This window comes from Streptomyces sp. NPDC054047, from assembly GCF_055585065.1.
In genome coordinates this window covers 135,475-190,219 of sequence record NZ_JBVJKV010000010.1, presented here as the reverse complement: position 1 = coordinate 190,219, position 54,745 = coordinate 135,475, and the positions used below count along the sequence as shown (strand labels likewise).

The following is a 54,745-nucleotide window of genomic DNA, read 5'->3' as shown; positions in this document are numbered from 1 at the left end:
GATGAACAGCTCCGGCCACCGGGCCAACATCCTCAACTGCGACTACAAGACCCTGGGCGTCGGCGCGCACTTCGCGCCGGGCGGCCCGTGGTGGACGCAGGACTTCGGCTTCTAGGAAGTTCTAAGAACTTCCAGGAAGCCCGCGGGTCCTCAGGCCGCGACAGCCGAGCGGCCGGTCACGAACACCCGGGCGGTCTCCGTGATGCGGCGGCCCAGGTGCTCGGCCGTGGCGATGTCCGCCTTGTGCACGCCTTCGGGACCCTCGTCGGCGTTGGTCTGCGCGGCGGCTCCCGAGAAGAAGCCGAGGCGGTTGAGGTCGTGCTCGGAACCCTGCGTGGAGTTCCAGCCCGGGGTCAGGCCGAGGTTGACCCAGTGCATCGCGTGCTGTGCCGCGAGCGTCTGGAAGTACTGCAGGGTGTGCAGCTTGTCGCCGCTCTTGGAGCCGGAATTGGTGAATCCAGCGGCCAGCTTGTCGTGCCACGTCTTGGCGAACCAGCGCTTGGACGAAGCCTCCGCGAAGACGTGGAAGGCGCCGGACGCGGTGCCCATGTAGGTGGGCGAACCGAAGACGATCGCGTCGGCGGCGTCGAGCAGCTCCCACTCCGCTTCGGTGATCTCGTCGACCTTGATCAGGTGTGCGGTGGCGCCCGCTTCGACGGCACCGGCACGGACCGCCTCGGCGACGACGGCGGTGTGGCCGAAGCCCGAGTGGTAGGCGATCGCGACAACAGGGCTGGTCATGGTGGTGCTCCTCATGCGGCAGGACGGCAGCGGGACAGGCCGGACGGACTCCGGGCGATGACTGCCCGAGCAGTGACTGAAGGAAAGCACTAACTTCTAGTTAGTGCAACCCAGCAGTTAGCGCTGTCCAGGAGTATGCTGTCCGCATGGATTCCACCGCTCAGGCCGAGGACACCCCTGACGTGGCGTGTCCCGAAGGCGCCCAGGATTTGGCGTACGACGTGTTCTCCAAGCAGTGCCCCTCGCGCGGCACCCTGGAGCACGTCACCGGACGCTGGGGCGCGCTCACCCTGGGCGCGCTGCACGACGGCACGTTCCGTTTCAACGAACTGCGCCGCCGGGTCGACGGCGTGAGCGAGAAGATGCTGTCCCAGACCCTGCACGCCCTTGAGCGCGACGGCCTGGTCCACCGCGAGGCGCAGCCCACCAACCCGCCGCGCGTGGAGTATCGGCTCACCCCGCTGGGGCGGGAGGTCTCCGACCGCCTGATGAACCTCATCCACTTCGTGGAGGGCAGGATGGACGGCGTGCTCGAAGCACGCGAACGCTACGACAGCGTGGCGGCCGGCGGTCGCTGACAGCGCGGGCAGAAGTAGCTGGAGCGGTTCATCCAGGGGCGCCGGCGCATCGGCGTACCGCAGCGGCGGCACGGCTCGTCCTCACGTCCATAGGCGTCGAGCGAGCGCTCGAAGTACCCGGACTCGCCGTTCACGTTCACGTACAGACTGTCGAAGCTGGTGCCGCCGACGGCGAGGGCCGCGTTCATCACGTCCCGTACGTGGCCCAGGAGTTGGGCCGTGCGCGGGCGCGTGAACGTGGCGGTGGGCCGTTCGTAGTGCAGCTTCGCCCGCCAAAGGGCCTCGTCCGCGTAGATGTTGCCGACCCCGCTGATCAACGACTGGTCGAGCAGGGCGCGTTTGATCGTCGTACGGCGTCGGCGCAGCGCGGCGTGGAAGGCCGCGTCGTCGAACTCCTCGTCCAGCGGGTCGCGCGCGATGTGCGCGATGACGTCCGGCAGCCCGTCCGGGGTGTTCGCGTGCAGCGAGAGTCCGCCGAAGGTGCGCTGGTCGACGAAGCGCAGCTCGGTGCCGAGGGCGTCGGCGAAGCGGACCCGGACCCGCAGGTGCTTCTCGTCGGGTGACTCCTGGGGCTGGACGAGCAGCTGCCCGCTCATGCCGAGGTGGGCGAGGATCGAGGTGCCGCTGTCCTCGACGGGCAGCCAGAGATATTTCCCGCGCCGCATCGCCGTACCGACGCGGTGGCCCTTGAGGCGGAGCCCGAAGTCGTCACCGCCCGCGATGTGCCGCCGCACGGCGCGCGGATGCAGCACCTCGACATCGGCGACGGTGCGATGGGCCACCCACCGCTCGAGCCCACGCCGGACGACTTCAACTTCGGGCAGCTCGGGCATGGGGATTCACTCCGGGGCAAACGGGTGGGTGGGCGGGAAAAAACGCCGCGAAGCGGCAAAAAAGCTGGTGCCGGCCACCCAAAGGGCGACCGGCACCAACAGTAAAGCGCTGTCAGGCAGACGGAGCCTCGGAGACTCCGTCAACCCCCGCGGCAGCGGGAGCCGCGGCGGCGACTTCCGCCGCCTTGATCCGCTCGTCCGCGGCAGCGCGAATCTCGCGCCACGCGGACTCAGCGGCCTGCTGCTCCGCTTCCTTCTTGCTGCGGCCGGTGCCGGTGCCGTACGAGACGCCTCCGACGCGGGCGGCAGCAGTAAAGGTCTTCTCGTGGTCCGGGCCGCTCTCCGTGACGAGATACTCGGGAACGCCGAGGCTCTCGGTGGCGGTGAGCTCCTGGAGGCTGGTTTTCCAGTCCAGGCCCGCGCCCAGGTTCGAGGACTTTTCGATCAACGGGTCGAAGAGCCGGTGCACCAGCTCGCCCGCCGCGTCCAGACCCTGGTCCAGATAGACCGCACCGATCACCGCTTCAAGGGTGTCGGCGAGGATGGATGCCTTGTCCCGGCCACCCGTACCCTCTTCGCCCCGGCCGAGCCGGATGAAGGAGCCGAGTTCGAGGCCTCGACTGACCTCCGCCAGCGCACGCGAATTGACCACCGCGGCCCGCAATTTGGCCAGCTGGCCTTCGGGCAGGTCGGGGTGGGTGCGATAGAGCGTGTCCGTGACGACGAGTCCCAGCACCGAGTCCCCGAGGAACTCGAGCCGTTCATTCGTCGGCAGACCGCCGTTCTCGTACGCGTACGAACGGTGGGTCAGCGCACGCACCAGAAGGGCGGACTCGAGTTTGTACCCGAGCCGCCCTTCCAAAAGCGTGTGGGACGAGGCCGTGTTTTCCGCCTGCTTCTTGGCGTTTTCCGCCTTGGCGTCATCCGCCATTTTGTGGCTAGACACGGTGCCTCTCACCAGCCGCTCAGACCTCGAGGACCTGGCGCTTGTTGTACGTGCCGCAGCTCGGGCACGCGATGTGCTGCAGCTTCGGCTCCTGGCAACGCTCACACGAAACCAGAGTGGGGACCGCAGCCTTCCACTGCGACCGGCGGTGGCGCGTGTTGCTGCGCGACATCTTCCGCTTCGGAACAGCCACGGCTACTTCTCCTGCTTCTCGTCGACGCCGGCTTCGGCGCCGCTCACGTCGTCCTTCTCGCCGTCCTGGATGGTCCCGGCGAGTCCCTGCAGTGCCGCCCAACGGATGTCGGCGACGTCGTGGTGATGCTCCGGGTCGTCCGCGAGCCGTGCTCCGCACTGGGAACACAGGCCCGGACAGTCGTCCCGGCACACCGGCTGCATCGGCAGTGCGAGCACTACCGCGTCACGCAGCACAGGCTCGAGGTCGAACAAGCCGTCCTCGAGATAGAGCCTGTCCTCATCCTCTGCGGATTCCTCGGCGCCGCCGGCCGGTTCCGCGGTGCGGCCCCGGTCGTCGGCGTCAGGGTACGAGAACATCTCCTGGAAGTCCGCTTCCACCTCAAGCTTCAGCGGCTCCAGACACCTTACGCACTCCCCCTCGGCCGACGCACGGGCGGTGCCTGTGACAAGCACCCCTTCCATGACCGACTCAAGACGGATCTCCAGCTCGACCGGCGCGCCTTCCGGCACTCCGATAACCCCTTCGATGCCGAGGACACCCGGAGAACCGGGGGCCTCGACGGAACGGGTCAGCCGCTGCAGCGCACCGGGACGCCGACCCAGCTCATGCGTGTCGAACACGAGAGGGTTTCGGTGGTCAAGGCGAGCACTCAGGGCTTTTCCTGCTTTCGAATCCTGGAAGTTCAAGGAGGGCCGCCCCCGTCGTGAGCTTGGCTCACTAGCCGGGCAGCCTGGATCGCGGACGTACGCGCGACCGAAGAGCCAGGATACTGGACCATTCGCTCTCGGCCCAATCCGGTCCCTGACCGCCCCGGGAGCAGGGGTCAGCGGCCCTGTTCGTACTGGCGCAGCTGCTCCGCGGTGATCATGCCGGTGTCGAAGAGACTGGTCTCGTCGAGCACCCCGGGGGCGGGCTGTTGCTGCTGCTGCGGATCCCCGTACCCCTGCTGTTGCTGGGTCTGGTCGTACCCCTGCTGCGGGTAGCCGTAGGGATCCTGCTGCTGATAGCCGTACGGGTCCTGCTGGGCGTACTGCTGCTGGTAGGCGTACTGGTCCTGCTGCTGGTACGCGTACGGATCCGGCTCCTGCTGGGGCGGAGCGTAGGGCTGCTGCACGGGGATCTGCGGGGGCGCCTGGGGCGGCTGCGGGGCCGCCGGCGCGGGGACTGCGGGTGCCGCGGGTGCCGTGGAAGCCGTCGGGTCGGTGAGGCCCGCGAGGTACTCGGCGTCCGTGGTGTGCGCCTGGGATCCGAGGCCCTCGGCGAGGCCCGCGAGGTCGTCGGCGGGCGCGCGGCCGTGCAGGGTCTGGCGGCCGCGGCCGACCGCCTCCAGGGTCTTGGCCAGGACCGCCTCGAAGGCGCCGAGCTTGGCGTCGACGTATGCGTCCGCGTCCCGGCGCAGCGTCTCGGGGTCCAGGCTGCGCTGCGGGGCGTCCTCGTCCTCGTAACCCTGCTCGTCGAGACCGGGGCCGGTGCCGAGGAGCTTCTCGCGGCCGCGGCCGACCGAGCCGAGGGTCTTGGTGAGGACGACCTCGAAGTTGGCGAGCTTGCTGTCCACGTAGTCGTCGGCCTCGACACGGACCTCGTCTGCGGCCTGCCGGGCCTCGGCGAGGATGCGTGCGGCCTCGCCCTGGGAGTTGCGGGCGACCTCCGTGTCGGAGATCAGCGAACCGCGCTCGGCGTGTGCGCTCTCGATGATCCGGTCCGCCTCCTGGCGGGCCTGCTCGACCAGCTGCTCTCGGCCGCCGATGAGCTCCTGCGCCTGGGCGAGGGAACCGGGCAGCGCCTGGCGCACCTCTTCGAGCATCGACAGCAGATCGGCGCGGTTGACCACGCACGAGGCCGACATGGGCATGGACCGGGCGCTGCCGACCGCCTCGACGATCTCGTCGATCTTCTTCTGCACGTCCACCGTGTGCTCGCCACTCTCTACAGCTGATTGGAGACGGACGGCACGACTGTAAGGCCAGTCGGCTTCCGTCCGACACCGGGTGACGGGCTGTCAGGCCGTCACTTCTTGCCGATGCGCTCCACCAACGCCTCGTGGACCACCGGCGGCAGCAGGTGGGCGACGTCACCGCCCCAGGCGGCGACCTCCTTGACCAGCGATGAGGAGAGGAAGCTGTAGGTGGGGTTGGTCGGCACGAACAGGGTCTCGACGCCCGAGAGGCCGTTGTTCATCTGGGCCATCTGCAGTTCGTAGTCGAAATCGCTGACCGCGCGCAGACCCTTGACGATGGCCGGGATGTCGCGCTGCTTGCAGAAGTCGACGAGAAGGCCGTGGAAGGACTCGACCTCGACGTTCCCGAAGTCGGCCGTCACCTCGCGGATCAGCTCGATCCGCTCGTCGACGGTGAACAGGCCCTTCTTCGACTGGTTGATCATCACCGCGACGTGCACCACGTCGTACAGCCTGGAGGCGCGGGCGATGATGTCGAGGTGTCCATTGGTGATGGGGTCGAATGACCCCGGACAGACGGCGCGGCGCAACTGAAGTCCCTCGCTCTCCGGTCCGGTCATGGCGCGATCACTGAGTCGTCGCACGTAGAGGCGGCGCGACCGTACCAAAACGTGCCTTCGCCGTAGCGACGGGACCTCAGTGCTTCGAAGCCGTCGGGCCAGCTGAATTCTCCGCCTCTGGTACTGCGTTCAACGGTGACGAGCGCATCGTCGGTGAGCCAGCCCCCCGCACGGAGTGTGAGCAGAATCTCGCGAAGATCGTCATCGGTGACGACGTACGGAGGGTCGAGGAAGACCAGGTCGTACGGGTCCGTGGGGGCGCCGCCCTGGACGATCTGGGCCGCTTTGCCCGCCCTGACCTCGGCGCCGGGCAGGCCGATGGACTTCACGTTCTCCCTGACGGTGCGCACCGCGCGGGCGTCGGCCTCGACGAGCAGGGCGTGGCCCGCGCCGCGCGAGAGCGCTTCGAGGCCGATGGCTCCGGACCCGGCGTACAGGTCCAGGACGCGCGCGCCGTCCAGCGTTCCCTGGAGGGCCTGCCAGGTGGAGAACAGGCCCTCGCGTGCGCGGTCGGTCGTGGGCCGGGTGCCGGTCCCGGGCGGGACGGCGAGGCGACGTCCGCCGGCCACACCGGCGATCACGCGGGTCATCTGAGTCCTTGTCGGTGAACGATCGTGCGGGAAGATCCGCCCTCAGTCTCTCAGCCCCGGCGCCGCTCCTGCCTGTCAGCCCTTGTCGAGGTACTGCTCGCGCTCGTCGTCCAGGAGGGCGTCCAGGGCCGTGCGCAGCTCGGGCAGGCGCTCCAGGTCCGGGTCGGCGGAGACCACCGCGACGGCCTCCTCGCGGGCCTCGGCGATGATCTCCTCGTCCTCGATGACCGCGAGCATGCGCAGGCTGGAGCGGACACCGGACTGCGCCTGGCCGAGGACGTCGCCCTCGCGGCGCTGCTCCAGGTCGATCCGGGAGAGCTCGAAGCCGTCGAGCGTGGCGGCCACGGCTCCGAGGCGGGCGCGGGCGGGGCTCGCCTCGGGCATGTCGGTGACCAGGAGGCAGAGGCCCGGGGCCGAGCCACGGCCGACGCGTCCGCGCAGCTGGTGCAGCTGCGATACGCCGAAGCGGTCCGCGTCCATGATCACCATGGCGGTGGCGTTCGGGACGTTCACGCCGACCTCGATGACCGTCGTCGCGACCAGGACCTGGGTCTCGCCCGCGGCGAAGCGGCGCATCACCGCGTCCTTGTCGTCGGGCTGCATGCGGCCGTGCAGGATCTCGACCTTGAGGCCGCTCAGCGGGCCGCGGGCGAGCTGCTCGGCGACCTCGACGACGGCGAGCGGGGGCCGCTTCTCGGCGGTGGCCTCCTCCTCGGCCTTCTTCTTGGCCTTCTTCGGATCGGCGGCCTCGTCGATGTCGTCGCCGATCCGGGGGCACACCACGTACGCCTGATGGCCGTTCTCGACCTCCTCGCGCACGCGCTCCCACGCGCGCGCCAGGAAGTGGGGCTTGTCCTCGGCCGGCACGACATGGGTGGCGATCGGCGAACGGCCCGCGGGGAGCTGGTCCAGGACCGAGGTCTCCAGGTCGCCGAAGACCGTCATCGCGACCGTGCGCGGAATGGGCGTGGCCGTCATGACGAGGAGGTGCGGGGGCTGCTTGCCCTTGCCGCGCAGGGCGTCGCGCTGCTCGACCCCGAAGCGGTGCTGTTCGTCGACGACGACCAGGCCCAGGTCGTGGAACTGGACCTTGTCCTCGATCAGCGCGTGCGTGCCGATGACGATCCCGGCCTCGCCGGTGACCAGGTCGAGCAGCGCCTGCCGCCGTCCCGCCACCCCCATGGAGCCGGTCAGCAGCGTGACCTTGGTGCCCTGGTCCGAGCCGCCGAGCATGCCGCCCTCGGCGAGCTCGCCCATCATCTCGGTGATCGAGCGGTGATGCTGCTGGGCGAGGACTTCGGTCGGCGCGAGCATGGCGGCCTGCCCGCCCGCGTCCACGACGGCGAGCATGGCGCGCAGGGCCACCATCGTCTTCCCACTGCCCACCTCCCCCTGGAGGAGCCGGTGCATCGGGTGTTCGGTCGCCAGGTCGTCGAAGATCTCCTTGGAGACCTTTTCCTGGCCCTCGGTGAGGGTGAAGGGCAGTTTGGCGTCGAAGGCGTCGAGCAGGCCGCCGTCGCGGGGGCGGCGGGCGATCGCGGGCAGTTGCGCGTCCGCGTACCTCCGGCGGGCCAGGGCCACCTGGAGGACGAAGGCCTCGTCCCACTTCAGGCGGTCGCGGGCGGATGCGATGTCCGCCTTGGTGTGCGGGCGGTGGATCTTCAGGAGCGCCTCGGGGAGCGGGATCAGCCCCCGGCCGTCGCGCAGGCTCGGCGGCAGCGGGTCGACGGCCTCCTGGGCGCTGGGCAGGACCGCGTCCACGGACTTGGCGATCTTCCAGGACTCCAGCTTGGCGGTGGCCGGATAGATCGGGATGAGGGCGCCGGCCCAGGAGTCGACCGCTTCGTCGGCCTCGCCCTTCAGGAGTTCGTACGCGGGGTGGGCGAGCTGCATCTTGCGGTTGAAGACGGACGCCTTGCCCGCGAACATCGCGCGCGTGCCGGGCAGCAGGTCCTTGTGCGGCTTGTGGATGCCGCGGCCGAAGAAGACCAGCTGGAGCTGGCCGCTGCCGTCGGTGATCGTCACTTCGAGGCGCTGGCCCCTGCCGCCGTTGAACGTCAGGATGCGCGCCGTCGCGACCTGGGCGACCACCGTGACGTGCTCGTCGAGGGGCAGGTCGGCGAGGCGGGTGAGCTCGCCACGCTCCGCGTACCTGCGCGGATAGTGGTGCAGCAGGTCACCGACGGTGTGCAGGTCCAGGTGCTCGGCCATCACCTTCGCGGTGGCGGGACCGACCACTTTCTTCAGGGGTTCTTCGAGCGCGGGCACGAGATCCATTGCACACCACGCCACTGACAATTCGGCGTACGTCCGTGAAATCCGCTGGTCAGGATGGTCGCGAGCGTCGGCTACTCCACGCCGATCAGCAGCAGGGCCGACTGGCGGCCGCCTCGGTAGACCACGGTGTCGACCGCCAGATGCATCTCGCGCACGTGCTTCTCCAGCTCCTCGCCGAGGCTGTCCGGCACGTCGTCGCCGAGCACCAGCGTGACCATCTCGCCGCCCGCGGCCAGCATCCGGTCGAGGACGGACCGTGCGGTGCGCGTGGTGTCGTCGCCGATCACCGCCACGTCGCCGTCGATCAGGCCGAGGACGTCACCGGCCTGGCAGATGCCCGCCATGGTCCACGACTGCCGCTCGGCGACGGCCAGTTCGGCGTACCGGGTCGCGCCGGCCGCCGAGGTCATCGCGACGACGTCCTCGTCGAAGCGGCGGTCCGGCTCGTGCACGGCGAGCGCCGCGATGCCCTGGACCGCGGACCGGGTGGGGATCAGCGCGACCCGCACGCCTTCGGTGCGGGCCTGCTCCGCCGCCGCGGCAGCGGTGTGACGCAGTTCGGCGTCGTTCGGCAGGAGCACCACCTCGCGCGCGTGGGCCCGCCGGATCGCCTCGACGAGCTCCCCGCTGGCGGGCGGCTCCCCGGGGCGCGTGGGCACGGTCGTCGCCCCGGCCTCGGTGTAGAGACCGGCGAGGCCCTCCCCCGGTACGACGGCGACGATCGCGCGCTGCGCCCGTTCCCGGGGCGGCGGCGTGACGCCCGCGGTGTGCGCGTCCCCCACCCCGAAGTGGGTGATGCGGATGCGGTGCGGCCGTCCGGCCTCGACGCCCGCCTCGACGGCGGCACCGGCGTCGTCCACATGGACGTGGACGTTCCACAGGCCGTCGCCGCCGACGACGACGAGCGAGTCACCGAGTCCGTCGAGCCGTGTCCGCAGCCGCGCGACGGCCGTGTCGTCGGCCTCCAGGAGGTAGATGACCTCGAAGGCGGGGGCCGTGGCGTTTGTGGGGTCGGCCGGGGGCTCCTGGCACTCGGTGGGCTCCACGCGCGCGTGGCCGCCCGAAGCGGTCGTCCTCAGGTGCGGGGAGGCCGTCTTCGGGAGCACCGTCCCGCCCGAAAGGGCTCCCACCAGCGCGCCGAGCACCGCCACGAGCCCACGTCCGCCGGCGTCCACCACTCCCGCGCGCCCGAGCACCGCGAGCTGCTCCGGCGTCGCGTCCAGCGCCCGGCACGCACCGTCGTACGCGGCCCGCGCCACCGCCCCGCAGTCGCCGTCGGCACCGGAGGCGGCGTCGGCCGCGGCGGCGGCCACCGTCAGGACCGTGCCCTCGACGGGATGCGCGACCGCTTGGTAGGCGGACTCCGCGGCCTGCCGCAGTGCGAGCGCGAGCTCCCGGCCGTCGGCGTGATCCGAGTCACGGTCGGCGCCGAGCACCTGCGCCATCCCCCGCAGCAGCTGCGAGAGGATCGTGCCCGAGTTGCCGCGGGCCCCGATCAGCGCGCCGTGCGCCATCGCCCGCACGGCCTCGGCCAGGGCGGGCCGGGTCGGCTCGAGTCCGGTGAAGACCGCGTCGACCGCCTGGGCCGCCGATTCCACGGTCAGATAAAGGTTGGTTCCGGTATCCCCGTCCGCGACCGGATAGACGTTGATCGCGTCGATCTCCTCGCGGGCCCTTCCCAGGGCGTCCAGGGCGAGGCCGCACCAGGCGCGCACCGCGACGGCGTCGAGGTTCTGCGGCACCTGCTCGCCTCCTAAAGGCATCCGGACTGGACGCAGCGTAGACCGGGACGGGCGAAGGGCCCGGGGCGGGGCCGGGGCGAGACATGGTAGTTTCGTTCTATCGAAGCAGTCGTTGTATGCTGCTCCGGTTGCCCGATACCCATCGGGACATTCCTCCTGGCAACGCCACCCACGATCATTGCACTGATCCCGGCATGCCGGGATTAACCGTAAGTGCATCTGAAGTCTTGGAGTGACCCGTGGCTGCCAACTGCGACGTCTGCGGCAAGGGGCCGAGCTTCGGCAACAACATCTCGCACTCTCACCGCCGTACGTCCCGTCGCTGGAACCCGAACATCCAGCGCGTTCGTGCCGTGGTCAGCGGGACGCCGAAGCGGCTCAACGCCTGCACCTCGTGCATCAAGGCCGGCAAGGTCTCGCGCTGACGCAATTCCCCAAGCTCTTAATGAGCAGGGGATGCCCCACTGCGCGGCCACCTAGCTGGTTGCTAAAAGAGACGGTCCCCCTCGGGGGACCGTCTCTTTTGTATGCCCTGCCTATGGGGACTGTCCGTGCCCGCGATCAACTCGGCGATCGTCTCGACCAGTTCGGCCGACGCCTGCATGCCGGCCGTGACGACGCAGTTGCCGTGCGTGCCGAGCGCGAGCATCGTCTTCACGTCGGCCCGGAGGCCCGCGCCACCGCCGGAGTCGGAGCCGGCGACGGCGACGGCGGCGGCGGCGGCGGCGACGGCGACGGCGACGGTCAGGACGCGGGCGCCGGTGTCATCCGTCGAGCTCTCCGTTGTCGCCGAAGTGGTCCCAGCCCTTGCTGGTCCAGGGCGCCCCGTCGACCGTCACCTGCGGCAGGGCCGAGGGGTTGAGGACCTCGCCGATGACCTTCCAGCGGGCGGGCAGCTTCACGTCCGCGGGGAACGTCGCGACGATCGCGTGGTCCTCGCCGCCGTTGAGCACCCACTGGAGCGGGTCGACGCCGACGGCCTGGCCGATGTCGTTCATCTGGGAGGGCACGTCGACGTCTCCGGAGCGGATGTCGATGCGCACCTTGCTCGACTCGGCGATGTGGCCGAGGTCGGCGATGAGCCCGTCGCTCACGTCCGTCATCGAGGTCGCGCCGAGGCCGGCGGCCGCGGGGCCCGCGTGGTACGGCGGTTCGGGCCTGCGGTGGGCCTCCACGAAGGCGCGGGGCGAGCGGAAGCCGCGCGAGAGCACCGCGTGCCCGGCTGCGGACCAGCCCAACCAGCCCGTGACGGCGACGACATCGCCGGTCTGGGCGCCCGCGCGGGTGACCGGTTCGTGGTTGCGCAGATCGCCGAGCGCGGTGATCGCGACGGTGATCGTGTCGCCGCGTACGACATCGCCGCCCACGACGGCCGCTCCCGCGACCTGGCATTCGTCCCGCAGGCCGTCCATGAGCTCGGTGGGCCAGCTGGCGGGGAGTTCGGCGGGCACGACCAGGCCGAGGAGCAGAGCGGTCGGTACGGCGCCCATGGCGGCGATGTCCGCGAGGTTCTGCGCAGCGGCCTTGCGGCCCACGTCGTACGCGGTGGACCAGTCGCGGCGGAAGTGCCGCCCCTCCAGAAGGATGTCGGTGCTGGCCACGACCCTGCGGTCGGGGGCCGACACGACGGCGGCGTCATCGCCGGGGCCGAGCCGGACGGCCGGGGTGGTGGTGAGCCGAGAGGTGAGTTCCCTGATGAGCCCGAACTCCCCCAACTCGCCGACGGTTCCCTTCACCGGGACTCACCATGCCCTTTCACGCTGCTCGGCTTGCGGTCGCGAGCCTTCACTGTCATAGGTACGGTCGGTATGACCGTCAACTTCTGTTGCCCGTCCACCGCGATGTGCGCGCCACAGCTCCCCCGGGTCTCCCCGCTGGAAGCGGCGACGCGGTACCGTGGCGTCCCTTCTCCCCACATGATCCTCGTGGCCGCCCTGGAGGTTCCGTGGTACAGGCGTACATCCTGATCCAGACCGAGGTCGGCAAAGCGTCGACCGTCGCCGAGCTGATCGCCAAGATCCCGGGAGTGATCCAGGCCGAGGACGTGACCGGTCCCTACGATGTCATCGTGCGCGCGCAGGCGGACACGGTGGACGAACTCGGCCGCATGGTGGTCGCCAAGGTCCAGCAAGTGGACGGCATCACCCGGACCCTGACCTGCCCCGTCGTGCACCTCTAGCCCCCGTCTACCCTTGGCCGGTGAAGATTTCCCGTCGCCGGCGTCGCTGCCTCGTCTCGGCCCCCGCATTCGCACTCCTGATCGCGTCAGCGGGCTGCTCCTCAGCAGACGAAGCGGCCGAGGCTGCGGTTCCCACCCCGGACAGCAAGGTCACCGAACTGTGCCGGAACCTGGACAAGCAGCTGCCGAAGAAGGTGGACGGTCTGGGGCGCGCTGATCCCGAGCCGAAGTCCGAGCTGACCGCCGGGTGGGGAGACCCGGCGATCATACTGCGCTGCGGTGTCGCGAGACCGACCGAGATGAACAACCCCGAGGCGGACGGCGTGACCGCGGACGGCGTCAACTGGCTGCTCGATGAGCAGGACGACGGCTCGTTCCGCTTCACCTCCACGCTGCGCAAGGCGTACGTGGAGGTCACGCTGCCCAAGGAGCGCGCGGGGAGCGGCGTGAGCCCGCTGACGGACTTCGCCGCCCCCGTCAAGAAGGCCATCCCGAAGGGGATCGCATAGCGCCTGTACGGGGTGCTCCCTGTGTACGGGTGCTCCGGTTACAGGGTGCTAGCGCAGCCCCGTCGACCGGTTGAGGGCCGCCTGGACGAGGCGGTCCACCAGCTCGGGGTAGCTGACGCCGCTCGCCTCCCACATCTTCGGGTACATCGAGATGGGCGTGAAGCCGGGCATCGTGTTGATCTCGTTGATGACGAACTGCCCGTCCTCGGTGAGGAAGAAGTCCGCGCGCACCAGGCCCTCGCAGGACGTGGCCTCGAATGCGTCGACGGCCAGCCGCTGGATCTCGGCGGTCTGCTCGGGCGTCAGCGGGGCGGGCACGATCCCGGGCGTCGAGTCGATGTACTTCGCCTCGAAGTCGTAGTAGTCGTGCGACTGCACCGGCGGGATCTCGGCGGGCAGGCTCGCGCGCGGCCCGTCCTCGAACTCCAGGACCCCGCACTCGATCTCGCGGCCGCGCAGGAGCGACTCGACCAGGATCTTGGGGTCGTGGCGGCGGGCCTCCTCGATCGCCTCGTCGAGGCCTTCGAAGGAGTCGACCTTCGTGATGCCCATCGAGGAGCCACCACGCGCGGGCTTGATGAACAGCGGCCAGCCGTGCTCGCCGGCGAACCCCGCGATCTTCTTGCGGGCGGCCTGCTGGTCGCGGTCCCACTCGCGCGGGCGGATCACCAGGTACGGGCCGACGGGCAGCCCGAAGGAGGTGAACACCCGCTTCATGTACTCCTTGTCCTGGCCGACGGCCGACGCGAGCACTCCTGCGCCCACATAGGGCACTCCGGAGAGCTCGAGGAGTCCCTGGAGCGTGCCGTCCTCGCCGTACGGACCGTGCAGCACCGGGAAGACGACGTCGACCTCGCCGAGCGCCTTGGGCACGGCGCCGGGCTCGCTGTAGACGACCTCGCGGTTGCCCGGGTCCAGGGGCATCACGACGCCGCCGTCGGTCGACTCGGCGAGCGCGTCGACGTTGGGCACCTGGCGGTCGGTGATGGACATGCGCTCGGGATCGTCGGCGGTCAGGGCCCAGCGGCCCTCCGTCGTGATGCCGATGGGCAGGACGTCGTACTTGGTGCGGTCGATGGCACGCAGTACGGCGCCCGCCGTGACGACCGAGATGCCGTGCTCCGAGCTGCGGCCGCCGAACACGACGGCCACACGCGGCTTGCGGAGCGGCAGCTCAGAGCTCTGCTCGGGGTGCGCCTTGGGGCTCTGGGGGAGGTTCTCGCTGCTCATATCGGCTTGAGAGTACCCGCTGAGGAAAAAACAGTCAGCGGCGCTCGGGCTTGGCGCTGCGCGACATCAGTTCCTTGAGGGCGACCACCGGGGGCGTGCCCTCGTGCACGATGCCCACGACCGTCTCGGTGATGGGCATGTCGACGCCGTGCCTGCGGGCCAGATCGAGCACCGACTCGCAGGACTTGACGCCCTCGGCGGTCTGCTTGGTGACCGCGATGGTCTCCTTCAGCGTCATGCCCTTGCCGAGGTTGGTGCCGAAGGTGTGGTTGCGCGACAGCGGCGACGAGCAGGTGGCCACCAGGTCGCCCAGGCCCGCGAGGCCGGAGAAGGTCAGCGGGTCCGCGCCCATCGCCAGGCCCAGGCGGGTGGTCTCGGCGAGGCCGCGCGTGATGAGCGAGCCCTTGGCGTTGTCGCCCAGGCCCATGCCGTCCGCGATGCCGACGGCGAGGCCGATGACGTTCTTGACGGCGCCGCCGAGTTCGCAGCCGACGACGTCCGTGTTCGTGTACGGGCGGAAGTACGGCGTGTGGCAGGCGGTCTGGAGGCGCTGCGCGATCGATTCGTCGCGGCAGGCGACCACGGCGGCCGCGGGCTGCCTGGCGGCGATCTCGCGGGCGAGGTTGGGCCCGGTGACGACGGCGATGCGGTCGGCGGCGACCTTCGTGACGTCTTCGATGACCTCGCTCATCCGCATCGCGGAGCCGAGCTCGACGCCCTTCATGAGGGAGACGAGGACGGTGTCGGGAGCGAGCAGCGGCGCCCACTCGGCGAGGTTGCCGCGCAGGGTCTGCGAGGGCACGGCGAGCACGGTGAAGTCGGCGCCGGCTGCGGCCTGGGCCGGGTCGGTGGTCGCCCTGAGGTTCTCCGGGAGTTCGACACCGGGGAGGTAGTCGGGGTTCCTGCGCGAGGAGTTGACCGCGTCGGCGAGTTCGGTGCGCCGGCCCCACAGGGTGACGTCGCACCCCGCGTCGGCGAGCACCATGCCGAAGGCAGTACCCCAGGAGCCCGTTCCGAAGACGGCGGCCTTCACCGGGTTCGTCACTTGCTGTCCTCCGTGGTGTTCTTGGGGGTGTTCTGCGTGACGCTGCGAGCGGTGCGGTTCTCCGCCGCCCTGCGTCGCTGGGCGGCGCGCGCCCTGCGCGGGTCGTACGGGATCTCGGGGGCCTGCTCCCCCCGGATCTCCTCCAGGAGTTCGGTGACCGCGGCCATGATGGTCTCGGTCACCTCCCGCAGGACCTCGGGGCTCGGTTCCTTGTCGTAGAAGCGCGAGAGGTCGACCGGACTGCCCGCGAGCACCTGGAGCTTCTTGCGCGGAAAGAGGCTGAGCTTCTTGCTGTACGGGGGAAGTGCGAGGTTGGCGCCCCACTGGGCGACGGGGATCACCGGGCACTTGGTCCGCAGGGCGACCCGCGCGGCACCGGACTTGGCCGTCATCGGCCACATCTCGGGGTCCCTGGTGAGGGTGCCCTCGGGGTAGAACGCCACGCACTCGCCGCGCTCGATCGCGTCGACCGCGGCACGGAAGGCGTCGAGCGCGTTCGTGGTCTCGCGGTAGACCGGGATCTGGCCCGTGCCCTTCATGACCTTGCCGACGAACCCGTCCTTGAAAAGGCCGTCCTTTGCCAGGAAACGGGGCACTCGTCCGGTGTTGTACTGAAAATGCGCGTACGACAGTGGGTCGATATACGAGTTGTGATTCACCGCGGTGATGAATCCACCGTCGGCCGGAATGTGTTCCATTCCACGCCAGTCCCGCTTGAACAGAACCACCAGCGGCGGTTTTGCGATGACCGCCGCCAGGCGGTACCAGAAGCCGATTCTGCGGCGGGACACTCGGACACCTTCCTCCATGAACCTGGTCGGCCGCACAAGTGTCGCCCCAGGCTGCCTGTCTGTCGAGAACACCGTACGCCCACCCGTCTCCCGCCACCGCCCTGGCAAAGAGGCGCAATGCGCCGCCCCTTCCGATCCCGGAACCCGGCCCCGCCGGCGCCCCGGTCAGCAGGTCACAATGGGCCCGACGCGAAGGACGGAGCCGCCCCCCGTGCAGTGGACCCTGGTCATACCCCTGAAACCGCTGGAGCGCGCCAAGAGCAGGCTCACCGCCACCACCGGCGACACCCTGCGGCCGGGCCTCGCCCTCGCCTTCGCCCAGGACACCGTGGCCGCCGTGACGGCCTGCCCCGCGGTACGCGATGTGGTGGTCGTCACGGACGACGGCCTCGCCGGGCGCGAGCTCGCCCTGCTGGGCGCCCGGATCGTGCGGGACGAGCCCGCGGGAGGCCTCAACGCCGCTCTGGCGCACGGCGCGGCGGCCGTGCGCACCGGGCGGCCCGAAACGGCCGTCGCGGCCCTGAATGCCGACCTCCCGGCACTGCGCCCCCTGGAATTGGCCCGGGTACTCGACGGCGCCGCCCAATTTCCCCGCTCATTCCTCTCGGATGCCGCAGGAATCGGCACGACACTGCTGTCCGCTGCGCCCGGCACGGAATTGCGCCCCGCATTCGGCGCGGCGTCCCGTTCCCGGCACGCCGCTTCCGGCGCGGTGGAACTTCCGCTCGACGGCGTGGATTCCGTACGCCAGGACGTGGACACCGGCGACGATCTGCGGGCCGCTCTCGCGCTGGGCGTCGGGCCGCGCACGGCTGCGGCCGCCGCGCGGCTGCTGATCGCCGACTGAGTACGCTTCCCCCATGCAGGCGACCGCGTACACGTACGACCCCGAGACCCGCAGCGGCAGCGTGCTGCTCGACGACGGCACCCCGGTGCCCTTCGATCCCCCGGCGTTCGACGCGGGTGGCCTGCGGCTGCTGAGGCCCGGCCAGCGGGTGCGGATCGAGGTCGAGGGAGAGGGCGAGCGGCGCCGCATCACGTTGGTGACTCTTCAGACGTTCTGAGCCCAGGGCGCCCCGGTGCCCCTCGCATGCCCCGCACAGGGCCCCGGACACGCCGCGGGCCGGGCTCCCAGTTGGGAGCCCGGCCCGGCGCGTGAGTGCCCTCGTGCCCTTACTTCTTGCGGGCGGTCGCCTTCTTGGCGGTGGTCTTGCGCGCCGTCGACTTCTTGGCGGGCGCCTTCTTGGCGGTGGCCTTCTTGGCCGGCGCGGTCTTCTTGGCGGTGGCCTTCTTGGCGGGAGCGGCCTTCTTGGCCGTCGCCTTCTTGGCCGTCGCCGCCTTCTTAGCGGTCGCCGTGGTCTTCTTGGCCGTCGCCTTCTTGGCGGTGGCCGCCTTCTTGGCGGTCGCCGTCGTCTTCTTGGCGGTGGCCTTCTTGGCGGTGGCGGCCTTCTTCGCCGTCGCCTTCTTGGCGGTGGCCTTCTTGGCCGCGGCCTTCTTCACGGTCGCCGAAGCGCTGCCGCCCGAAAGGCTGCCCTTGGGCGCCTTCTTGACCGCGACGTCGTTCTTCGGGAGCTTCTTCGAGCCGCTCACCAGGTCCTTGAAGCCCTGTCCGGCGCGGAAACGCGGAACCGAGGTCTTCTTGACCCGAACGCGCTCCCCGGTCTGCGGGTTGCGGGCGTAACGGGCCGGACGGTCAACCTTCTCGAACGAGCCGAAACCGGTGACCGAAACACGGTCTCCGCTGACCACGGCACGGACGACTGCGTCCAGAACCGCGTCCACGGCGTCGGCGGCCTGCTGACGGCCACCCACCTTGTCGGCAATCGCTTCTACGAGCTGCGCCTTGTTCACGTCTTCCCCTTCGGAGACCTCGCCCGAGCGTATTCGCCAGGCTTTTTCGCACGTTAGGCAGATATATACCGCAAATCAAACACGAAACGGGCTAATCACCCTTGTGCCGCAACGAACTCGGCTGTCCATGAGTTCCTCGAAGGTTCCTCGAAGGGCCGTTTGAGCCTTGTGGCTCAAGCGTCTTCGGGGAATCGGCCCTCGTCGGCTTCGTCGATGGACTCCATCAATCGCTCCAGACGCCTTGCCGCATCGGCGAGATCGTGTTTGGCCGCGGCCGTAATGACCAGCAGCTTCCGGGTCAGCGCCATCCGTACGCCCTCCGGGACTTGCAGTGCACGCACCCTTGAGTGCGCTTCCTTCAGTTGGTCCGCAACAAGCCCGTAGAGCTCGAGTTGGCTGTCACGTTCCATGCACCGATTGTGCCATCTGGGGCGAGTTGTCGCCTCCGCAGGGGGTAACTACCCACATCCGGCGCCCTCCTGAGGGTACCCGGTCGATGCGAGTACAAGGGGATTTCAAGCCTCTTCTGCCTGCCGAATCAAGGGAGTTGAGACCACCCGTTCAGGTCAGCGGACACCCCTCCGGGGGCAGACACAGATGTACCCCCAACCGTCCACGATTGGGGGTACACCAGGGTGTTGCGGGGGTGTCAGACCTGCACCGTCCGCGGCTTGTACGAGGGGCGCTTCGACTCGTACGCGGCGATGTCCGGCTCGTTCTGGAGCGTGATGCTGATGTCGTCCAGACCGTTCAGGAGACGCCAGCGGGCGTTCTCGTCGAGCTCGAAGTCGGCGGTGACGCCCTCGGCGCGAACCTGGCGATCCTGCAGGTCAACGGTGATTTCGGCCTGCGGGTCGGCCTCCGTCAGGGCCCACAGCGCGTCCACGACCTGCTGGTCGAGCACCACGGTGAGCAGGCCGTTCTTCAGCGAGTTGCCGCGGAAGATGTCGGCGAAGCGCGAGGAGATGACCGTCTTGAAGCCGAAGTTCTGCAGCGCCCAGACGGCGTGCTCGCGCGAGGAGCCCGTTCCGAAGTCGGGACCGGCGACCAGGACGGTCGCGCCCTGGCGTTCGGGGCGGTTCAGGACGAACTCGCCGTCCTTGCGCCAGGCCTCGAAGAGCCCGTCCTCAAATCCGTCCCGGGTGACCTTCTTCAGCCAGTGGGCGGGGATGATCTGGTCGGTGTCCACGTTGCTGCGGCGCAGCGGAACGGCCCGGCCGGTGTGCGTGGTGAATGCTTCCATGGCTCTCAGACTCCGGCGGTGACGGGGGCATCAGGGGCATCGGTCAGGTCGGCGGGCGACGAGAGGTGGCCCGTGACCGCGGTGGCGGCGGCCACCTGGGGCGACACCAGATGGGTGCGGCCGCCCTTGCCCTGCCTGCCCTCGAAGTTGCGGTTGGACGTCGACGCGGAGCGCTCGCCGGGGGCCAGTTGGTCGGGGTTCATGCCCAGGCACATCGAGCAGCCCGCGTGCCGCCATTCGGCTCCCGCGGCGGTGAAGACCTTGTCCAGGCCCTCCTCGATGGCCTGCAGGGCGACCCGGACCGAGCCCGGGACGACCAGCATCCGTACGCCGTCGGCGACTTTGCGGCCCTCGACGATGGAGGCGGCCGCACGCAGGTCCTCGATACGGCCGTTGGTGCACGAACCTACGAAGACGGTGTCGACCTTGATGTCGCGCAGCGCCTGCCCGGCGGTCAACCCCATGTATTCCAGGGCCTTTTCGGCGGCGTACCGCTCCGAGGCGTCTTCGTACGAAGCAGGATCGGGGACGTTCGCCGAGAGCGGCGCGCCCTGGCCCGGGTTGGTGCCCCAGGTGACGAACGGCGCGAGCTGGGTGGCGTCGACGTAGACCTCGGCGTCGAAGACCGCGTCCTCGTCCGTCTTCAGCGTCTTCCAGTACGCGACCGCCGCGTCCCACTCCTCGCCCTGCGGGGCGTGGTCGCGGCCCTTGATGTAGTCGAAGGTGGTCGCGTCGGGGGCGATCATGCCCGCGCGGGCGCCGGCCTCGATCGACATGTTGCAGATGGTCATGCGGGCTTCCATCGAGAGTTTCTCGATGGCGGAGCCGCGGTACTCCAGGACGTAGCCCTGGCCGCCGCCGGTGCCGATCTTGGTGATGACGGCGAGGATCAGGTCCTTGGCCGTGACGGTGTCGGGCAGTTCGCCGTCGACCGTGATGGCCATGGTCTTGGGGCGGGCCATCGGCAGCGTCTGGGTGGCCAGGACGTGCTCGACCTGGGAGGTGCCGATACCGAACGCCAGGGCGCCGAACGCGCCGTGCGTGGAGGTGTGGGAGTCGCCGCAGACCACGGTGGTGCCGGGCTGGGTCAGGCCCAGCTGGGGGCCCACGACGTGCACGACGCCCTGCTCGACGTCGCCCAGCGAGTGCAGGCGCACACCGAAGTCGGCGCAGTTCTTGCGCAGCGTCTCCAACTGGGCGCGCGAGACCGGGTCCGCGATCGGCTTGTCGATGTCGAGGGTCGGGGTGTTGTGATCCTCGGTGGCGATGGTGAGGTCGAGACGCCGCACCGGGCGGCCGGCCTGCCGAAGGCCGTCGAAGGCCTGCGGGCTCGTCACCTCGTGCAGCAGGTGCAGATCGATGAAGAGGAGGTCGGGCTCGCCTTCGGCGCGCCGGACGACGTGGTCGTCCCAGACCTTCTCCGCGAGTGTCCTACCCATCGCTTTCCCTCCGACCGGCTGTGTTGTGCCGGCCCAACTAGAGAATTGTTCGTCCACGCCCGTACCCCTCGTGCCGCGCGTGGGCCGCTTTCCGTTGGTCCGCGGATCGCACTCACAGGGTGACGTGTTCCATGGAAAATTGAACTTGCGTTTCACAGAGTGAGACGCGAGTATCGACGCATGGACAACTCTAGCGGCGTCGGCGTTCTCGACAAGGCGGCTCTCGTCTTGAGCGCCCTGGAGTCCGGTCCGGCCACCCTCGCGGGGCTGGTCGCGGCCACCGGACTCGCACGACCCACGGCACACCGTCTCGCCGTGGCACTGGAACACCACCGGATGGTGGCGCGCGACATGCAGGGCCGTTTCATTCTCGGCCCGCGGCTCGCGGAACTCGCGGCGGCGGCCGGCGAGGACCGCCTGCTCGCCACGGCGGGCCCGGTCCTCACGCACCTGCGTGACGTGACGGGCGAGAGCGCGCAGCTCTATCGGCGCCAGGGCGACATGCGCATCTGCGTCGCCGCGGCCGAGCGCCTCTCGGGCCTGCGGGACACGGTCCCGGTCGGCTCGACGCTCACCATGAAGGCCGGTTCGTCCGCGCAGATCCTGATGGCCTGGGAGGAGCCGGAGCGCCTGCACCGCGGCCTCCAGGGCGCCCGCTTCACGGCCACGGCCCTTTCGGGCGTACGCCGCCGGGGCTGGGCCCAGTCGATCGGCGAGCGGGAGCCGGGCGTCGCGTCCGTCTCCGCCCCGGTGCGCGGCCCCTCGAACCGCGTGGTCGCCGCCGTCTCGGTCTCCGGACCGATCGAGCGCCTGACCCGCCACCCGGGCCGGATGCACGCGCAGGCCATCATCGACGCCGCCGGGCGCCTGTCCGAGGCCCTGCGCCGCACGGGCTGACCGGCCCGGCACCACGCACAGACAGCACGCAGAACGCCCGAGGGGCCGCCTCAACGCCGCGGCGACCCCTCGGGCGTTCTTTTTTCTGCGCCCCCACGGTTCTCACAACCGTGTTCTCACATCCGTGTTCTCACGCCGCCTTGAGACGGTCGGCGGCCCTGTCTCCCCTGCGGCCGACCGGCACCACGCCGATGGCCTGGCCCAGGCCGAACTCCGGCATGTTCACGTACACCGCCTCATGGGCACCGGCGGGCACGACATACGTCTCGTGCCAGAAGCCGACCTTCCCCTTGCCCTCCCGCACCCGCCGGTTGAAGGCGGCCCACGCGGGCCGGTGCTCCTTGCCCTGCGCGGACGCGTAGGCGAGCAGCTTCTCCGGCGACTCCCAGTACTGGACGACGTACAGCAGCCGCGTCCCGCCGAACAGCAGCTGATAGCCCAGCATGCCGATCTCCCGGTCCATGGACAGCTCCTTGAGCATCCGCGGCATCGCCCGGAAGACGGGCCACCAGCTGCGCACGGCACGGAAGTTGTTGATGCGCATCCCGATGGTGAAGACGGTGACGCCGCCCTGCGCGTCGGCGGTCATGCGCCCTTCGATCGGCTTGGTGCTCACGATGGTTCCCCCTTCAGAGAGCGTTGGATAGTTTCGCTATCCATGATTGGATAGTGCCACTCACCAAGTGGATGCGCAAGAGAAAAGAGGAGCGGCGAGCCGATGAGACTGGCGGAGCTCAGCACGCGCAGCGGGGTCTCGACGGCCACGATCAAGTACTACCTGCGCGAGGGCCTGCTCCCGCCGGGCCGCCGCGTGAGCGCGACCCAGGCCGAGTACGACGAGAAGCACCTGCAGCGGCTGCGGCTGGTCCGGGCCCTCATCCAGGTGGGGCGGGTGCCGATCTCGTCCGCGCGGGACGTGCTCACCGCCCTGGAGGACGCGTCCCTGGACCACAACTCCCGTCTGGGCACGGCGGTCTGGGCACTCCCCCACGGCCCCGAGCCCGTGGCCGGCGATCCGGCCACGGACGCGGCGCGCCACACGGTGGACGCTCTGCTCGACCGGCTCGACTGGCAGTTCAGCCAGGGCTACGGGTCCGAGTCGCCGGCGTACGGAATGCTCGTGACCGCGGTGGCGACGCTCACCCGGCTCGGATACCCGTGCGCCGTCGAGGACTTGACGCCCTACGCGCGCTCCGCCGGTCAACTGGCCGTCACCGACCTGGACTTGGTGGAGCGTCACGAGTCGCCCGACGAGCAGCTCGAGGCGGCGGTCGCCCTCACCGTGCTGTACGAGCCGGTCCTGCTGAGCCTGCGCAGGCTCGCCCAGGCCGAGGAGTCCAACCGCCGCTACGGGCAAGAGGGTTCGGACGCACCGGGAACGTCGGAGGAATGACGAAGGGGCCCTCCCTTGCGGGAAGGCCCCTTGCCGTTCGCGTACCCCCGACCGGATTCGAACCGGCGCTACCGCCTTGAGAGGGCGGCGTGCTAGGCCGCTACACAACGGGGGCTAGCTTGTCCTGCTGTACTGCGCTGGGCTACCAGGACTCGAACCTAGAACAACGGAACCAGAAACCGTCGTGTTGCCAATTACACCATAGCCCACTGTGGTCTAGACCAGCTAGACCCTGCGTACCCCCGACCGGATTCGAACCGGCGCTACCGCCTTGAGAGGGCGGCGTGCTAGGCCGCTACACAACGGGGGCCCTAGCGATCCTGCATCGGCTGCAGCGGGTGCGACCCGGACTGCTTCCATGGGAAGGATCTGTACCCCCGACCGGATTCGAACCGGCGCTACCGCCTTGAGAGGGCGGCGTGCTAGGCCGCTACACAACGGGGGCGTTGCAGATAAGCTCTGCGAGCTGGCCTACCAGGACTCGAACCTAGACTAACGGAACCAGAAACCGTCGTGCTGCCAATTACACCATAGGCCATCGATACGCAACCCCTTGCGGGAGTTTTGCTCGACTTGCGCTTCCTGGTCGGACCTTTCGGCCTTCTCGGGCGGCGCAGGAAGAACATTACCCGAAGGTGGACGGCGCTCCAAAACGGGTATCGCCGCGGAGCAGCGGCGGCAGCTCGGTGAGACGCGTGATGCGGTGCACGCCCGACGGGCCTTCCTGCGCCGCGCTGTTGCGGTCGAGCCAGATCCCGAGAAGACCGGCGTCCCGGGCGCCTCTCGCGTCGATCTCCGGCTGGTCCCCCACGTAGGCGACTTCCTCGGGCGCGAGCCCCATCGTCGTGCACACCGCGAGGAAGGCCTCGGCCGCGGGCTTGGAGACGCCCAGCTCGGCGGCGCACAGGACGGACTCGAAGCGGTCGCGCACGCCGAGGACGCGCAGCTTGCGGTCCTGGACCATCAGGGCGGAGTTCGAGAGGACGGCATGGCGGTAGTCGTCGGCGAGGGCGTCCAGGACCGGGACGGTGTCGGGGAAGAGGGTCCAGGCGGATTCGTAGTGACCGAGGTAACGCTCGAACCAGGCGTCCGCCTCCTGGTCGGTGAGGACGGCGTCCAGGAAGTCGCGTACGCGGTCACGGCGCTGGGCCTCGAACTCGATGCCGCCGGCGCTGAAGCGTGCCCAGTGGCGCTCGGTGACCTCTTTCCACAGCGCGAGGGCACGCTCGGCGGTCTCGTACCGCTCGATGAGACCTTCGGCGGTGAGGTGGGCGTGCATACCGGTGGTGTCGGCGTGCGCGTAGTCGAAGATCGTGTCGTCCACGTCCCAGACCACGGCTTTGATCGGCATGCCTACGACGGTAGGCGAAGGACCCGGGAGCCGTGGTGGCTTCCGGGTCCTTCGTCGGCGTACTCGCGGCTACGCGGCGAGCTTCGCCAGGGTCGCGTCGATGCGGGACAGGGACTTCTCCTTGCCCAGGATCTCCAGGGACTCGAAGAGCGGCAGGCCGACCGTGCGGCCCGTGACGGCCACGCGGACCGGGGCCTGGGCCTTGCCGAGCTTCAGGCCGTGCTCCTCGCCGGCGGCCAGGACGGCCTCCTTGAGGGACTCGGGGGACGTCCAGTCGGCGGCGTCGAGCTTGGCGCGGGCCGTCGTCAGGAGCGCGGCCGGGTCGCCCTTGCCCATGGCCTTCGTCCAGGACGCCTCGTCCTCGACGGGCTCGTCCAGGAAGAGGAAGTCGACGTTCTCCGTGATCTCGGAGAGCACCTTGATGCGGGTCTGGGCGTGGGGGGCGATGGCCTCCCAGGCGGCCTGATCGAAGGCCTCGGGGGCCCAGTTCGCGTGCGGGGCCTTGAGCCACGGCTCGCAGGCCGCCGCGAACGCCTGCACGTCCAGCATGCGGATGTGGTCGGCGTTGATCGCCTCGGCCTTCTTCAGGTCGAAGCGGGCCGGGTTGGCGTTCACGTCCGCGAGGTCGAACTTGGCGACCATGTCGGGGATCGAGAAGACGTCCTGGTCCGCGGAGAACGACCAGCCCAGGAGGGACAGGTAGTTCAGCAGGCCCTCGGGGAGGAAGCCGCGCTCGCGGTAGAGGTTCAGGGACGCCTGCGGGTCACGCTTGGAGAGCTTCTTGTTGCCCTCGCCCATGACGTACGGCAGGTGGCCGAAGGCCGGGGCCTCCTTGGCGATGCCCAGGTCGGTCAGCGCCTTGTAGAGGGCGATCTGCCGCGGGGTCGAGGAGAGCAGGTCCTCGCCGCGCAGGACGTGGGTGATCTCCATCAGGGCGTCGTCGACCGGGTTCACCAGGGTGTAGAGCGGTGCTCCGTTGGCGCGGACGATGCCGTAGTCCGGGAGGTTCTCCGGCTGGACGGTGATCTCGCCGCGGACCAGGTCCGTGAACGTGATCGCCTCGTCGGGCATGCGGAACCGCACGATGGGCTTGCGGCCCTCCGTGTCGTACGCGGCACGCTGCTCGGCGGTCAGGTCGCGGCAGTGGCCGTCGTAGCCGGACGGCTTGCCGGCGGCGCGGGCGGCCTCGCGGCGGGCGTCCAGCTCCTCCGTGGAGCAGTAGCAGTAGTACGCGCGGCCGCCGTCCAGGAGCTTCTGCGCGACATCCTGGTAGATGTCCATGCGCTGCGACTGGCGGTACGGCGCGTGCGGGCCGCCGACCTCGGGGCCCTCGTCCCAGTCGAAGCCCAGCCAGCGCATCGAGTCGAGCAGCTGCTCGTACGACTCCTCGGAGTCGCGAGCCGCGTCGGTGTCCTCGATGCGGAAGACCAGGACGCCCTCGTTGTGCCGGGCGTAGGCCCAGTTGAAGAGAGCGGTGCGGACCAGACCCACGTGGGGGTTGCCGGTCGGCGAGGGACAGAAACGTACGCGGACGTTCGTCGCGTTAGCCACGCTTGATCACCTTGTTGGTGAGAGTGCCGATGCCTTCGATGGTGACGGCGACCTCGTCGCCGACGTTGAGGGGGCCGACCCCTGCCGGGGTGCCCGTGAGGATGACGTCGCCCGGGAGCAGCGTCATGGCCTCGGAGATGTGCACGATCAGGTCCTCGATGGAGCGGACCATCTCGGCCGTACGCCCCAGCTGGCGCTGTTCGCCGTTGACCGTGCACTGGATGGTGAGGTCGGAGGGGTCGAGCTCGGTCTCCACCCAGGGGCCGAGCGGGCAGGAGCTGTCGAAGCCCTTGGCCCTGGCCCACTGGTTCTCGCGCCGCTGCACGTCACGCGCGGTGACGTCGTTGGCGCAGGTGTAGCCGAGGATGACGTCACGGGCGCGCTCGCGCGGGACCTCGCGGCACATGCGGCCGATGACCACGGCCAGCTCGGCCTCGTAGTGCAGCTCCTGCGAGAAGGAGGGGTACGCGATGGCGTCGCCGGGGCCGATCACCGAGGTGGAGGGCTTGAAGAAGGCGACGGGGACGTCCGGGACCTCGTTGCCGAGTTCCTCGGCGTGGTCCGCGTAGTTGCGGCCGATGCCCACGACCTTGTTGGGGAGCACCGGAGGCAGCAGCCTGACCTTGCTCAGCGGGACCTTCGTGCCGGAGAGCTCGAAGTCCGCGAACGGAATGCCCTTGATGATGTCGAGGACGAGCCCATCGGTCGTTCCGGGAGGGCTCTCGCCCTCGACCGCGCCGAAGGCGACGTTGCCGTCGATGGAGAACCTGGCGATGCGCACGGAGCGGTGGCCCTTTGCTGGAGGAGAGTGATCTGACACCCCAGGCTAACGCGGTGGCGTCCCGCCAAGCCTCCTGCGACCCCGCGGCCTCGCCGCCCCCTCGATCGCCCGCGGCCGCGGGCGGCGCTCAGACCGCCGACGGGCTGAATTCCTCCGGCGCGACCATCAGGATCGTGCGCTTGGGGTTGGCCGTCTGCGTCGGCAGCTCGACGGCGTGCTCCGGGCGGTCGGCGGCCGGCTGGACCTCCTCGGCGTCCGTGAGGTGCGCGAGGGTGGTGCGGCGGGGGTTGGCTATGTTGTGGAACATCGCCGACTTCACAGTCTTCATCTGCTGTTCGGGCCCTGTCAGTTGAGGCGTCGTGTCGTGGACGCGGGTTGTCGGATTCGCCATCCCTGTAAAGCGTCAGGCTAAACATCCAATTCCCGGCCAAAGCCCGGATGAGGCCTTGATCTTCATGTGAGTTTGCTCACGAGGGAGCGGGCAAATGGGTCAATTCAGGCTCGTGGAGACCTTGTTGGAATCGGACATTGCGCCACTGAAGGCATCATTCCGCTCCCGATCATGAAGACTGGGACACCCCTTACCCCTTGGTTTCCTGGGGTCAATGGCCCGTTTTGCCCTGAATCACTTTCTACGTCTCGTGACGCGCCACTCACGCCGTGTCACGGAGGTCGCGACGCGGCACACGGGCCTTGTTGGAGATCCTGCACTGTGCTGGAATTCCCGGGACCGCCGCGGGATCGAACCGGCGCGCAGGGGCGCAACGCAGCGCCGAGTGGCGGCGGGAAAGGGGAGCAGCGCCGGTCACTCACGACCACCATGGGGCGTTCTGCGCCCCACGACGCCGACACCGTCCCGCCGTTTGTGCGGAGGGACGCCTGGTCCAGAGGTTGCGACGCTAGTGCAGGGACGTTTCAAGAGGGATGGCAGCAGCGCTGCGGCAGAGCCGGAGCGCGGCGGGACCGACCGCGGCTCCTCGGCCCAGCACGCCCAGAACCCCGGGCAGGTACCGACCGGTGACAACGGCCTCGGAGCCATGCGCGGATCGAGCGGCGGAAGTCTGTCCACGGCCGCCGCGAACCAGGGCGGCTCGACGGGCACGACCGGCACGGTGAAGTCGCCCACCGGTCCCGGCTCGCGAATAGCCCTGCGCAACTGGCGCATCTCCACCCGTCTGGTCTCGCTGCTCGCACTCCCCGTGATCACCGCGACCTCCCTCGGCGCGCTGCGTATCAACGAGTCCATGGACGAGATTCAGCAGCTCAACAACATGAAGATGCTGACGGACATGACCAAGCGGGCCACTGAGCTGGCCACCGCGCTCCAGGAGGAGCGCGACCGCTCGGCAGGTCCCCTCGCGCACGGCGCGGACTCCTCGGACTACGTGGTCAAGGGCGCCCGGCAGAAGACCGACCGCGCCTACAACCGCTTCCTCCAGGAGACGCAGGACCTCGACAACACCGACGACGACAAGGGCCTCCTCGGCGTCCGGGCGAACACCGTCGAGATCACCCAGCAGCTCCAGCAGATCAACAAGGTCCGCAAGGACGCCTACGAGGACGCGAACTCCACCTCTCAGACGGTGGACGCCTACAGCCAGCTCATCGAGCAGCTGCTCACCCTGTCCTCGGACATGGCGCAGGCGACCAGCAACCCGGACATGATCCAGCGCACCCGCGCCCTGACGGCCTTCTCCTCCGCCAAGGAGTACGCCTCGGTGCAGCGCGCCGTGATCGCCGCCTCGCTCCCCGCGGGCGACAGCACGTTCGGCAAGATCTCCGAGACCGACCGGCGCTACGGCTGGGCCGCGCTCGACAAGGAGAACTCCAAGCTCGATGCCTTCAAGGGCATCTACGCGGGCAACCCCGATGAGCTGACCAAGCCCATCGACGGCGGCAACTCGTCCATCAAGGGCGCCGACTCCTATGCCAAGCGCGTGCTTGAGCAGGAGGGCGGCATCAAGCTCCAGGACAAGCGCTCGTACAAGGACTGGGTCGACGCCGACACCACCAAGATCGACGCGATGACCAAGATCGAGCTCACGCTGCTCAACGAGATGGAGCAGAAGGCCCGCGAGCTGCGCAACGAGTCCGAGCAGGCCGCCATCCTCAACGGTGCGCTGATCCTGCTCGTCCTCGGTGTCTCGCTCGTCGGCGCCTTCGTCGTGGCCCGGTCCATGATCCGCTCGCTGCGGCGCCTCCAGGACACCGCGACCAAGGTCGCCCAGGACCGGCTGCCCGAGCTCGTCAAGCAGCTCTCCGAGGCCGACCCGCAGGACGTCGACACCTCCGTCGAGTCCGTCGGTGTGCACTCCCGGGACGAGATCGGCCAGGTGGCCGCGGCCTTCGACGACGTGCACCGCGAGGCCGTCCGCCTCGCCGCCGAGCAGGCGCTGCTCCGAGGCAACGTCAACGCGATGTTCACCAACCTCTCGCGCCGTTCGCAGGGCCTCATCCAGCGCCAGCTCTCGCTCATCTCCGAGCTGGAGTCGCGCGAGGCCGACCCGGACCAGCTGTCCTCGCTGTTCAAGCTCGACCACCTCGCGACCCGCATGCGCCGTAACGGCGAGAACCTCCTGGTCCTCGCCGGTGAAGAGCCCGGCCGCCGCTGGACCCGGCCCGTTCCGCTCGTCGACGTGCTGCGTGCCGCCGCGTCCGAGGTGGAGCAGTACGAGCGCATCGAGCTCTCCGCGGTCCCGACGACCGAGGTCGCGGGACGCGTGGTCAACGACCTCGTGCACCTGCTCGCCGAGCTGCTGGAGAACGCGACCTCCTTCTCCTCGCCGCAGACCAAGGTCAAGGTCACCGGTCACGCGCTGCCCGACGGGCGTGTGCTCATCGAGATCCACGACACGGGCATCGGCCTCTCCCCCGAGGACCTCGCCGCGATCAACGAGCGGCTCGCGTCGCCGCCCACCGTGGACGTCTCGGTCTCGCGCCGCATGGGTCTGTTCGTGGTCGGCCGTCTGTCGCAGCGTCACGGCATCCGCATCCAGCTCCGTCCCTCGGACTCCGGCGGCACGACCGCGCTCGTCATGCTGCCCATCGATGTCGCCCAGGGCGGCAAGAAGGCGCCGAACAAGCCCGGTGCGCCCGCCCCCGGCCAGGGTGGCGGCCCCGTCGCCGCGCAGGCCTCGGCGGGTGCCGCGGCCGCGCGCCGTGGAGTCGGCGCCGGCAACGGCCCCGGAAGCGGTGCGCCCGGCGCGGGTCCCGCGGGTTCCGCGGGCCGGCTCGGTGCCGGTCCGCCTCGCGGTCAGGTCACGGGCACGGGGCCGCGGGCCGCGCTGCCCGCGCGTGACGGGTCGCGCGCCGGTTCGCCGGCCGGGCCCTCCGGTCAGCAGCCTCCCCGCCAGGGACCGCCCGGACAGGGTGCCCCTTCCGGTGGCAGCCTCTTCGAGGGTGGCCAGGGCGGACCGGGCGGTGGCCGCGGTCCGGGCTCCGCGCCGCAGCCTCCCGTTCCCCAGCAGCGTACGAATCCGGTGAACCCCGCCGGGCCCATGAACCCCGCCGCGAACGACGCCGGGGACCAGGGCCGCAGGCCGCAGCTGCCGCCGCGCGGCGGTCCGCGTGCCGAGCTGCCCGGGGGCAACCCGCAGCCGCGCGTGCCCAGTTGGAGCGACGAGAACGCGCAGCCGCAGGTCTCCCGCGAGCCCTTCGACACCCCGCGCGGGCACGAGGAGCCGGAGTCCACCGGGCAGTTCCCCTACCCCGCGGCCGGCGCGGGCGCGCAGGGCCCCGGTTCGACCGCCGAGTTCGCGCGCCCCGACTTCAACGGGCCTCCGCCCGGTACCGGCTCGCCGCGGAACGCGGGCCAGCAGGGCGGCCAAAGCCAAGGACAGGGTGGCCAGGGCGGCCAGGGCCAGGGCCAGGGCCAGCAGGGCACCGGCCAGTTCGTCCGCCCCGACGTCTTCGGCGGCCAGGACACCTCTTCCGGCACCGGTCAGTTCCAGCGTCCCGGCACCAGCGCCCCCGGCTACGACAGCCCGGCGCCCGGCGCCGGTGCGCCGCAGCAGCGCGGTGGCCGTGACGCGGGCGAGGCGCCTCGGCGTGGTCAGGGTCCCGGCCAGGGCCAAGGCCCCGGTCAGGGTCAGGGTCAGGGCGGCCAGCTCGGCATCCCGCCGGTGCCTCCGGTGCCGCAGCAGCCCGTGCAGCCGGAGGGCCTGCCGCCCGCCGGCCCCGGCGACGGCCGCACCCCGCTGTTCGACACGCTGGAGACCAACTGGTTCCAGCAGCAGCAACAGCAGGGCCAGCAACAGGGTCAGCAGCAGCAAGGGCACCAGGGCCCGCAGGGTGGCGACCCCTCCCCCGCGCCCGGCGCCCCCGAGCAGCAGCGGCCCCAGCGTCCGCAGCGCCCGCAGCCCTCGTCGCCGCTCCCCACGCGGCCCCAGGGGCAGCAGCAGAACCCGGCCGCGCCCCAGCGGCCGGCCACGGCGCCCGCCCCCGCGTCCAACGGAACCGGCGGCGGGAACGGCAACCACGTCACGAACGGCAGTGCCGCCTCCTGGCGCACTTCGCCCAACGACGAGCTGGGCCGCCAGGCCGAGCGCGTCCGCCAGCCGTCCGCCGGAGGCGTCACCACATCCGGCCTGCCGCGCCGCGTCCCGCGAGCCAACCTCGTAGCGGGCACCGCACAGCAGCAGCAGGACAGCACAGGTCCGCAGGTCTCGCGTGCGCCCGATGACGTACGCGGCCGGCTGACGAATCTCCGTCGGGGCATCCAGCAGGGTCGCCAGGCCGGTACCGGCCAGACCGGCAGCTTCCCCACTCACCAGCAGGAGCGTTAGTTGAGTCCGAGCCAGGCGGCACAGAATCTGAACTGGTTGATCACGAACTTCGTGGACAACACCCCCGGGGTGTCCCACACCGTCGTGGTCTCCGCCGACGGCCTCCTTCTGGCGATGTCCGAGGGCTTCCCGCGTGACCGCGCCGACCAGCTGGCCGCGGTCGCGTCGGGTCTGACCTCTCTCACCGCCGGGGCCTCCCGGATCTTCGAGGGCGGCGCCGTCACCCAGACCGTGGTGGAGATGGAGCGGGGGTTCCTCTTCCTCATGTCGGTCTCCGACGGTTCGTCCCTGGCCGTGCTCGCACACCCCGAGTGCGACATCGGCCTCGTCGGGTACGAGATGGCGCTCCTCGTCGACCGCGCGGGCGCCGTCCTCACCCCGGACCTCCGCGCCGAACTGCAGGGCAGCCTGCTGCACTAGCTCTCTTCATCGGCCGCCCCACCGACCGAACGTACTGACCACCGTCCGGCCACCCTGGTGCCCCCCACCGGCTCTATCAGACGGCACGCAGACCACCTGCTGTCCCGCCCGGAGGATCCATGACCCCGCCCAACGCCTCTCACGATCCGTACGGCTCTCACGCGTCGTACGGTATTGAAGGCGACCAGCCGCTGGTGCGTCCTTACGCGATGACCGGCGGCCGGACCAGGCCCCGCTACCAGCTCGCGATAGAGGCGCTGGTAAGCACGACGGCCGACCCGGCGCAGCTGATGGGGCTGCTCCCGGAGCACCAGCGCATCTGCCACCTGTGCCGTGAGGTCAAGTCGGTGGCCGAGGTGTCGGCGCTGCTCTCCATGCCGCTCGGCGTGGCCCGGATCCTCGTGGCCGACCTGGCCGAGGCCGGGCTCGTCGCCATTCACCAGCCCGGCGGCGACGAGAACGCCGGCGGCCAGCCAGACGTGACACTGCTCGAAAGGGTGCTCAGTGGACTTCGCAAGCTCTAGCAGCGGAGCGACGGCTCGCTCCACCACCAGCGCGAAGATCGTGGTGGCGGGCGGCTTCGGCGTCGGCAAGACCACGTTCGTGGGCGCGGTCTCCGAGATCAACCCGCTGCGCACCGAGGCCGTCATGACGTCCGCCTCCGCGGGCATCGACGACCTCACCCACACCGGGGACAAGACCACCACCACGGTGGCCATGGACTTCGGCCGCATCACGCTGGACCAGGACCTGATCCTGTACCTCTTCGGTACGCCCGGTCAGGACCGCTTCTGGTTCATGTGGGACGACCTCGTACGCGGCGCCATCGGCGCCGTCGTCCTTGTGGACACCCGCCGTCTCGCCGACTGCTTTCCGGCCGTCGACTACTTCGAGAACAGCGGCCTGCCCTTCGTCATCGCCCTCAACGGATTCGACGGCCACCAGCCGTACACCCCCGATGAGGTGCGCGAAGCTCTCCAGATCGGACCCAACACACCGATCATCACGACGGACGCGCGACACCGTGCGGACGCAAAGAGCGGCCTGATCACGCTGGTCGAGCACGCACTTATGGCACGACTCAAGTAGACGAGACCGTACGGCAGTTGCCGTAGATTCCACAGAGCGGTCTGTGTCGTTTGACACGGATGACCGCTCTGTTCATAACGTTTCGACAGAGAATTGACCGGGCGCCGCCACGCGTCGCGGTCATCCGGTGTCGCTGTGCGCACGAGAGCCCCGCCTTTTGGCGGGGCTCGCTCTATTTGACCGTTTTATCTGAGGCTTACACCACTCGGAACCAGCCCTTCACACTGTTTGGTAGAGGACCCCCTGACGTGCTGGAATGCGCTGAACTGCCCAGTAGCACGGGCCTTGGAGACGACAGCGGGACCGGTGTAGGTCCCGCCGCCGAGAGGTTGTTGGTCGAGTGAGGCGAAGCAAGCCGAGCCCCGCACCGCCGCATACGCGGGACACGCGGGGCAACTTCACCCCGCCGCCGCGCACAGCGGCGTCCCCCACCGATGTGCAGGGCATGGAGCCGCCGGCGCCCAGTGGCGGCAGAATGTCCCCGCGCAACTGGCGCGTGCCGACCCGCCTGAACGCGATCCTCCTCATACCCGTGCTGGTCGGCCTCGTCATGGGCGGCTTCCAGGTCAAGGGCTCGATCGACACCTGGAGCGAGGCCCAGGACGCCGAAAGCACGGCCCGCCTCGTGCAGGCCTCCCTCAACTACGGCAACCGCCTCATCGAAGAGCGTGACCTCTCCGCCGCTCCGCTGCTGCGCGGCAAGAAGAACGACCCGGTCGTCGTGAAGGCCCGCAAGGCCACCGACAAGGCCGCGGACGAGTTCGACGCCGCCGCCGAGGACATGCCGCAGAAGGAAGGCCTCAAGCGCCGCCTCGACGGCTTCCACAAGGTCGAGCCGGGCCTGCAGTCCCTCCGCCAGGCCGCCTACACCTCCAAGCTCTCCGGCGCGCAGACCGAAGAGGGCTACGTCGCCATCCAGCACCCCCTGATGGAGTTCGCCAACGAACTCGGTCTGGGCACCGGAAACATCACCAGCTACGGCCGTACCGTCTACGCGATCTCGCTGACCAAGGCCGCGCTCTCCCTGCAGCGCTCCATCGGTACGCACCTGCTGGTCAAGCCCGGCCCCACCGCTCCCAGCCTCGCCAAGCAGCGCGTGGCGCTCTCCTCGTACGCCTACCTCGAGGGCATCGCCATCGAGGAGTACACCGGCGGCGGCACCCCCGAGGACGTGGCCAAGCTCGAGGCCGCCAAGAAGCAGCTGAAGGCCGACGGCGAGAAGCAGGCCAAGCAGGCCGCCGCCGCCGCGAAGGCCAAGGGCGAGACGTTCGTCCCGCCGCCCTCGTCCGAGGCGATGGTCGCCGCCATGGCGCAGCTGGAGACCACCCAGCCCAGCGCCCGCGTCGCCCTCGCCGGCAAGGGCGTGACGCCCGAGGCATGGTGGGCCACCACCTCCGCCAAGTTCGACGCGTACCGCACCATCGAGTCCGACCTCGCCGACAAGGCGGTGACCGAGGCGTCGGACATCGCATCCGACGCCCAGCGCAACGCCTACATCACCGGCGCCATCGTCGTGGTCGCGCTCCTCGCCGCCTTCATCCTGGCCGGGCTCATGGCCCGCCAGATGTCCCGCGCGATGCGCCAGCTGCGCACGGCCGCCTTCGGCATCGCCGAGCAGCGCCTGCCGATGCTGGTCGACCAGCTCTCGCGCACCGACCCCGGCCGCGTCGACACCCGCGTACAGCCCATCCCGATCTCCTCCACGGACGAGATCGGCGAGGTCGCCCGCGCCTTCGACCAGGTGCACCGCGAGGCCGTGCGGCTCGCCGCCGAGCAGGCCCTGCTCCGCGGCAACATCAACGCGATCTTCACCAACCTCTCGCGCCGCAACCAGTCCCTGATCGAGGGCCAGCTGACCCTCATCACCGACCTGGAGAACAACGAGGCCGACCCGGACCAGCTGGAGAGCCTCTTCCGCCTGGACCACCTGGCGACCCGTATGCGACGCAACGGCGAGAACCTCCTGGTCCTCTCCGGCGAGGAGCCCGGACGCCGCTGGGACCAGCCCGTCCCGCTGGTCGACGTCCTGCGCGCCGCGTCATCCGAGGTGGAGCAGTACGAGCGCGTCGAGCTGTCGGGCGTCCCGGAGGCCGAGATCCACGGCCTCGCCGTGACCGACCTCGTGCACCTGCTCGCCGAGCTCCTGGAGAACGCCACCACGTTCTCCTCGCCGCAGACCAAGGTTCGCGTCACCGCGACCCGTCTGCCCGACGGCCGCATCATGGTCGAGATCCACGACAAGGGCATCGGCCTCACCGCCGAGGACTTCGCGGACATCAACCACAAGCTGGCCAACCCGCCGACGGTGGACGCCGCGATCTCGCAGCGCATGGGCCTGTTCGTGGTCGGCCGCCTCTCCGACCGGCACGGCATCCGCGTCCAGCTGCGCCCCTCGGGCGAGCAGGCGGGCACGACCTCGCTCGTCATGCTCCCCGACGGCATCACGCACGGTGGCGGCGGCGAGCACCAGCTGCCCGAGTCCGAGTTCACGGTCTCCTCGATCATGCCGGAGCAGCACGCCCCTGAGCAGCCCGCCTTCCACCACGAGCCGATGCGTACCGCGGCCGAACTGGGCTTCGACGACAGCCGCTACAACGGCGACGGGGCCGACTCCCAGGAGCTCGACCCGGTGGGCCGCTCGCTGATGCGCGAGGAGCGGCGTGCCGCTCTGGAGGCGCAGGCGCAGTCCGCCGACGGCCGTCCCCTCTTCCGCGACGAGGTCGACGGGCAGCAGGGCGGCTTCGACCAGCAGGGCGGCTACGACGCCGGGTACGACCAGCAGGCCCCGGCGTACGACGAGTACAACCAGGGCCAGACGGCGCAGCCGGCGTACGACGACGCGTACTACCCGGCGCAGGACGGCTACCAGGACGCCCCCTATACGGAGGCCGGTCACGATGATCACGCCGCTCGTACGGGTGCCGTCTCCGAGCCGTTCGCGGCCTACCCGGACCGCTCCCACCAGGACGACTGGCCGACGCGCGACGGATACGAGAACAACTCGGGCGCGTATCAGGCCGAGTACTCTCCGGAACCGGAATCTGGTCCGGCGGCTCCCGAGAACGGCGCCGAACGCGTAGGCTTCGAGCGTCCCGGACCGGCACCGTCCGCAGTCCACGACACGACGTCTGCGGGTCTTCCGCGCCGCGGCTCCACCGGTGCGGCCGGCAACAGCAACGGCAGCGCCCCGGCCCCGGCCGGCGACGCGTTCGGCAACACCGACAGCAGCTGGCGTTCGTCCAACGACGACCGCTGGCATCGCGCCGAGTCGCTGAAGGAGCCCAAGGCGGGTGGGGTCACCCCGTCCGGTCTCCCGAAGCGGGTGCCCAAGGCCAATCTGGTCGAGGGCACGGCGGAACAGACCCCACAGGGCGGCCCTCAGGTCTCCCGCGACCCCGAGGACGTGCGGGGCAGGCTGAGCAACCTGCGCCGCGGCGTCCAGCGGGGACGCAGCGCAGGCAGTGACACCACGAATGGCCAGGACACCGGTAATCACCGCGGTGGACCTGACAGCACCTACAACCAGGAGCGTTAGTGTGAGCCCGATGAGCCAGGCGGCGCAGAACCTGAACTGGTTGATCACCAACTTCGTGGACAACACCCCTGGGGTGTCCCACACGGTGGTGGTCTCCGCCGACGGACTCCTTCTGGCGATGTCCGAAGGCTTCCCCCGCGACCGGGCCGACCAGCTCGCGGCCGTCGCGTCCGGTCTGACCTCCCTCACCGCCGGGGCCTCCCGGATCTTCGAGGGCGGTTCCGTGACCCAGACCGTTGTGGAGATGGAGCGAGGATTTCTCTTCCTTATGTCCATCTCCGACGGCTCCTCGCTGGCCGTGCTCGCCCACCCGGATGCGGACATCGGTCTCATTGGGTACGAGATGGCGCTTCTTGTCGACCGCGCCGGCACCGTACTCACGCCCGACCTGCGTGCGGAGCTGCAGGGGAGCCTTCTCAACTAGTAGACGTACGGTGCGTTTTCGCGTCCCGTGGCCGTAAGGTTTCGGGACGCGGCTCCAGAATGATGGTGCCCGGCACAGTCGGAGGAGGAGTACGTGGCAGGTTCAGGAACACCCCCGGACGGTTCGTCATCGGCCAGTTGGTCGCCTGGTCACGGCCAGGGGCAGGGGCCGCACGACGGTGCGCCGAACCGTTACAACTTCCCCTCCGCGCCGAGCCAGCACCGCAGGCCCTATCAGCAGCCGCAGCAGCCGGGCCCCCGCCAGAGCCCGTACGAGCAGCCTCACAACCCCAGGATCCAGCCAGTGCAACCACAGCGACGCGCCCCGGAAGCGGCGCCCGCAGGTTCTGCGAGCAACCCCCTGGTGCGCCCGTACGCCATGACGGGCGGCCGCACCAGGCCCCGCTACCAGCTCGCCATCGAGGCGCTGGTGCACACCACCGCCCAACCGCACCAGCTCCAGGGCCAGTTGCCCGAGCATCAGCGGATCTGCAACCTGTGCCGCGAGATCAAGTCAGTCGCTGAGATCTCGGCACTCCTCTCCATTCCTCTCGGCGTCGCCCGGATCCTCGTAGCCGACCTGGCGGAGGCCGGACTTGTCGCCATCCATCAGCCGGGCGGCGACGAGTCCGCCGGCGGCCAGCCAGACGTGACACTGCTCGAAAGGGTGCTCAGTGGACTTCGCAAGCTCTAGCGGCGGAGCAACAGCCCGCTCCACCACTTCCGCGAAAATCGTGGTGGCGGGCGGCTTCGGCGTGGGCAAGACCACGTTCGTCGGGGCGGTCTCTGAGATCAACCCGCTGCGCACCGAGGCCGTCATGACGTCCGCCTCCGCGGGCATCGACGACCTCACCCACACCGGGGACAAGACGACGACGACCGTCGCCATGGACTTCGGCCGCATCACGCTGGACCAGGACCTGATCCTGTACCTCTTCGGTACGCCCGGTCAGGACCGCTTCTGGTTCATGTGGGACGACCTCGTACGCGGCGCCATCGGCGCCGTCGTGCTTGTCGACACGAGGAGGCTCGCCGACTGCTTCCCCGCCGTCGACTACTTCGAGAACTCGGGTCTGCCCTTCGTCATCGCCCTCAACGGCTTCGACGGCCACCAGCCGTACACGCCCGACGAGGTCCGTGAGGCGCTCCAGATCGGCCCGGACACCCCGATCATCACGACGGACGCGCGCCACCGTGCGGACGCGAAGAGCGGTCTGATCACGCTCGTGGAGCACGCGCTCATGGCGCGGCTTCGGTAGCAGCCCCGTAGCCGTCACGCAGTTCGCCCCCGCCGGCAGGAGCCGGCGGGGGCGAACTGCGTGACGGAGCCTTCAGGCCACTGTCGCCTTGCGTAACATCTTTGGCCAAAACACATGCCTGCCGCAGTGATGTATTCGGTGGCACTCTCACTGGAGGGACAGGCAGGTTCGCCATCATTCCTGCCCTTCTTCCCTCCGACGGATCGAGAGCAGGAAGCGGAGCCCTCACATGAGCCTGCCCCAGCGACCCGGCGCGCGGGCGCCACCGGCTCCGTCAGCCGAACCCGGGCACCTTGAGCTCCGCCCAGACCACCTTGCCGCCGACCGTTGGCTCCACCCCGACGTCGGCCGACAGAGCCGCGACGAGGAACAGCCCACGCCCACTCACCTGGAACGGGTCCGGGGGCTCGGTGGGCACCACCGGAAGCTCGGTGGAGGTGTCCGTCACCTCCAGGCGCACACCCTCAGCGCCCGTGCGACGTACGGCGAACTCGAACGACGAGCACGTGCAGTGCCGCACATTGCTGCACAGCTCGGTGGCCACGAAGGCGCAGTCGTCGACCAGCGCCTCCAGGCCCCAACTGCGCAGGCAGGCGCCGACGATCCGGCGTATCTGCTCCAGGCAGTGCGGGTCGTACTCCATGCGGACCTCGCAGGATCTGCTGATCACCACGAGCTCCTCCGCGGACGTGTTCGGCATTGCCCCTCCGGCACCGCTGTAGGTGTCAACTCAACCGAGAACAAAGGACGTTGGGCTCGCATCATGTCGAGGCATTTATCACTTAGGCAAGTATTACTCACGGTTCGCATCCCGCAAGGGAGGGGCCGCAGATGACAGTTGTCTGGCCGGAAGGCGCGGGACATCATGTGCGCATGCCGCAAAGTGACATGCCCACCATGCGCAGCCGCCGTCTCGGCGCCGAGCTGCGACGACTCCGGTCGGAAGCCGGCCTCAAGGTCCAGGACGCGGCCGATGCGCTGGAGTGTGGGCAGCCAAAGATCAGTCAGATCGAGACAGGAAAACGAGGCATCCGGCAACTCGACCTCACCACCCTGCTCAATCTGTACGGGGTGAAGGACGATCAGCAGCGGTCGAATCTGAAGCGGCTCGCCAGGGACATCCACAAGGTCGACTGGTGGTCCGGTCAAGGCCCTTTGCTCAGCGGCGACTTGCGCGACTACCTCACGCTGGAAGCCGACTCCTCACTCATCCGCTCCTACGAGCCGATGGTGCTGCCGGGCCTGCTCCAGACAGAGGCATATATGCGGGAGATATTCACCGCGGGAGCTGAAGCGGATCGCGTCGAAACTCTTGTGAAGACGCGGATGAGACGCAAAGATCTGCTGCACGGCAACAGTGAATTCCGGCTGCGCGTCGTCATCGACGCCCCGGCACTGCACCGCATTTCTGGTCCCACTGAATTGATTCGTCAACAATTTCAGCACTTGATCGAAGTGGGCAATCAAGCCAATGTCACCGTTCAGATCCTCCCTCTGAACATCACATTGCCGCTCGCACAGTACGCTCCGTACACGGTCTTCACCTTGCACGGAGAACCCCCCATAGAGGTGACCTGGTTGGAGCACATGACCGGGGGAACATTGCTGGAGCAGCGGCCTGACGTCCAGGTTTACACCAAAGCCTGGGACGACCTGACGGCCGCCGCACTCTCCCCCGCCGAGTCTCGCCAGTACATCCTCGACCACATGAAGAAAGAAAGCGGGTCGTGATGTCTCGCACATCTGCGGCCGGTCTCGCGTTCACAGAGGCAGAAGACGAATCAGTGAAAGCGAACTGGCACAAGAGCACCTACAGCGGCGCCTCGAACGGCTGCATCGAGCATACGAAGCTTTCGGCCGATCAGCGGGCGATTCGTGACACGAAGAACCGGGAGTTCGGAACGCTCGTCTTCGACTCCACCGCCTGGCGCGCATTCATCACTGGAATCAACTCCGGGATCCTGCAGATATGAGCACGAACACGGCGAGCGGCACACGCGTCACACAGCGGGACAAGACGCTTCTCTACGCGCTCGACATCTCCCGCGCCCAGTGGACAAGCACCCCGGGAAGCCCCGTCGAGGGCCCTGTGGAGATCGCCCCGCTGGAGAACGGCGCGGTGGCCCTGCGCAACCCCGCGGACCCGCGCGGTCTCGTCCTGCGCTTCACCGCGGAGGAGTGGTACGCGTTCAAACTCGGCGTGCTGGCCGGAGAGTTCGACTGACCTCCTGGTTGGACTGGCCTCCTGGTTCGACTGACCTCCCGGGCGGACGCCGAAGGACCCCGCGCCATGGCGGGGTCCTTCGGGGTGCCTGTCGGTCTTGCCGGCTGCTTCAGGGCGCCGGTCAGCCCTGCCAGCTGTGCGGGGCGCGGAAGCCGGGCGAGCGCTCCAGGCGACGCCAGCCGGCCTTGTCGCGGCCTCGGCGGGGCGCGGGGGCCTGTGCGGAGGCGGCGGCGCTACGGGCCAGCAGGATCGCGGTGATGGCGGCGACCTCTTCGGGCTCGGCGTGGCCCTTCTCGACGCGGATGTCGGGGGTACTCATGTGCAGCGTTCTCCTTGTGGGCTACTGCAGGATTACTGCGGGGGGTTGCCGTGCTTGCGCGACGGCAGGTCTGCGTGCTTGTTGCGGAGCATCGCGAGGGAGCTGATGAGCACCTCACGGGTGGCGGTGGGGTCGATGACGTCGTCGACCAGGCCGCGCTCGGCGGCGTAGTAGGGGTGCATCAGCTCGGCCTTGTACTCCTTGACCATCTTCTGCCGCATGGCCTCGGGGTCCTCGGCGGCCGCGATCTGACGGCGGAAGATGACGTTGGCGGCGCCCTCGGCGCCCATCACCGCGATCTCGTTGGTGGGCCAGGCGTAGGTCAGGTCGGCGCCGATGGACTGGCTGTCCATGACGATGTACGCGCCGCCGTACGCCTTGCGCAGGATCAGCGAGATCCGCGGCACGGTGGCGTTGCAGTACGCGTACAGGAGCTTCGCGCCGTGGCGGATGATCCCGCCGTGCTCCTGGTCGACGCCCGGCAGGAAGCCCGGTACGTCGAGCAGCGTCACGATCGGGATGTTGAAGGCGTCGCACATCTGGACGAAGCGGGCCGCCTTCTCGGAGGCCTCGATGTCCAGGACCCCGGCCAGGGACTGCGGCTGGTTGGCGACGATGCCCACCACCTTGCCGTCCAGGCGGGCCAGGGCGCAGATGATGTTGCGGGCCCAGCGCTCGTGGACCTCCAGGAAGTCGCCGTCGTCGACGAGCTCCTCGATGACCTTGGCCATGTCGTACGGACGGTTGCCGTCCGCCGGGACCAGGTCGAGCAGCACGTCCGAGCGGCGGTCCGCCGGGTCGTCCGACTCGTGGGTGGGCGGGTTCTCGCGGTTGTTCGAGGGCAGCATCGCGATGAGGTAGCGGACCTCGGCGAGGCAGGTCTCCTCGTCGTCGTACGCGAAGTGGCACACGCCCGAGGTCTCGGCGTGCACGTCCGCGCCGCCCAGGCCGTTCTGCGAGATCTCCTCGCCGGTCACCGCACGCACCACGTCCGGTCCGGTGATGAACATCTGCGAGGTCTCACGGACCATGAACACGAAGTCCGTCAGGGCCGGGCTGTAGGCCGCGCCACCCGCGCACGGGCCCAGCATCACCGAGATCTGCGGGATGACACCCGAAGCCTTGGTGTTGCGCTGGAAGATGCCGCCGTACCCGGCGAGCGCCGATACGCCCTCCTGGATACGGGCACCGGCGCCGTCGTTCAGCGACACCAGCGGGGCACCGGCCGCGATGGCCATGTCCATGATCTTGTGGATCTTCGTGGCGTGCGCCTCGCCGAGCGCGCCGCCGAAGATGCGGAAGTCGTGGGCGTACACGAAGACCGTGCGCCCCTCCACCGTGCCCCAGCCGGTGATGACACCGTCCGTGTACGGCTTCTTCGCCTCCAGGCCGAACCCGGTCGCCCGGTGCCGGCGCAACTGCTCGACCTCCTGGAACGACCCCGCGTCAAGCAGCAGCTCGATCCGCTCGCGTGCGGTCAGCTTGCCCTTCGCGTGCTGGGCCTCGGTCGCCTTCTCGCTCGGGCCGCGCAGCGCCTCGGCACGGATCGCGTGCAGCTCGGCCACGCGCCCACGCGCGTCGGTGGGCTCGCCCTCGGGAGAAGAAGCGGTGTCGTCCAAAACGGTCATGTAGTGACCTTACGAAGTGGGCCTACTGAAACGGACCGTCGACTATGAACAGTCTCCGGCCCATTTTCCTGGCACCCCCGAACAGAAGCTCTCTGCTGTACGCGCGAAGTGACTGCTCAGAGCCGTGTCCAGCTGTAGGGATTCCACAAAGCGTCACGTGAGAGACACCTCACAGGCGAGGAGAGTTCCGCGTGATCGAACCGACACGCTCCGTTTGATGTTGAATGTTGAACTGAATCGCGCTAGAGTCAATCTCGTTGAACATTCAACAGACACATCCCGCATAGCTCGCAGCTCGGCCTCCCCCGGCCGCAGCTCGTCCCCCAAGGAGCAGTCATGGGTCTCTTCGGCCGCAAGAACGAAACCGCCACCTCCTCCGCCGGCACCGCCACGGCGCCCGCTCCGGTCAACCCGGACCTGGCCGCCCTGACCGGCGAGTACGCGATCGACCCCTCGCACACGTCCATCGGCTTCGTCGCCCGCCACGCCATGGTCACGAACGTCAAGGGCTCCTTCACCGACATCGCCGGCACCCTGCACCTGGACGGCACCGACCCGTCCGCGTCGACGGCTTCCATCGACGTACAGATGGAGAGCATCGACACCGGCAGCGCGGACCGTGACGGTCACCTCAAGAGCGCGGACTTCTTCAAGACGGACGAGTTCCCGGAGATGACGTTCCGCTCCACGAAGGCGGAGGCGCTGGGCGGCGACGACTACCGCATCACCGGTGACCTGACGATCCTCGGCACCACGAAGCCGCTCGCCATCGACCTCGAGTTCAACGGCTCGGCCACGGACCCCTTCGGGAACGAGCGGGTCGGCTTCGAGGGCAAGGCGGAGATCCTCCGCTCGGACTGGGGCCTCACGTGGAACGCCGCGCTGGAGACGGGCGGGGTGCTCGTCTCCGACAAGATCAAGCTGAACTTCGACATCTCGGCGATCAAGTCGGGCTCCTGAGCCCAGCCGGTCTTCCGGGCCGCCGCCTCGCGGCGGATGCTTTCCCGCCCGATCGCCCCGCATCCTTGGGTACGGTGCGGGGCGTGGCCGCGTTCATACAGCAACTGCCCGCCCTGATAGGCGTGATCGTCGGTGCGCTCGGGTCGTATCTGGCGATCACCCGGGGCGACCGGGCCCGCTTCCAGCGGGAGCAGGCCGCCCGGTGGGAAGAGCGGCGGCTCGCCGTCTACGGCGACTACGCCCGCGTACTGAAGCAGGCGGTCACGCTCACGTACCGCGTCGCGGCCCATCTCGGCAACGACCCGCATCCGCACCCCCTGTCCCCCGAAGAAGCAGCGCCCCACCTGGCGGAAGCCGCCATCGCGCGGGATCCGGTCGGGGAGGCGCTGCTGATGCTCGGCACGCCGGACGTCGTGGACAAGGCGCGGGTCTGGGTCCTCACGGTCGTCGAGATGGAACGGTTCCTGCGCGAGGACACCCGGGACCCGGTCGCCTGGGCCGCACTGCTCGACCGCCAGCGGACCACACGCGAGGGCTACTACCAGGCGGTCCGGCGCGACTTGGCGCTGCCGCCCGGACATTCGGGACGCTGGCGCATGCCGCCGTCTGAAGGGACTTGAGGGCACGCCTTGCCTTCGAGCGCGGTCCAGCTTCTAGCGTCACCCGCATGAGCACACGGCAAGGACAACAGCACAGGATCGGCAGCCAGTTCGGCGCGCTGAGCACGGCGGACGACGTACTCGCCGGAATCGACCTCTCGGGCAGGACGGCGCTGGTCACCGGCGGCTACTCCGGGCTCGGTCTGGAGATCACCCGGGCGCTCGGCAGGGCGGGCGCGCACGTCATCGTCCCGGCGCGCAGGCCGCTTGTCGCGCAGGAGGCGCTGCGGGGCACGGACCGCGCGGAGGTGCGGTCGCTCGACCTGGCGGACCAGGAGAGCATCCGGCACTTCGCGGAGCGCTTCCTCGCCACGCACCGCACCCTCGACATCCTCATCAACAACGCGGGCGTGATGGCCTGCCCCGAGACCCGCGTCGGCCCGGACGGCACCTGGGAATCCCACTTCGCGATCAACCACCTCGGCCACTTCGCCCTGGTCAACCGCCTCTACCCGGCGCTGAGTCCGGGCACCGCGCGTGTCGTGTCCGTGGCCTCGTCCGGGCACTTCCTCTCCGACATCCGCTGGAGCGACCCGCACTTCCACGACGGCTACGACCGCTGGTCGGCCTACGCCCAGTCCAAGACGGCGAACGCGCTCTTCGCCGTGCACCTCGACTCCTTGAGCGCGGCCGGCGCCGGGCCACGGGCCTTCGCCGTGCACCCCGGCAGCATCCTCACCCCGCTCCAGCGCCACATCCCCCGCGAGGAACAGATCGCTCAGGGCTGGATGTCCGCCGACGGCACACCCGCGCAGGGCTTCAAGACCCCGGCGCAGGGCGCGGCCACGGCGGTCTGGGCGGCGACGTCACCGCTGCTGGATGCCCATGGCGGCGCGTACTGCCAGGACTGCGATGTCGCGGAGCCCGCCGCGACGGAGGACATGCTGATCGGGGGCGTCAAGCCCTGGGCGACGGACCCCGAAGCGGCGGCCCGCCTGTGGCACCTGTCGGCGGAAATGACGGGGTTGGGCGACCCGGCCTCCCCCTAGGCCCTGACGGATGCGATGTGCGCCAGGATCGCTTCCGCGAGCGGGCCCTGCACCGCCGGGGGCAGCGCGTGCCCCATGCCCGCGATCTCCACCACCCGTGTGCCGCCGCCTCCGACGACCTGGGCCAGGTGGTGCGGATGCGGGGGCGGGAACACCGGCTCGGCCGGGCCGGAGATGACGAGGGTGGGGACCTTCGTGCCGGCCAGTTCGTCGGTGCGGATCATGTGGGAGTCGTCGGCTCGGGCGTGCGCCGTGGAGGCGACGTGGGTCCCTGTGTGCGCGATGATGCGGCGCTCCAGATCACGGAAGTACGCGTCTTCGGCGGCCAGTTGACCGCCATTCAGGACGCGCCAGTGCTCCACCCGGCGGTCGAGCTCGGCCTCCGGCCCCTTGTCCTCGACCGGGCGGGACCACATCTCCAGGACTTCCGGTGCGATGCCGGGGAGTTCGCCGACCGGGATCCGGGTTCCGTCCGGGGCGGTGTACGGGGTCTCGCTGAGCGCGCAGGTGCCGATCAGGGTGGCGCTCAGGACGCGTTCGGGGTGGTCGGCGAGGACCAGCTGGGTCAGCATGCCGCCGAGCGACATCCCCACCAGGTGCGCCCGCTCGATGCCCAGGCCGTCCAGGACCGCCACCGCGTCCTGCGCCAAGTCAGTGATCGGGTACGGGTGCTGGTCGAAGGTGGAGGTGGAGCGGCCGGTGTCCCGGTGGTCGTAACGGATGACGTGATGCCTTTCGGCGAGCGCGTCCACGAACTCCTCGGGCCACCCGAGGCCGGAGGCCTGGGCACCCATGATCAGGAGCAGCGCCGGGGCCTCGGGGGCACCCCGCCGCTCCGTCCACAGGCGGATGCCGGGGGCGGCTTCGACGTACTGCTGGTTCATGGGGGGCACCTTCCGAGTCGGCTCAAACAACGGAACGAGACGTATCGTCTCGCAAACCCCTCATCCCGTCAACCCGATCCCCCGCATCCGCAACAACCAGCGATCGGCCGCAGTCGGCAGCGAGACGCGAGGGGACGGGCCGGTATGTCCGCCCGGAGCACGGCACCCAACACTCCAGAACCGAAGCAACCCCACGGCCACCCGACGATAGCGAGGACGGACATACCGGCACGGCCCCGCACCCACCCCCAGACCGGACCCGCAGGACGCCCCCACAGCCCGCAGTCGGCAGTCGGCAGTCGGCAGTCGGCAGTCGGCAACACGAACCGCCCGCCCCACCGATGGACCGGCCCCGCCCCCATGACGGATCAGCCCCGCCTAGAACCCCCCGCCCCCAAAGTCCCCGCCACCCCCGAAGTCCCCGCCCCCGCCGAAGTCCCCAGGGTCGAAGTCCGATCCCGAGTAGTCCCCGCCGTCGTACCCGGCCCCCGCCCCGGCCCCGTAATCCGCCCCGTACGCCGGGCTCGCCATCATTCCGCCCAGCATCGTTCCCACCAGCAGGCCCGGCAGCATGCCGCCGCCGAAGTAGCCGCCGGCCCAGGGGCCGTACGCCGGACCCGCCTCCCAGTACGGGCGGCGCTCGCCCGACTCCGTGGCCACCGTCCGGGCCATCGGCTCCTCCCCGTCCGCGAGGCGCGTCGCGTCCGCCAGGCAGACCGGGACCGAGCGCTCGGCGCCACCCGGCGGCGCCCACTGCGCGTCCTTCACCGACGGGCCGTGCCGCGGGTCGAAGAAGCACGGAGCGCGACGCTCCGGAAGCGGCCGGCCCTCGCGCCGGGCGGCAAGGAGCGCCAGCGAGAAGCGGCCGTCCTCCAGCGACTGGGTGACCGCCCGCACCTGCTCGGGCCGCTCCGCCGCCGCCATGAACGACTTCGCCTTCTCGTAGGAGTCGAGGGCCCGTTCGTAGTCCGTGCGCATCGCGTCGTCCGCGCCCGCCTCCGCGGGGTGGAAGTCGAGGCGGTCCAGCTCCTCGCCGTACGCCGTGATGTCCTCGTCCACCACGACCCGCAGCTTCTCCAGCGCGGCCCGCTCCTCCTCGGCCCGCCGCCGCCGGTTCCGCCGGACCACGGCGTACGTGGCCCCGCCACCCGCGACCAGCACCGCGCCGACACCGATCAGCGCGCCCACGGGAGCACCACCGTCAGAACCGGAACCCGCACCGTCCCACGAAGCGGGCGCCGAGCCGCGCGCGTCCTTCACCGCCTGGTCGACGAAGTCGTTCAGCTGGGTCCTGGTGTCGGCCACGTCCCCGTACGTCGTGACGAGGTTCGAGACGGCCGCGTTGCTCAGCACCGCCCGGTCGGCCTTCGCGTCGAACGCGTCGCCGAGCCGGATTCCGTACACACCCGTCACACCGGTCTCGGTGCGCAGCTTCTGGAAGAGGTCCTGCTTGGGGAAGTCGGCGGGCAGCACCGCCACGAACACCGGCTTGTCGGCGTCCTCGATCTTCTTTGCCAGAGCGTCCGCCTCGGCCCCGGACAGCTGGTCCGAGGCGGCCGGATCCACATACACCGGGCTCTTCTCCCAGGCGTCGGCCACGGCCGGAACGCTCGTGGCGGACACGGCAGCCGCGGCCCCGGGCGCCGCCGTGAACGACACGGCACCCAGGGACACGAGAAGCCCGGACAACGCGACAAATATTCGCTTCGTCCTATTGCTCATACTTCGAAGCTAACTCAGTCGGGCCCACAACGACGGCCCCGAGCGGCCCGAACCCGGACCCGGACCCCGGACCCCGGACCAGCCTTCTACTCCACCGGCTCCACGCCCGCCCGCAGCAGACCGAAGGTGTACGCGTCCTCCAGCGCCTGCCACGACGCCGCGATCACGTTCTCCGCCACGCCCACCGTCGACCACTCACCGTCACCGTCACTGGTGGAGATCAGCACCCGGGTCGTGGACGACGTGCCGTGCTTGCCCTCCAGGATGCGGACCTTGTAGTCGACCAGCTCCATCTTGGCGAGCTGGGGGTAGATCCGCTCCAGGCCCACCCGAAGCGACCGGTCGAGCGCGTTGACCGGGCCGTTGCCCTCCGCCGTGGCGACGATGCGCTCGCCCTTGGCCCACAGCTTCACGGTCGCCTCGTTCGCGTGCGTGCCGTCGGGCCGGTCCTCGACGATGGCCCGCCAGGACTCGACGCGGAAGTAGCGGCGCGCCCGGCCCTCGGCCTCCTCGCGGAGCAGCAGCTCGAAGGACGCGTCGGCGGCCTCGTACGTGTAGCCCTGGAGCTCGCGCTCCTTGACCCGCTCGACGACCCTGCCCACGAGCGCGCGGTCGTCGCCCAGGTCGATCCCGAGCTCCTTGCCCTTGAGCTCGATGGAGGCGCGCCCCGCCATGTCCGAGACCAGCATCCGGATGCGGTTGCCCACCAGGTCCGGGTCGATGTGCTGGTAGAGATCCGGGTCGACCTTGATCGCGGAGGCGTGCAGGCCCGCCTTGTGGGCGAAGGCCGAGACGCCCACGTACGGCTGGTGCGTGGAGGGGGTGAGGTTGACGACCTCGGCGATGGCGTGCGAGACGCGGGTCATCTCGCGCAGCGAGCCCTCGGGCAGGACCTGCTTGCCGTACTTGAGCTCAAGGGCGCCGACCACGGGGAAGAGGTTGGCGTTGCCGACCCGCTCGCCGTAGCCGTTGGCGGTGCACTGCACGTGCGTGGCGCCGGCGTCGACGGCGGCGAGGGTGTTGGCGACCGCGCACCCCGTGTCGTCCTGCGCGTGGATGCCGAGCCGGGCGCCGGTGTCGGCGCGGACGGTCCCCACGATCGCCTGGACCTGCGCGGGGAGCATGCCGCCGTTGGTGTCGCACAGGACGACGACGTCGGCGCCCGCCTCACTGGCCGTGCGGACGACGGATTTCGCGTACTCGGGATTGGCGCGGTAGCCGTCGAAGAAGTGCTCGCAGTCGACGAAGACGCGCCGCCCCTGGTCCACCAGGTAGGAGACGGTGTCGCGCACCATCTCCAGGTTCTCCTCCAGGGTCGTGCGCAGGGCGAGTTCGACGTGCCGGTCATGGGACTTGGCGACGAGCGTGATGACCGGGGCGCCGGACGCCAGCAGGGCGTTGACCTGCACGTCCGTGGCCGCCGAGCCACCCGCGCGGCGCGTGGCGCCGAAGGCGACGAGCTGGGCGTGCCGGAAGGTGATCTCTTGCTGGGCGCGGGAGAAGAACTCGGTGTCGCGGGGGTTGGCGCCCGGCCAACCGCCCTCGATGAAGCCCACGCCGAAGTCGTCCAGGTGCCGGGCGATGGTCAGCTTGTCCGCGACGGTCAGGTTGATTCCCTCGCGCTGCGCGCCGTCGCGCAGCGTGGTGTCAAAGACGTGGAACGAATCGTCGGGTGTGCTGGTTTCCGTCATGCTGATCTGGCTCCTGTGTCGGATCTCGGTCTACCGGAATGACCGGCTCCACCGCCTCAATGATCCCTCGCGCTCCGCGTCCGGCTGATGTTGGGCCAGGAAACGAAAAAACCCCTCGTGGGTACGAGAGGTTTGCGCGCGGGTCTGAGAGACGACGGTGTCCGCCCGTACATGGTGGTACGAGACGGTCACTGCGGACCGGCGCGCCTGCTGCCAATAATCATGGCGAACGAGAGCACGGTGGCAGCCTGCCACAGCCCGCACACACCGCGCTGCCCTGTCTCACGATGCGGGCGACGCGTGGGACGCGCCGCCCGCCGTGGGCCCCGACTGACGTCAGTGGTCAGCGCAGGTGGCGTACGAAGGTGTCGTAGCCGTCATTGGTGTCGCCGCCCAGGAGCGACGCGTCGCCGGAGAGGAAGGCGATCCGGCGCCCGTCTGCCGAGATGCCGCCGGGGGCGACCTGCGCCGAGGCCGCGCCGCCCGTGGTGTCGGGCGTGACGAGGGTGGTGCTGCCCTTCTTGAGGTCGCGCAGGTAGACGGGCCACTCCTTGCCGTACTCGGAGCCCGCCTCGGCGAGCTCCGACGTGAACGTCAGCCTTCGGCCGTCGGCGCTGATAGCGGGCGCGCGGGTATCGGCCTCGCCGGGGCCGCCCTGGGTGCCGTGGACGCGCTGGTTCCCGCCGGAGGCGATGTCGTGCACGAAGACGTTCCAGGCGGCGTCGTCGTCGTTCGGGACCAGGTGCGTGTCGCGGGACTCGAAGACCACCGTGCGGCCGTTGCCGCTGATGGACGGGGCGAGGGACTCCTTCTCCGTCTCCGATCCGTCGTGGGAACGGTCGATCTCCGTCAGCTCACCCGTCGTGCGATCGCGCAGCAGCACGTCGCTCCAGTCGTCGCCGCGCGGGCCGTTGAAGTAGTTGTACGCGTAGACGACGCGGCTGCCGTCGTCGCTGACGGTCGCCCCGTGCGCGGTGCGCCCGTCCCTGGCCGGGTCTGCCTCGCTGATCCGCTCGGTCGTGCCGGTCTTGCGGTCGCGCAGGAAGACGACGCCGCCGGGGCTGCCCGCGCGCCGGCCGACGTCGAAGACGGCGTACCGCGCGTTCGGGGTCAGCGAGACGGAGCCCGCGCCGCCGGCGCCGTCCGGCAGCTCGACGTCGAGCCGCTCGGCCTTCTTGGTCCTGCGGTCGTAGAGCCGGACGTCGGATTGCGAGTAGGAGCCCGCGGGGCTGGTGATCATCGCGACGTACCGTCCGTCGGCGCTCAGCGAGGGCCCCCTGACGTCACGCCCTTCGAGGGCGATCCGCTCGGTCCTTCCGGTGCGCAGATCGCGTACGAAGACGTCGTTCAGGCCGTTGGTGTCGCCCGCGACCAGATCGGTGGCCTCGGAGTCGAAGGCCGCGAACCGGCCGTCGCGGCTGATGGTCGCCGCCGCCGACCGCGCGTCGGCGGCCTTCCCGTCGGCCGTGACGCTGACGCCCTCGGTGCGGGGCGCGGCGTCGGGTGCCGCGGACGCGGCCGGCAGGGTGCCGGCCGTGACCGCGGCGACGAGTGCGGCGGCGGCCAGGGCCGCGCGGCGCTTGGTGCTGTGCATGGTGAAGTCCCCCGTGTTTCCTTGGTGTTCGGTGCGGATGCTGCACGCGATGCGTACGCAATGTCTGTGATGCGCGAGATGCGCTTACGGTTGCGCTTCTCCCGGAACTGTCCGCAGGAAGACGTCGGACACGCCGTTGGTGTCCCCCGGCACCAGGTCGGCCGACGCCGACGCGAAGGCCACGACCGTGCCGTCCTCGTTGACCGACGGGTTCTGTGCCGCGAGGTCGTTGCGCCCGCCGTCGAGGTCGACGCTGATCAACTGCGTCTTCCCGGTGGCCAGTTCGAGCAGGTGGACGGAGGGCACGGAGCCCTTGCCGCGCTTCTTCGCCGAGGTGTAGGCGACATGGGTGCCGGTCTTGGAGAGCGACGCCTGCGCGGTGTACCCCTTCTTCTTCGGGGCCTTCACCAGGGTCGTGGTGCCCGCGTCGAGGTCGCGCACGAAGACGTTCGTGTCGCGGTTCCCGTCGCCGGACGCGAGGTCGGACGCGCGCGAGTCGAAGGCGACGCGGCGCCCGTCCGAGCTGATGGAGGGGGCCGTGGACGCGCCGTCGGCCTCGCCGCCGTCCCGCGCCACGGACACCTTCTCGCGGGCGCCGGTGGTCATGTTCCGGACGTGGATCTCGCCGCCCTGTTCGTACGAGACGTACTCCCCGTTGTAGCTCACCGACGGCTTCCCCGCCGGCTCGTCCGATGCCTCGCTGACCAGGTCGGTGGTGCCGCCGCTGAACTTGAAGCGGTAGACGCGCGGTTGGGGCGCCGGGTCCTCCTCGGTGGCGGGGAGGGTGGCCGTGTAGGTGATCCACTGGCAGCTGGGGTCGACGTGGGGCTGCTCCATCGAGGTGAAGCGGACCCCTTGGTAACCGGTGAGGCCGGTGATCTTCCAGACCGGGCGGTTGCGGATGTAGACGGTCGGCCGGTGGTCGGGCTTCGGCGGGCTCGCGAGGTCCGTGGACTCGGAGACGAAGCCGACCATCCGCCCGCTGGGGCAGGGCGAGCCGTCGTACGACGGGCCGTTGGCGCCGGAGCTGACGTACGAGTATCCGCCGCGGTCCTTGACGGACACCCCCGGCAGGCCGTCGGCGCCCCCCTCGGACGTGAAGGCGACCACGCGGTCTTCGCCCATCGCCGGGTCGTACGACGGGGCGGCGAGCTGTCCGCCGGTGGTGTTCACGCTGATCCGCTCGGTGGGCGGCGGCACCGGGTCCGGCTCCGCGTGGGCAGGGAGCGCTCCCACTGTGCCGAGCAGGGCGGCCAGGCACAGGCCGGTGGCCGCTCTCTTGCTGCTGTCCATGATGTGCTTCCCCCGGTTCGGTCAGTGGGTGTGGCGTACGAAGACGTCGGAGTCGCCGTTCGTGTCGCCCGGCACGATGTCCGGGTCCTCCGAGGAGTAGACGATGCCGCGCCCCTTGCCGGCGATCGCCCCCGGCGATGCCCCGCCCTGGCCGATCGTCGTCTCGTGGCCGCTGGGCAGGTGGCGAAGGCGGATGTCCGACCTCCCGTCGCCGTGGACCCCGTACACGAACCGACGGCCGTCCGGGCTGAGCGCCTGCGCCCTGCCCTGCGCGAAGTGCTGGACCTTCCCGGTGCGCAGGTCCCGTACGTAGGCGCCGTTCGCGCCGTTCATCGCCACCGTGCGGCCGTTGCCGCTGACCTGCACCAGCGTGGACGGGGTGCCGTCGTCGATCCGGGTGAGGCCGCCGGTGGTGCGGTCGCGGAGCCAGATCTGGGTGGTGCCCTTGTCCTCGTAGGCGACGTAGCGGCCGTCGGCGCTGATGGAGGGGTCCACCATGTCGCGGGCCGAGTCCGGCGGTCCGTCGCTGACGACCTCTCGGGTGCCGGTCTCGCGGTCGTAGACCTCGACCCGCTGGGGGTCCCCGGGATGCTGCGGCTGGAGGTCGTAGGCGATGTAGCGACCGTCCGCGCTGATGTCGGGGGACGACGCGCTGTACTTGAATCCCCTGCCGTCGATCTGCTTGATCTGCCCCGTGCTCAGGTCGGTGAGGAAGACGTTGATGCCGTGGCTGCCCCAGCCGGTGTGCGCCGCGTACCGCCCGTCGTCGCTGATGGAGGGGGCGCCCATGGAGTTCTTGATCCGGGTGACGTCGCCGGTCTTCAGGTCGCGTACGTGCCCGTAGTCGTACGGCCCCTGATAGGGGTCGGGCGTCAGGCTCTCCGCGTCGCTCCAGAACGCGACGTACCGGCCGTCGCCCGTGATGGACGCGGTCCTCGACGGGCCGTCCCCCTCGGTCCCGTCCGCCGCGACGCTCACGCGCTCCACCTTCGGCGCCCGCGGCTCGTGCGGCGCGGCCTGCGCCGCGGCCGGTAACACGGTGGTGCCGAGCGCCGCGGCCAGCAAGGCGCTCAAGGACACACGTCTAGCAGTGGACATGGCTTCCCCCAAAACCTGTCGTCACCCCCGGCCCGACACCGAAGGCCCACCCGGATACAAGCGCACCGCCAAGAGACGCACAATCCGCAGGAACGCGTACAACCTAGACGCGGCCGTCGGGGTCCTGCCCGCCAAAGGCGAGTGCTCCGTCCAGGAACTCCCGTACGTGAGCGAGGATTTGGTCACGTCCCGTGCCGCGCAGGCCGATCGCCACGTGGATGGAGAACCCGTCGAGCAGCGCCCGCAGCCGCGCCGCGAACCGGTCGGGGTCCAGGGCGCCGAACTCGCCGCGCGAGACGCCTTCGGCGAGCAGCGCCACCAGGTCGCGGTGCCAGGCGCTCTCGATGGCGACCTGCCGGTCGCGCTCGTCCTCGTCGGCGTTCAGGGAGCGGTTCCAGACCTCGAGCCAGAGCGTCCAGTGGGGGTCGCCGGGGCCGTCGGGGACGTACAGGTCGACGTACGCGTCGAGCCGCTCGCGGGCCGTGCCCCGCCGCGCCAGCAGCCGGCCGCGCTCGGCGCCGAGGGCTGACTCGCTCCACTCCAGGGTGCGCAGGAGCAGCTCGTCCTTGGTGCGGAAGTAGTAGAGGAGGTGGCCGCTGCTCATGCCGACCTCGCGGCCGAGCGCGGCCATGGTCAGCTTCTCCAGGCCGCGCTCGGCGATCATCTCCATGGCAGCGGCAAGCACGTCCTCGCGCGGTGGTGCGTTCTTCCGGCGGGCGGCCTGGGCCACGGGGACTCCTGCGGTGACTCGTCTGACGCTAGATCTTGGGGATCTTCGGCTGCTGCTGGGTGATGCAGTGGATGCCACCACCCCCGGCAAAGATCGTACGGGCGTCCACGAGCGTCACGGTCCGCTCCGGGAAGAGCCGGCGGAAGATGCCCGCCGCGATCTCGTCGCGCGGGTCGTCGAAGGCGCACAGGACGACGCCGCCGTTGCAGAGGTAGTGGTTGATGTAGGAGTAGTCGACCCAGCCCTCGTCGTCGGTGAGGACGGTCGGCGCGGGCACCTCGACGATCTGCAGGGTGCGGCCACGGGCGTCGGTCTGCCCCTGGAGGACCCCGATGATCTCCTTGCTGATCTCGAAGTCCGGGTGGGCGGGGTCCTGCTGCGAGTGGACGAGGACGACACCGGGGGCGGCGAACGCGGCGACGATGTCGACGTGCCCCCGGGTGCCGAACTGTCCATAGTCACCGGCCAGGCCGCGCGGCAGCCAGATCGCCTTGCGCGTGCCGATGCGGGCGTGGATCGCCTCCTCGGCCTGCTCGCGGGTCAGGCCCGGATTGCGCCCCGGGTCGAGCTGGACCGTGTCGGTCAGCAGGACCGTGCCCTCGCCGTCGACGTGGATGCCGCCGCCTTCGTTCACGAGGGGCGAGGAGTGGACGGGCACCTCGGCCAGGTCGGCGACGTGCCGGGCGATCTTCGCGTCGTGCTCCCAGCGGGCCCAGTCCTGGCCGCCCCAGCCGTTGAACGTCCAGTCCACGGCGGCGAGTTGC

Annotated in this window: 57 protein-coding genes, 5 tRNA genes and 1 pseudogene (2 of these 63 running past the window's edge); 23 read left to right on the top strand and 40 right to left on the bottom strand. The window is 69.8% G+C overall.

Features of this window, described 5'->3' with window-relative positions; all coding sequences use genetic code 11:
• On the top strand, positions 1-115 hold the 3' portion of the coding sequence (locus ACZ6ZP_RS31550) for a CAP domain-containing protein (protein ID WP_383822892.1). It extends 830 nt beyond the left edge of the window; only the last 115 of its 945 coding nucleotides appear in the window; its start codon lies off the left edge, out of view; the stop codon is at positions 113-115.
• Between the two features lie 35 nt (positions 116-150).
• Here ACZ6ZP_RS31550 and ACZ6ZP_RS31545 read toward each other — a convergent pair whose 3' ends face one another.
• Positions 151-741, bottom strand: coding sequence for a flavodoxin family protein (locus tag ACZ6ZP_RS31545; protein WP_351165353.1), 591 nt, complete (start codon positions 739-741; stop codon positions 151-153).
• 146 nt (positions 742-887) lie between these two features.
• On the opposite strand from ACZ6ZP_RS31545, the gene ACZ6ZP_RS31540 reads away from it, so the two are divergent.
• The gene (locus tag ACZ6ZP_RS31540) at positions 888-1,319 is read left to right on the top strand and encodes a winged helix-turn-helix transcriptional regulator (protein ID WP_351165351.1); all 432 of its coding nucleotides are present in this window, start codon (positions 888-890) and stop codon (positions 1,317-1,319) included.
• Here ACZ6ZP_RS31540 and mutM read toward each other — a convergent pair.
• The 9 genes from mutM to ACZ6ZP_RS31495 all read right to left on the bottom strand — a co-directional run bounded on the left by mutM (position 1,289) and on the right by ACZ6ZP_RS31495 (position 10,441).
• Positions 1,289-2,152 (bottom strand): bifunctional DNA-formamidopyrimidine glycosylase/DNA-(apurinic or apyrimidinic site) lyase, encoded by an 864-nt coding sequence (mutM, locus tag ACZ6ZP_RS31535; RefSeq protein WP_469409250.1) that lies wholly within the window; start codon positions 2,150-2,152, stop codon positions 1,289-1,291. The genes ACZ6ZP_RS31540 and mutM overlap by 31 nt on opposite strands.
• A gap of 112 nt (positions 2,153-2,264) precedes the next feature.
• Positions 2,265-3,110, bottom strand: coding sequence for a ribonuclease III (gene rnc, locus ACZ6ZP_RS31530; protein ID WP_351165346.1), 846 nt, complete (start codon positions 3,108-3,110; stop codon positions 2,265-2,267).
• Between the two features lie 7 nt (positions 3,111-3,117).
• A complete protein-coding gene (gene rpmF, locus ACZ6ZP_RS31525) occupies positions 3,118-3,291 on the bottom strand; it encodes a 50S ribosomal protein L32 (protein WP_003965982.1) in 174 nt (57 codons plus the stop codon).
• Between the two features lie 2 nt (positions 3,292-3,293).
• Positions 3,294-3,980 (bottom strand): YceD family protein, encoded by a 687-nt coding sequence (locus ACZ6ZP_RS31520; RefSeq protein ID WP_351165344.1) that lies wholly within the window; start codon positions 3,978-3,980, stop codon positions 3,294-3,296.
• Between the two features lie 137 nt (positions 3,981-4,117).
• A complete protein-coding gene (locus tag ACZ6ZP_RS31515; protein ID WP_351165342.1) occupies positions 4,118-5,203 on the bottom strand; it encodes a cell division initiation protein in 1,086 nt (361 codons plus the stop codon).
• 98 nt (positions 5,204-5,301) lie between these two features.
• Complete coding sequence (gene coaD, locus ACZ6ZP_RS31510; RefSeq protein ID WP_351165707.1) at positions 5,302-5,781, bottom strand: pantetheine-phosphate adenylyltransferase; 480 nt, start codon at positions 5,779-5,781, stop codon at positions 5,302-5,304.
• Positions 5,782-5,807: 26 nt separating this feature from the next.
• Positions 5,808-6,401, bottom strand: coding sequence for a 16S rRNA (guanine(966)-N(2))-methyltransferase RsmD (rsmD, locus tag ACZ6ZP_RS31505; RefSeq protein ID WP_351165340.1), 594 nt, complete (start codon positions 6,399-6,401; stop codon positions 5,808-5,810).
• Between the two features lie 75 nt (positions 6,402-6,476).
• Entirely contained in the window at positions 6,477-8,678 is a 2,202-nt protein-coding gene (recG, locus tag ACZ6ZP_RS31500; RefSeq protein WP_351165338.1) for an ATP-dependent DNA helicase RecG, read from the bottom strand.
• A gap of 71 nt (positions 8,679-8,749) precedes the next feature.
• On the bottom strand, positions 8,750-10,441 hold the full coding sequence (locus ACZ6ZP_RS31495; RefSeq protein ID WP_469409248.1) for a DAK2 domain-containing protein: 1,692 nt from the start codon (positions 10,439-10,441) through the stop codon (positions 8,750-8,752).
• Positions 10,442-10,659: 218 nt separating this feature from the next.
• Between ACZ6ZP_RS31495 and rpmB the strand changes: the two genes are divergently transcribed.
• The gene (gene rpmB / locus ACZ6ZP_RS31490) at positions 10,660-10,845 is read left to right on the top strand and encodes a 50S ribosomal protein L28 (RefSeq protein ID WP_160507429.1); all 186 of its coding nucleotides are present in this window, start codon (positions 10,660-10,662) and stop codon (positions 10,843-10,845) included.
• A gap of 116 nt (positions 10,846-10,961) precedes the next feature.
• On the opposite strand, the pseudogene ACZ6ZP_RS31485 reads toward rpmB, so the two are convergent.
• A pseudogene (locus tag ACZ6ZP_RS31485) lies at positions 10,962-11,161 on the bottom strand (bifunctional hydroxymethylpyrimidine kinase/phosphomethylpyrimidine kinase); the annotation flags it as partial.
• A gap of 23 nt (positions 11,162-11,184) precedes the next feature.
• Positions 11,185-12,156 (bottom strand): thiamine-phosphate kinase, encoded by a 972-nt coding sequence (locus tag ACZ6ZP_RS31480; protein ID WP_351165334.1) that lies wholly within the window; start codon positions 12,154-12,156, stop codon positions 11,185-11,187.
• Positions 12,157-12,365: 209 nt separating this feature from the next.
• On the opposite strand from ACZ6ZP_RS31480, the gene ACZ6ZP_RS31475 reads away from it, so the two are divergent.
• Together ACZ6ZP_RS31475 and ACZ6ZP_RS31470 are read left to right on the top strand one after the other, a co-directional pair.
• Positions 12,366-12,599, top strand: a complete 234-nt coding sequence (locus ACZ6ZP_RS31475) for an Lrp/AsnC family transcriptional regulator (RefSeq protein WP_351165332.1) — start codon at positions 12,366-12,368, stop codon at positions 12,597-12,599.
• 26 nt (positions 12,600-12,625) lie between these two features.
• Positions 12,626-13,108 carry a DUF3515 domain-containing protein gene (locus ACZ6ZP_RS31470; protein WP_383823126.1) on the top strand — a complete coding sequence of 161 codons (483 nt, stop codon included), beginning with the start codon at positions 12,626-12,628 and terminating at the stop codon, positions 13,106-13,108.
• 48 nt (positions 13,109-13,156) lie between these two features.
• On the opposite strand, the gene ACZ6ZP_RS31465 is transcribed toward ACZ6ZP_RS31470, so the two are convergent.
• Genes ACZ6ZP_RS31465 through ACZ6ZP_RS31455 form a run of 3 tightly spaced genes read right to left on the bottom strand, consistent with a single transcriptional unit; the run spans position 13,157 to position 16,174 of the window.
• A complete protein-coding gene (locus tag ACZ6ZP_RS31465) occupies positions 13,157-14,338 on the bottom strand; it encodes a D-alanine--D-alanine ligase family protein (protein ID WP_366461472.1) in 1,182 nt (393 codons plus the stop codon).
• A 34-nt stretch (positions 14,339-14,372) separates the two neighbouring features.
• Positions 14,373-15,383: an NAD(P)H-dependent glycerol-3-phosphate dehydrogenase gene (locus tag ACZ6ZP_RS31460; RefSeq protein WP_469409244.1), complete on the bottom strand. Its 1,011-nt coding sequence runs from the start codon at positions 15,381-15,383 to the stop codon at positions 14,373-14,375.
• The gene (locus tag ACZ6ZP_RS31455; protein WP_361465369.1) at positions 15,380-16,174 is read right to left on the bottom strand and encodes a lysophospholipid acyltransferase family protein; all 795 of its coding nucleotides are present in this window, start codon (positions 16,172-16,174) and stop codon (positions 15,380-15,382) included. The genes ACZ6ZP_RS31460 and ACZ6ZP_RS31455 overlap by 4 nt, the downstream gene beginning before the upstream one ends.
• Before the next feature lie 211 nt (positions 16,175-16,385).
• On the opposite strand from ACZ6ZP_RS31455, the gene cofC reads away from it, so the two are divergent.
• Together cofC and ACZ6ZP_RS31445 are read left to right on the top strand one after the other, a co-directional pair.
• A complete protein-coding gene (gene cofC / locus ACZ6ZP_RS31450; RefSeq protein ID WP_351165323.1) occupies positions 16,386-17,021 on the top strand; it encodes a 2-phospho-L-lactate guanylyltransferase in 636 nt (211 codons plus the stop codon).
• Positions 17,022-17,034: 13 nt separating this feature from the next.
• Positions 17,035-17,238 carry a hypothetical protein gene (locus tag ACZ6ZP_RS31445; RefSeq protein WP_351165320.1) on the top strand — a complete coding sequence of 68 codons (204 nt, stop codon included), beginning with the start codon at positions 17,035-17,037 and terminating at the stop codon, positions 17,236-17,238.
• Between the two features lie 109 nt (positions 17,239-17,347).
• Here ACZ6ZP_RS31445 and ACZ6ZP_RS31440 read toward each other — a convergent pair whose 3' ends face one another.
• The 4 genes from ACZ6ZP_RS31440 to leuC form a co-directional block, all read right to left on the bottom strand.
• A complete protein-coding gene (locus ACZ6ZP_RS31440; protein ID WP_361465374.1) occupies positions 17,348-18,025 on the bottom strand; it encodes an HU family DNA-binding protein in 678 nt (225 codons plus the stop codon).
• A gap of 173 nt (positions 18,026-18,198) precedes the next feature.
• Positions 18,199-18,435 (bottom strand): SCO5555 family protein, encoded by a 237-nt coding sequence (locus ACZ6ZP_RS31435; RefSeq protein WP_249587526.1) that lies wholly within the window; start codon positions 18,433-18,435, stop codon positions 18,199-18,201.
• A gap of 239 nt (positions 18,436-18,674) precedes the next feature.
• Positions 18,675-19,268 carry a 3-isopropylmalate dehydratase small subunit gene (gene leuD, locus ACZ6ZP_RS31430; RefSeq protein WP_351165316.1) on the bottom strand — a complete coding sequence of 198 codons (594 nt, stop codon included), beginning with the start codon at positions 19,266-19,268 and terminating at the stop codon, positions 18,675-18,677.
• A gap of 5 nt (positions 19,269-19,273) precedes the next feature.
• Entirely contained in the window at positions 19,274-20,707 is a 1,434-nt protein-coding gene (leuC, locus tag ACZ6ZP_RS31425) for a 3-isopropylmalate dehydratase large subunit (protein WP_351165314.1), read from the bottom strand.
• Between the two features lie 180 nt (positions 20,708-20,887).
• On the opposite strand from leuC, the gene ndgR reads away from it, so the two are divergent.
• Positions 20,888-21,604 (top strand): IclR family transcriptional regulator NdgR, encoded by a 717-nt coding sequence (gene ndgR, locus ACZ6ZP_RS31420; protein WP_053137572.1) that lies wholly within the window; start codon positions 20,888-20,890, stop codon positions 21,602-21,604.
• 130 nt (positions 21,605-21,734) lie between these two features.
• Here ndgR and ACZ6ZP_RS31415 read toward each other — a convergent pair whose 3' ends face one another.
• Positions 21,735-22,193, bottom strand: coding sequence for a DUF4188 domain-containing protein (locus ACZ6ZP_RS31415; RefSeq protein ID WP_366461519.1), 459 nt, complete (start codon positions 22,191-22,193; stop codon positions 21,735-21,737).
• Positions 22,194-22,322: 129 nt separating this feature from the next.
• Between ACZ6ZP_RS31415 and ACZ6ZP_RS31410 the strand changes: the two genes are divergently transcribed.
• Complete coding sequence (locus ACZ6ZP_RS31410) at positions 22,323-22,997, top strand: MerR family transcriptional regulator (protein ID WP_351165312.1); 675 nt, start codon at positions 22,323-22,325, stop codon at positions 22,995-22,997.
• A 42-nt stretch (positions 22,998-23,039) separates the two neighbouring features.
• Here the strand turns inward: ACZ6ZP_RS31410 and ACZ6ZP_RS31405 are convergent.
• The 9 genes from ACZ6ZP_RS31405 to ACZ6ZP_RS31365 all read right to left on the bottom strand — a co-directional run bounded on the left by ACZ6ZP_RS31405 (position 23,040) and on the right by ACZ6ZP_RS31365 (position 27,008).
• Positions 23,040-23,112 (bottom strand) — tRNA-Glu (locus tag ACZ6ZP_RS31405).
• A gap of 22 nt (positions 23,113-23,134) precedes the next feature.
• Positions 23,135-23,206, bottom strand: a tRNA-Gln gene (locus tag ACZ6ZP_RS31400).
• A gap of 28 nt (positions 23,207-23,234) precedes the next feature.
• Positions 23,235-23,307: transfer RNA gene (locus tag ACZ6ZP_RS31395), tRNA-Glu, on the bottom strand.
• A 62-nt stretch (positions 23,308-23,369) separates the two neighbouring features.
• A tRNA-Glu gene (locus tag ACZ6ZP_RS31390) sits at positions 23,370-23,442 on the bottom strand.
• 21 nt (positions 23,443-23,463) lie between these two features.
• Positions 23,464-23,535 (bottom strand) — tRNA-Gln (locus tag ACZ6ZP_RS31385).
• An 87-nt stretch (positions 23,536-23,622) separates the two neighbouring features.
• On the bottom strand, positions 23,623-24,348 hold the full coding sequence (locus tag ACZ6ZP_RS31380; RefSeq protein ID WP_361465378.1) for an HAD family hydrolase: 726 nt from the start codon (positions 24,346-24,348) through the stop codon (positions 23,623-23,625).
• A gap of 69 nt (positions 24,349-24,417) precedes the next feature.
• A complete protein-coding gene (gene gltX / locus ACZ6ZP_RS31375; RefSeq protein ID WP_351165307.1) occupies positions 24,418-25,899 on the bottom strand; it encodes a glutamate--tRNA ligase in 1,482 nt (493 codons plus the stop codon).
• The gene (locus ACZ6ZP_RS31370; RefSeq protein WP_469409241.1) at positions 25,892-26,680 is read right to left on the bottom strand and encodes a fumarylacetoacetate hydrolase family protein; all 789 of its coding nucleotides are present in this window, start codon (positions 26,678-26,680) and stop codon (positions 25,892-25,894) included. The genes gltX and ACZ6ZP_RS31370 overlap by 8 nt, the downstream gene beginning before the upstream one ends.
• A gap of 127 nt (positions 26,681-26,807) precedes the next feature.
• Positions 26,808-27,008 (bottom strand): hypothetical protein, encoded by a 201-nt coding sequence (locus tag ACZ6ZP_RS31365; RefSeq protein WP_351165701.1) that lies wholly within the window; start codon positions 27,006-27,008, stop codon positions 26,808-26,810.
• 574 nt (positions 27,009-27,582) lie between these two features.
• Between ACZ6ZP_RS31365 and ACZ6ZP_RS31360 the strand changes: the two genes are divergently transcribed.
• The 8 genes from ACZ6ZP_RS31360 (at position 27,583) to ACZ6ZP_RS31325 (ending at position 38,190) form a co-directional block, all read left to right on the top strand.
• Complete coding sequence (locus ACZ6ZP_RS31360) at positions 27,583-31,464, top strand: sensor histidine kinase (RefSeq protein WP_469409238.1); 3,882 nt, start codon at positions 27,583-27,585, stop codon at positions 31,462-31,464.
• The gene (locus ACZ6ZP_RS31355; RefSeq protein WP_098244998.1) at positions 31,465-31,884 is read left to right on the top strand and encodes a roadblock/LC7 domain-containing protein; all 420 of its coding nucleotides are present in this window, start codon (positions 31,465-31,467) and stop codon (positions 31,882-31,884) included.
• A gap of 119 nt (positions 31,885-32,003) precedes the next feature.
• The gene (locus tag ACZ6ZP_RS31350) at positions 32,004-32,408 is read left to right on the top strand and encodes a DUF742 domain-containing protein (RefSeq protein WP_190084712.1); all 405 of its coding nucleotides are present in this window, start codon (positions 32,004-32,006) and stop codon (positions 32,406-32,408) included.
• Complete coding sequence (locus ACZ6ZP_RS31345) at positions 32,389-32,973, top strand: GTP-binding protein (protein ID WP_249587535.1); 585 nt, start codon at positions 32,389-32,391, stop codon at positions 32,971-32,973. The genes ACZ6ZP_RS31350 and ACZ6ZP_RS31345 overlap by 20 nt, the downstream gene beginning before the upstream one ends.
• A gap of 340 nt (positions 32,974-33,313) precedes the next feature.
• Positions 33,314-36,508: a sensor histidine kinase gene (locus tag ACZ6ZP_RS31340; RefSeq protein WP_469409236.1), complete on the top strand. Its 3,195-nt coding sequence runs from the start codon at positions 33,314-33,316 to the stop codon at positions 36,506-36,508.
• A 10-nt stretch (positions 36,509-36,518) separates the two neighbouring features.
• Entirely contained in the window at positions 36,519-36,932 is a 414-nt protein-coding gene (locus ACZ6ZP_RS31335) for a roadblock/LC7 domain-containing protein (RefSeq protein WP_135330751.1), read from the top strand.
• 93 nt (positions 36,933-37,025) lie between these two features.
• Positions 37,026-37,625, top strand: a complete 600-nt coding sequence (locus tag ACZ6ZP_RS31330) for a DUF742 domain-containing protein (RefSeq protein WP_351165296.1) — start codon at positions 37,026-37,028, stop codon at positions 37,623-37,625.
• The gene (locus ACZ6ZP_RS31325; RefSeq protein WP_190084708.1) at positions 37,606-38,190 is read left to right on the top strand and encodes a GTP-binding protein; all 585 of its coding nucleotides are present in this window, start codon (positions 37,606-37,608) and stop codon (positions 38,188-38,190) included. The genes ACZ6ZP_RS31330 and ACZ6ZP_RS31325 overlap by 20 nt, the downstream gene beginning before the upstream one ends.
• Before the next feature lie 274 nt (positions 38,191-38,464).
• Here ACZ6ZP_RS31325 and ACZ6ZP_RS31320 read toward each other — a convergent pair whose 3' ends face one another.
• Complete coding sequence (locus ACZ6ZP_RS31320) at positions 38,465-38,890, bottom strand: ATP-binding protein (protein WP_351165293.1); 426 nt, start codon at positions 38,888-38,890, stop codon at positions 38,465-38,467.
• A gap of 173 nt (positions 38,891-39,063) precedes the next feature.
• Here ACZ6ZP_RS31320 and ACZ6ZP_RS31315 point away from each other — a divergent pair, with 173 nt between their 5' ends.
• Genes ACZ6ZP_RS31315 through ACZ6ZP_RS31305 form a run of 3 tightly spaced genes read left to right on the top strand, consistent with a single transcriptional unit; the run spans position 39,064 to position 40,414 of the window.
• Positions 39,064-39,921 carry a helix-turn-helix domain-containing protein gene (locus ACZ6ZP_RS31315; protein ID WP_351165698.1) on the top strand — a complete coding sequence of 286 codons (858 nt, stop codon included), beginning with the start codon at positions 39,064-39,066 and terminating at the stop codon, positions 39,919-39,921.
• Complete coding sequence (locus tag ACZ6ZP_RS31310; RefSeq protein ID WP_351165695.1) at positions 39,921-40,163, top strand: DUF397 domain-containing protein; 243 nt, start codon at positions 39,921-39,923, stop codon at positions 40,161-40,163. The genes ACZ6ZP_RS31315 and ACZ6ZP_RS31310 overlap by 1 nt, the downstream gene beginning before the upstream one ends.
• On the top strand, positions 40,160-40,414 hold the full coding sequence (locus ACZ6ZP_RS31305) for a DUF397 domain-containing protein (protein ID WP_351165291.1): 255 nt from the start codon (positions 40,160-40,162) through the stop codon (positions 40,412-40,414). The genes ACZ6ZP_RS31310 and ACZ6ZP_RS31305 overlap by 4 nt, the downstream gene beginning before the upstream one ends.
• 121 nt (positions 40,415-40,535) lie before the next feature.
• Here ACZ6ZP_RS31305 and ACZ6ZP_RS31300 read toward each other — a convergent pair whose 3' ends face one another.
• Positions 40,536-40,733 carry an acyl-CoA carboxylase subunit epsilon gene (locus tag ACZ6ZP_RS31300; RefSeq protein WP_351165288.1) on the bottom strand — a complete coding sequence of 66 codons (198 nt, stop codon included), beginning with the start codon at positions 40,731-40,733 and terminating at the stop codon, positions 40,536-40,538.
• Between the two features lie 32 nt (positions 40,734-40,765).
• Complete coding sequence (locus ACZ6ZP_RS31295) at positions 40,766-42,361, bottom strand: acyl-CoA carboxylase subunit beta (protein WP_351165286.1); 1,596 nt, start codon at positions 42,359-42,361, stop codon at positions 40,766-40,768.
• 336 nt (positions 42,362-42,697) lie between these two features.
• Here ACZ6ZP_RS31295 and ACZ6ZP_RS31290 point away from each other — a divergent pair, with 336 nt between their 5' ends.
• From ACZ6ZP_RS31290 to ACZ6ZP_RS31280, 3 genes are all read left to right on the top strand, one after another.
• Positions 42,698-43,321 carry a YceI family protein gene (locus tag ACZ6ZP_RS31290; protein WP_351165284.1) on the top strand — a complete coding sequence of 208 codons (624 nt, stop codon included), beginning with the start codon at positions 42,698-42,700 and terminating at the stop codon, positions 43,319-43,321.
• Positions 43,322-43,404: 83 nt separating this feature from the next.
• Positions 43,405-43,941 carry a hypothetical protein gene (locus ACZ6ZP_RS31285; protein ID WP_469409232.1) on the top strand — a complete coding sequence of 179 codons (537 nt, stop codon included), beginning with the start codon at positions 43,405-43,407 and terminating at the stop codon, positions 43,939-43,941.
• Between the two features lie 47 nt (positions 43,942-43,988).
• Positions 43,989-44,969 (top strand): SDR family NAD(P)-dependent oxidoreductase, encoded by a 981-nt coding sequence (locus tag ACZ6ZP_RS31280; RefSeq protein ID WP_469409231.1) that lies wholly within the window; start codon positions 43,989-43,991, stop codon positions 44,967-44,969.
• Here the strand turns inward: ACZ6ZP_RS31280 and ACZ6ZP_RS31275 are convergent.
• From ACZ6ZP_RS31275 to ACZ6ZP_RS31240, 8 genes are all read right to left on the bottom strand, one after another.
• Positions 44,966-45,853 carry an alpha/beta fold hydrolase gene (locus ACZ6ZP_RS31275; protein ID WP_468616293.1) on the bottom strand — a complete coding sequence of 296 codons (888 nt, stop codon included), beginning with the start codon at positions 45,851-45,853 and terminating at the stop codon, positions 44,966-44,968. The two genes, ACZ6ZP_RS31280 and ACZ6ZP_RS31275, sit on opposite strands and share 4 nt — an antisense overlap.
• A 378-nt stretch (positions 45,854-46,231) precedes the next feature.
• Positions 46,232-47,575 (bottom strand): hypothetical protein, encoded by a 1,344-nt coding sequence (locus tag ACZ6ZP_RS31270; protein WP_469409228.1) that lies wholly within the window; start codon positions 47,573-47,575, stop codon positions 46,232-46,234.
• Positions 47,576-47,661: 86 nt separating this feature from the next.
• Positions 47,662-49,266: a citramalate synthase gene (gene cimA / locus ACZ6ZP_RS31265; RefSeq protein ID WP_351165274.1), complete on the bottom strand. Its 1,605-nt coding sequence runs from the start codon at positions 49,264-49,266 to the stop codon at positions 47,662-47,664.
• Between the two features lie 343 nt (positions 49,267-49,609).
• On the bottom strand, positions 49,610-50,860 hold the full coding sequence (locus ACZ6ZP_RS31260; protein ID WP_469409226.1) for a TolB family protein: 1,251 nt from the start codon (positions 50,858-50,860) through the stop codon (positions 49,610-49,612).
• Between the two features lie 84 nt (positions 50,861-50,944).
• Complete coding sequence (locus ACZ6ZP_RS31255) at positions 50,945-52,153, bottom strand: TolB family protein (RefSeq protein WP_469409222.1); 1,209 nt, start codon at positions 52,151-52,153, stop codon at positions 50,945-50,947.
• Between the two features lie 21 nt (positions 52,154-52,174).
• On the bottom strand, positions 52,175-53,233 hold the full coding sequence (locus ACZ6ZP_RS31250; RefSeq protein WP_469409350.1) for a TolB family protein: 1,059 nt from the start codon (positions 53,231-53,233) through the stop codon (positions 52,175-52,177).
• Between the two features lie 121 nt (positions 53,234-53,354).
• Entirely contained in the window at positions 53,355-53,921 is a 567-nt protein-coding gene (locus ACZ6ZP_RS31245; RefSeq protein WP_469409348.1) for a TetR/AcrR family transcriptional regulator, read from the bottom strand.
• 88 nt (positions 53,922-54,009) lie between these two features.
• Positions 54,010-54,745, bottom strand: the 3' portion of a protein-coding gene (locus ACZ6ZP_RS31240) for an agmatine deiminase family protein (RefSeq protein ID WP_361465409.1). The gene runs 287 nt beyond the window's last position; the window shows 736 of its 1,023 coding nt (coding positions 288-1,023); its start codon lies off the right edge, out of view; the stop codon is at positions 54,010-54,012.

Bases quoted from the DNA above. Each gene is read 5' to 3' on its own strand.
- ACZ6ZP_RS31545 (WP_351165353.1), bottom strand. From the start codon at position 741: ATGACCAGCCCTGTTGTCGCGATCGCCTACCACTCGGGCTTCGGCCAC.
- ACZ6ZP_RS31540 (WP_351165351.1), top strand. From the start codon at position 888: ATGGATTCCACCGCTCAGGCCGAGGACACCCCTGACGTGGCGTGTCCC.
- mutM (WP_469409250.1), bottom strand. From the start codon at position 2,152: ATGCCCGAGCTGCCCGAAGTTGAAGTCGTCCGGCGTGGGCTCGAGCGG.
- rsmD (WP_351165340.1), bottom strand. From the start codon at position 6,401: ATGACCCGCGTGATCGCCGGTGTGGCCGGCGGACGTCGCCTCGCCGTC.
- recG (WP_351165338.1), bottom strand. From the start codon at position 8,678: ATGGATCTCGTGCCCGCGCTCGAAGAACCCCTGAAGAAAGTGGTCGGT.
- ACZ6ZP_RS31495 (WP_469409248.1), bottom strand. From the start codon at position 10,441: ATGCCTTTAGGAGGCGAGCAGGTGCCGCAGAACCTCGACGCCGTCGCG.
- ACZ6ZP_RS31465 (WP_366461472.1), bottom strand. From the start codon at position 14,338: ATGAGCAGCGAGAACCTCCCCCAGAGCCCCAAGGCGCACCCCGAGCAG.
- ACZ6ZP_RS31445 (WP_351165320.1), top strand. From the start codon at position 17,035: ATGCAGGCGACCGCGTACACGTACGACCCCGAGACCCGCAGCGGCAGC.
- ACZ6ZP_RS31435 (WP_249587526.1), bottom strand. From the start codon at position 18,435: ATGGAACGTGACAGCCAACTCGAGCTCTACGGGCTTGTTGCGGACCAA.
- leuD (WP_351165316.1), bottom strand. From the start codon at position 19,268: ATGGAAGCATTCACCACGCACACCGGCCGGGCCGTTCCGCTGCGCCGC.
- leuC (WP_351165314.1), bottom strand. From the start codon at position 20,707: ATGGGTAGGACACTCGCGGAGAAGGTCTGGGACGACCACGTCGTCCGG.
- ndgR (WP_053137572.1), top strand. From the start codon at position 20,888: ATGGACAACTCTAGCGGCGTCGGCGTTCTCGACAAGGCGGCTCTCGTC.
- ACZ6ZP_RS31415 (WP_366461519.1), bottom strand. From the start codon at position 22,193: ATGACCGCCGACGCGCAGGGCGGCGTCACCGTCTTCACCATCGGGATG.
- ACZ6ZP_RS31410 (WP_351165312.1), top strand. From the start codon at position 22,323: ATGAGACTGGCGGAGCTCAGCACGCGCAGCGGGGTCTCGACGGCCACG.
- ACZ6ZP_RS31380 (WP_361465378.1), bottom strand. From the start codon at position 24,348: ATGCCGATCAAAGCCGTGGTCTGGGACGTGGACGACACGATCTTCGAC.
- ACZ6ZP_RS31365 (WP_351165701.1), bottom strand. From the start codon at position 27,008: ATGAAGACTGTGAAGTCGGCGATGTTCCACAACATAGCCAACCCCCGC.
- ACZ6ZP_RS31350 (WP_190084712.1), top strand. From the start codon at position 32,004: ATGACCCCGCCCAACGCCTCTCACGATCCGTACGGCTCTCACGCGTCG.
- ACZ6ZP_RS31335 (WP_135330751.1), top strand. From the start codon at position 36,519: ATGAGCCAGGCGGCGCAGAACCTGAACTGGTTGATCACCAACTTCGTG.
- ACZ6ZP_RS31320 (WP_351165293.1), bottom strand. From the start codon at position 38,890: ATGCCGAACACGTCCGCGGAGGAGCTCGTGGTGATCAGCAGATCCTGC.
- ACZ6ZP_RS31315 (WP_351165698.1), top strand. From the start codon at position 39,064: ATGCCGCAAAGTGACATGCCCACCATGCGCAGCCGCCGTCTCGGCGCC.
- ACZ6ZP_RS31310 (WP_351165695.1), top strand. From the start codon at position 39,921: ATGTCTCGCACATCTGCGGCCGGTCTCGCGTTCACAGAGGCAGAAGAC.
- ACZ6ZP_RS31305 (WP_351165291.1), top strand. From the start codon at position 40,160: ATGAGCACGAACACGGCGAGCGGCACACGCGTCACACAGCGGGACAAG.
- ACZ6ZP_RS31300 (WP_351165288.1), bottom strand. From the start codon at position 40,733: ATGAGTACCCCCGACATCCGCGTCGAGAAGGGCCACGCCGAGCCCGAA.
- ACZ6ZP_RS31295 (WP_351165286.1), bottom strand. From the start codon at position 42,361: ATGACCGTTTTGGACGACACCGCTTCTTCTCCCGAGGGCGAGCCCACC.
- ACZ6ZP_RS31290 (WP_351165284.1), top strand. From the start codon at position 42,698: ATGGGTCTCTTCGGCCGCAAGAACGAAACCGCCACCTCCTCCGCCGGC.
- ACZ6ZP_RS31280 (WP_469409231.1), top strand. From the start codon at position 43,989: ATGAGCACACGGCAAGGACAACAGCACAGGATCGGCAGCCAGTTCGGC.
- ACZ6ZP_RS31275 (WP_468616293.1), bottom strand. From the start codon at position 45,853: ATGAACCAGCAGTACGTCGAAGCCGCCCCCGGCATCCGCCTGTGGACG.
- ACZ6ZP_RS31270 (WP_469409228.1), bottom strand. From the start codon at position 47,575: ATGAGCAATAGGACGAAGCGAATATTTGTCGCGTTGTCCGGGCTTCTC.
- cimA (WP_351165274.1), bottom strand. From the start codon at position 49,266: ATGACGGAAACCAGCACACCCGACGATTCGTTCCACGTCTTTGACACC.
- ACZ6ZP_RS31260 (WP_469409226.1), bottom strand. From the start codon at position 50,860: ATGCACAGCACCAAGCGCCGCGCGGCCCTGGCCGCCGCCGCACTCGTC.
- ACZ6ZP_RS31255 (WP_469409222.1), bottom strand. From the start codon at position 52,153: ATGGACAGCAGCAAGAGAGCGGCCACCGGCCTGTGCCTGGCCGCCCTG.
- ACZ6ZP_RS31245 (WP_469409348.1), bottom strand. From the start codon at position 53,921: ATGGAGATGATCGCCGAGCGCGGCCTGGAGAAGCTGACCATGGCCGCG.